38 protein-coding genes, 2 rRNA genes and 1 pseudogene (1 of these 41 only partly in view) are annotated in these 48,878 nt (G+C 42.0%); 12 read left to right on the forward strand and 29 right to left on the reverse strand.

The genetic code is table 11. The features are described from left to right. Together HMPREF9010_RS00345 and HMPREF9010_RS00340 are read right to left on the reverse strand one after the other, a co-directional pair. Positions 1-903 carry the 5' portion of a threonine aldolase family protein gene (locus tag HMPREF9010_RS00345; protein ID WP_008651964.1) on the reverse strand. The gene continues 111 nt to the left of window position 1, outside the view, so 903 of the gene's 1,014 nt are visible here — the first part of the coding sequence; it begins with the start codon at positions 901-903; its stop codon lies beyond the left edge, outside the window. 171 nt (positions 904-1,074) lie between these two features. Continuing rightward, entirely contained in the window at positions 1,075-1,293 is a 219-nt protein-coding gene (locus HMPREF9010_RS00340) for a winged helix-turn-helix domain-containing protein (RefSeq protein ID WP_004301053.1), read from the reverse strand. Between the two features lie 236 nt (positions 1,294-1,529). Here HMPREF9010_RS00340 and HMPREF9010_RS00335 point away from each other — a divergent pair, with 236 nt between their 5' ends. The 4 genes from HMPREF9010_RS00335 to HMPREF9010_RS00320 all read left to right on the forward strand — a co-directional run bounded on the left by HMPREF9010_RS00335 (position 1,530) and on the right by HMPREF9010_RS00320 (position 5,784). Further along, positions 1,530-3,269, forward strand: coding sequence for a thiamine pyrophosphate-dependent enzyme (locus tag HMPREF9010_RS00335; protein ID WP_032843878.1), 1,740 nt, complete (start codon positions 1,530-1,532; stop codon positions 3,267-3,269). 155 nt (positions 3,270-3,424) lie between these two features. Beyond that, positions 3,425-4,342: a DUF2157 domain-containing protein gene (locus HMPREF9010_RS00330; protein ID WP_032852997.1), complete on the forward strand. Its 918-nt coding sequence runs from the start codon at positions 3,425-3,427 to the stop codon at positions 4,340-4,342. Next, positions 4,326-5,300 carry a DUF4401 domain-containing protein gene (locus HMPREF9010_RS00325; protein ID WP_004301056.1) on the forward strand — a complete coding sequence of 325 codons (975 nt, stop codon included), beginning with the start codon at positions 4,326-4,328 and terminating at the stop codon, positions 5,298-5,300. Before HMPREF9010_RS00330 ends, HMPREF9010_RS00325 begins: the two co-directional genes overlap by 17 nt. Continuing rightward, positions 5,287-5,784: a GDYXXLXY domain-containing protein gene (locus HMPREF9010_RS00320; protein ID WP_004307158.1), complete on the forward strand. Its 498-nt coding sequence runs from the start codon at positions 5,287-5,289 to the stop codon at positions 5,782-5,784. Before HMPREF9010_RS00325 ends, HMPREF9010_RS00320 begins: the two co-directional genes overlap by 14 nt. Before the next feature lie 365 nt (positions 5,785-6,149). Here HMPREF9010_RS00320 and HMPREF9010_RS00315 read toward each other — a convergent pair whose 3' ends face one another. The 6 genes from HMPREF9010_RS00315 to HMPREF9010_RS00290 all read right to left on the reverse strand — a co-directional run bounded on the left by HMPREF9010_RS00315 (position 6,150) and on the right by HMPREF9010_RS00290 (position 16,890). After that, positions 6,150-9,044, reverse strand: a complete 2,895-nt coding sequence (locus HMPREF9010_RS00315; protein ID WP_008651966.1) for a hypothetical protein — start codon at positions 9,042-9,044, stop codon at positions 6,150-6,152. Positions 9,045-9,420: 376 nt separating this feature from the next. Next, the gene (locus HMPREF9010_RS00310; RefSeq protein ID WP_004311770.1) at positions 9,421-10,359 is read right to left on the reverse strand and encodes a tyrosine-type recombinase/integrase; all 939 of its coding nucleotides are present in this window, start codon (positions 10,357-10,359) and stop codon (positions 9,421-9,423) included. Positions 10,360-10,808: 449 nt separating this feature from the next. After that, the gene (locus tag HMPREF9010_RS00305; RefSeq protein WP_004321643.1) at positions 10,809-13,433 is read right to left on the reverse strand and encodes a PL29 family lyase N-terminal domain-containing protein; all 2,625 of its coding nucleotides are present in this window, start codon (positions 13,431-13,433) and stop codon (positions 10,809-10,811) included. A 374-nt stretch (positions 13,434-13,807) separates the two neighbouring features. Continuing rightward, positions 13,808-14,746 carry a tyrosine-type recombinase/integrase gene (locus HMPREF9010_RS00300; RefSeq protein ID WP_004307167.1) on the reverse strand — a complete coding sequence of 313 codons (939 nt, stop codon included), beginning with the start codon at positions 14,744-14,746 and terminating at the stop codon, positions 13,808-13,810. A 190-nt stretch (positions 14,747-14,936) separates the two neighbouring features. Continuing rightward, the gene (groL, locus tag HMPREF9010_RS00295; protein ID WP_004301061.1) at positions 14,937-16,574 is read right to left on the reverse strand and encodes a chaperonin GroEL; all 1,638 of its coding nucleotides are present in this window, start codon (positions 16,572-16,574) and stop codon (positions 14,937-14,939) included. A gap of 43 nt (positions 16,575-16,617) precedes the next feature. Beyond that, a complete protein-coding gene (locus tag HMPREF9010_RS00290; protein ID WP_004301062.1) occupies positions 16,618-16,890 on the reverse strand; it encodes a co-chaperone GroES in 273 nt (90 codons plus the stop codon). A gap of 244 nt (positions 16,891-17,134) precedes the next feature. Between HMPREF9010_RS00290 and HMPREF9010_RS00285 the strand changes: the two genes are divergently transcribed. Next, on the forward strand, positions 17,135-18,181 hold the full coding sequence (locus HMPREF9010_RS00285) for a L,D-transpeptidase (protein ID WP_004311773.1): 1,047 nt from the start codon (positions 17,135-17,137) through the stop codon (positions 18,179-18,181). Positions 18,182-18,569: 388 nt separating this feature from the next. Here HMPREF9010_RS00285 and HMPREF9010_RS00280 read toward each other — a convergent pair whose 3' ends face one another. The 3 genes from HMPREF9010_RS00280 to HMPREF9010_RS26425 form a co-directional block, all read right to left on the reverse strand. Then, on the reverse strand, positions 18,570-19,298 hold the full coding sequence (locus HMPREF9010_RS00280; RefSeq protein WP_008651969.1) for a DUF5039 family protein: 729 nt from the start codon (positions 19,296-19,298) through the stop codon (positions 18,570-18,572). 59 nt (positions 19,299-19,357) lie between these two features. Continuing rightward, positions 19,358-19,906: an NUDIX hydrolase gene (locus HMPREF9010_RS00275; protein ID WP_008651971.1), complete on the reverse strand. Its 549-nt coding sequence runs from the start codon at positions 19,904-19,906 to the stop codon at positions 19,358-19,360. 68 nt (positions 19,907-19,974) lie between these two features. Next, positions 19,975-20,148 (reverse strand): hypothetical protein, encoded by a 174-nt coding sequence (locus HMPREF9010_RS26425; protein ID WP_004301069.1) that lies wholly within the window; start codon positions 20,146-20,148, stop codon positions 19,975-19,977. Positions 20,149-20,293: 145 nt separating this feature from the next. Here HMPREF9010_RS26425 and HMPREF9010_RS00270 point away from each other — a divergent pair, with 145 nt between their 5' ends. The 4 genes from HMPREF9010_RS00270 (at position 20,294) to hydF (ending at position 25,481) form a co-directional block, all read left to right on the forward strand. Continuing rightward, positions 20,294-21,763 (forward strand): 4Fe-4S dicluster domain-containing protein, encoded by a 1,470-nt coding sequence (locus HMPREF9010_RS00270; RefSeq protein WP_004327104.1) that lies wholly within the window; start codon positions 20,294-20,296, stop codon positions 21,761-21,763. After that, positions 21,744-22,796 carry a [FeFe] hydrogenase H-cluster radical SAM maturase HydE gene (hydE, locus tag HMPREF9010_RS00265; protein ID WP_004311776.1) on the forward strand — a complete coding sequence of 351 codons (1,053 nt, stop codon included), beginning with the start codon at positions 21,744-21,746 and terminating at the stop codon, positions 22,794-22,796. The genes HMPREF9010_RS00270 and hydE overlap by 20 nt, the downstream gene beginning before the upstream one ends. Further along, entirely contained in the window at positions 22,793-24,214 is a 1,422-nt protein-coding gene (gene hydG, locus HMPREF9010_RS00260; protein ID WP_004307179.1) for a [FeFe] hydrogenase H-cluster radical SAM maturase HydG, read from the forward strand. The genes hydE and hydG overlap by 4 nt, the downstream gene beginning before the upstream one ends. 76 nt (positions 24,215-24,290) lie before the next feature. Then, positions 24,291-25,481, forward strand: a complete 1,191-nt coding sequence (gene hydF / locus HMPREF9010_RS00255; RefSeq protein ID WP_008651974.1) for a [FeFe] hydrogenase H-cluster maturation GTPase HydF — start codon at positions 24,291-24,293, stop codon at positions 25,479-25,481. A gap of 119 nt (positions 25,482-25,600) precedes the next feature. Here hydF and hisS read toward each other — a convergent pair whose 3' ends face one another. The 8 genes from hisS to HMPREF9010_RS00215 all read right to left on the reverse strand — a co-directional run bounded on the left by hisS (position 25,601) and on the right by HMPREF9010_RS00215 (position 34,532). Next, on the reverse strand, positions 25,601-26,965 hold the full coding sequence (hisS, locus tag HMPREF9010_RS00250) for a histidine--tRNA ligase (protein WP_008651976.1): 1,365 nt from the start codon (positions 26,963-26,965) through the stop codon (positions 25,601-25,603). 240 nt (positions 26,966-27,205) lie between these two features. Continuing rightward, a complete protein-coding gene (locus HMPREF9010_RS00245) occupies positions 27,206-27,886 on the reverse strand; it encodes a zinc metallopeptidase (RefSeq protein ID WP_004301089.1) in 681 nt (226 codons plus the stop codon). 121 nt (positions 27,887-28,007) lie between these two features. Then, positions 28,008-29,306 carry an alpha-L-fucosidase gene (locus HMPREF9010_RS00240; protein WP_004311780.1) on the reverse strand — a complete coding sequence of 433 codons (1,299 nt, stop codon included), beginning with the start codon at positions 29,304-29,306 and terminating at the stop codon, positions 28,008-28,010. A gap of 109 nt (positions 29,307-29,415) precedes the next feature. Continuing rightward, positions 29,416-30,687 carry an adenylosuccinate synthase gene (locus HMPREF9010_RS00235; protein WP_004301093.1) on the reverse strand — a complete coding sequence of 424 codons (1,272 nt, stop codon included), beginning with the start codon at positions 30,685-30,687 and terminating at the stop codon, positions 29,416-29,418. After that, complete coding sequence (locus tag HMPREF9010_RS00230; RefSeq protein ID WP_008651978.1) at positions 30,684-31,172, reverse strand: Fur family transcriptional regulator; 489 nt, start codon at positions 31,170-31,172, stop codon at positions 30,684-30,686. The genes HMPREF9010_RS00235 and HMPREF9010_RS00230 overlap by 4 nt, the downstream gene beginning before the upstream one ends. A gap of 82 nt (positions 31,173-31,254) precedes the next feature. After that, on the reverse strand, positions 31,255-31,917 hold the full coding sequence (locus HMPREF9010_RS00225) for a DNA alkylation repair protein (RefSeq protein WP_004301097.1): 663 nt from the start codon (positions 31,915-31,917) through the stop codon (positions 31,255-31,257). Positions 31,918-31,923: 6 nt separating this feature from the next. After that, positions 31,924-33,972 carry a dipeptidyl-peptidase 3 family protein gene (locus HMPREF9010_RS00220; protein WP_008651980.1) on the reverse strand — a complete coding sequence of 683 codons (2,049 nt, stop codon included), beginning with the start codon at positions 33,970-33,972 and terminating at the stop codon, positions 31,924-31,926. 95 nt (positions 33,973-34,067) lie between these two features. After that, positions 34,068-34,532 carry a helix-turn-helix domain-containing protein gene (locus tag HMPREF9010_RS00215; protein WP_004301101.1) on the reverse strand — a complete coding sequence of 155 codons (465 nt, stop codon included), beginning with the start codon at positions 34,530-34,532 and terminating at the stop codon, positions 34,068-34,070. Between the two features lie 267 nt (positions 34,533-34,799). On the opposite strand from HMPREF9010_RS00215, the pseudogene recQ reads away from it, so the two are divergent. Beyond that, positions 34,800-36,607, forward strand: a pseudogene (gene recQ, locus HMPREF9010_RS00210) (DNA helicase RecQ). Positions 36,608-36,813: 206 nt separating this feature from the next. Here the strand turns inward: recQ and HMPREF9010_RS00205 are convergent. Continuing rightward, positions 36,814-37,632 carry a tetratricopeptide repeat protein gene (locus HMPREF9010_RS00205; RefSeq protein WP_004307188.1) on the reverse strand — a complete coding sequence of 273 codons (819 nt, stop codon included), beginning with the start codon at positions 37,630-37,632 and terminating at the stop codon, positions 36,814-36,816. Between the two features lie 28 nt (positions 37,633-37,660). Next, positions 37,661-38,611: a cysteine synthase A gene (gene cysK, locus HMPREF9010_RS00200; RefSeq protein WP_008651981.1), complete on the reverse strand. Its 951-nt coding sequence runs from the start codon at positions 38,609-38,611 to the stop codon at positions 37,661-37,663. A gap of 131 nt (positions 38,612-38,742) precedes the next feature. Between cysK and HMPREF9010_RS00195 the strand changes: the two genes are divergently transcribed. Then, entirely contained in the window at positions 38,743-40,578 is a 1,836-nt protein-coding gene (locus HMPREF9010_RS00195; protein WP_004307190.1) for an LTA synthase family protein, read from the forward strand. 96 nt (positions 40,579-40,674) lie between these two features. Then, positions 40,675-41,364, forward strand: a complete 690-nt coding sequence (locus HMPREF9010_RS00190) for a phosphatase PAP2 family protein (RefSeq protein WP_008651984.1) — start codon at positions 40,675-40,677, stop codon at positions 41,362-41,364. A gap of 81 nt (positions 41,365-41,445) precedes the next feature. On the opposite strand, the gene leuB is transcribed toward HMPREF9010_RS00190, so the two are convergent. The 8 genes from leuB to HMPREF9010_RS0124910 all read right to left on the reverse strand — a co-directional run. Continuing rightward, positions 41,446-42,507 (reverse strand): 3-isopropylmalate dehydrogenase, encoded by a 1,062-nt coding sequence (gene leuB / locus HMPREF9010_RS00185; protein WP_008651986.1) that lies wholly within the window; start codon positions 42,505-42,507, stop codon positions 41,446-41,448. Positions 42,508-42,567: 60 nt separating this feature from the next. Beyond that, on the reverse strand, positions 42,568-44,115 hold the full coding sequence (locus HMPREF9010_RS00180) for an alpha-isopropylmalate synthase regulatory domain-containing protein (RefSeq protein WP_008651988.1): 1,548 nt from the start codon (positions 44,113-44,115) through the stop codon (positions 42,568-42,570). Then, positions 44,097-44,693: a 3-isopropylmalate dehydratase small subunit gene (leuD, locus tag HMPREF9010_RS00175; protein WP_004307192.1), complete on the reverse strand. Its 597-nt coding sequence runs from the start codon at positions 44,691-44,693 to the stop codon at positions 44,097-44,099. The genes HMPREF9010_RS00180 and leuD overlap by 19 nt, the downstream gene beginning before the upstream one ends. A gap of 41 nt (positions 44,694-44,734) precedes the next feature. Continuing rightward, positions 44,735-46,129, reverse strand: a complete 1,395-nt coding sequence (leuC, locus tag HMPREF9010_RS00170) for a 3-isopropylmalate dehydratase large subunit (RefSeq protein WP_004301124.1) — start codon at positions 46,127-46,129, stop codon at positions 44,735-44,737. Positions 46,130-46,210: 81 nt separating this feature from the next. Continuing rightward, a complete protein-coding gene (locus HMPREF9010_RS00165; protein WP_004301125.1) occupies positions 46,211-47,707 on the reverse strand; it encodes a 2-isopropylmalate synthase in 1,497 nt (498 codons plus the stop codon). A 403-nt stretch (positions 47,708-48,110) separates the two neighbouring features. Further along, positions 48,111-48,344, reverse strand: coding sequence for a hypothetical protein (locus HMPREF9010_RS0124905; protein WP_004307193.1), 234 nt, complete (start codon positions 48,342-48,344; stop codon positions 48,111-48,113). Positions 48,345-48,467: 123 nt separating this feature from the next. Further along, a 5S ribosomal RNA gene (rrf, locus tag HMPREF9010_RS00160) occupies positions 48,468-48,578 on the reverse strand. Between the two features lie 77 nt (positions 48,579-48,655). After that, positions 48,656-48,878: ribosomal RNA gene (locus tag HMPREF9010_RS0124910) — 23S ribosomal RNA — on the reverse strand; the annotation flags it as partial.

Consider the following 48,878-nt stretch of genomic DNA (forward strand, 5'->3'; position numbering starts at 1 on the left):
CTCCAGCATGCGGTCGATAACCGGGCGGGGCATGGTGAGGAATAACTGGTTACTTTCGGCTTTTTGAGTGAAAGTTACTTCGGGCAGTTTCTTCAATTCAGTGTAAAGTTTGGCAGCCATTGCATTGGCATGGTTGGCATTCTTCAGCCAGAGGTTATCTGTGAGGTATGCCGTAAACTGGCAAGAGAGGTAACGCATCTTCGACGCTAGTTGGGCGGATTGCTTACGGATGAAGCGGGCTTCCGATTGCAAGTCTTTATTAAATACAATCACGCACTCTCCCATCATCAGTCCGTTCTTCGTTCCGCCAAAACTAAGAATATCGACTCCGCAGTCTACTGTCAGTTCTTTTAAGGAAAGATTCAAAGCGGCACAGGCGTTGGCTATTCTGGCTCCGTCCATGTGTACATACATACCATTCAGATGGGCAAAGTCTGTCAGACGTTTCAATTCTTCGGGAGTATAGATGGTGCCAAGTTCGGTACATTGGGAGATGTAGAGGGCTCTGGGTTGTGAATGGTGTTGATCGCCGAAACCATGCAGATAAGGTTGCATCAATTCCGGGGTAAGTTTACCGTCAGGAGTGGCAATCGGGCGAATCTGACAACCTGTCATTTTCACAGGAGAGCCGCATTCATCTACATAGATATGAGCCGTTTCCGCACAAAAGATGGAATGATACGGACGGGTCATCAGCTGCAATGCTACCACGTTGCTACCCGTTCCGTTAAATACAAACAAGGGGACACAGTTGGGCGTAAAGGTTTCCTTTATCTTCGCTACGGCTTCTTCTGTCCATTTATCATCGCCATATCCTAAAGAATGGTCTATATTAGCCCGGTTCAATGCTTCCATTACCAACGGATGCACACCGGAATTATTGTCGGAGGCAAAACTTCTCATTGTTTCTTACATTTTAATTCGTGATGCAAAGTAACAGAATTATTTCCGGAAATCCATTGAAAGGAAGATACATAAAGCAGAAAAAGGATAAAAAACAAGAATCTCCGAAGTGCTGACTGGGCTGTCATCCCTCCGGAGATTCTTCTGTTCTCGTTAAAGCGTCAAACTCTTTCAGCCAATATAAACATTCACACAGAGATATACATAAAGCTCTTCATCGCACTGATCGAACTCTATTTTGCTCTCTCTTGACAACCACCCCAAAGCGGCACCCAGCTCTTTATCTTTCAGCCCGGATTTTCTCTTCAAAAGTCCATAGCTCCACTTCTCATTATTGCTAAGCAGTTGCCAAACCTTACCGGCATTCACACCGATTTCATTTCTGTTCATTTTTCTAGAGTAATTAAGAGGTTTAATACATTAGGTTAAGATTTCGCCTATAAAGATAACAAAAGGATATTGCAATTGTTTATACATCTTTACTAAAAAGTTGTTACAGAATTAATTTTAACATAAAAGCGGTGATGTGTCCCGACACAAAGGCGTTATTAGCATATGTTAAATCAGAACTTTTCTTTGCAGCCATCTGTTATTACATAAAAATCAATCCTAAACCAATTACAGCTATGGCAAAAAAAATAGCAGAACAGTTGATAGATACTCTGGTAAAATCCGGAGTTGAACGCATCTACGCCGTAACAGGCGACAGTCTGAATGAAGTAAACGAAGCAGTCAGAAAAAACGATCAAATAAAATGGATACATGTGCGCCACGAAGAAACAGGGGCGTATGCCGCTGCGGCAGAAGCACAACTGACCGGTCGCCCGGGATGCTGCGCGGGAAGTAGCGGGCCGGGACATGTTCATCTGATTAACGGCTTGTATGACGCACACCGGTCCGGCGCACCGGTAATCGCCATCGCCTCTACAATTCCCACCGGAGAGTTCGGTACGGAATATTTTCAGGAGACGAATACCATCAAACTTTTTAACGATTGCAGTTATTATAATGAAGTAGCCACTACTCCCACACAATTTCCACGTATGCTCCAGTCGGCCATACAAACGGCTGTCACCCGCAAAGGGGTGTCCGTTATCGGGCTTCCGGGTGACTTGGCAAAGGCTTCTGCCGTTGCTGTCGACTCGTCGGTTATCAACTATCCTGCCCCACCGGAAGTTTGTCCGTCGGAAGAAGATCTGGCTCAATTAGCTGACATGTTAAACAAACATACGCGTATCACTCTTTTCTGCGGCATCGGTTGCCGGGGAGCTCACGAGGAAGTGATTGCTCTTTCCGAGAAGCTGAATGCTCCGGTGGTATATACTTTCAAAGGAAAGATGGAGGTGCAATATGAAAATCCGTATGAAGTGGGTATGACCGGATTGTTGGGAATGCCGTCGGGCTATTACAGTATGCATGAAGCCGAAGTGCTTCTCATGCTCGGCACCGACTTTCCTTATTCCGCTTTCCTGCCGGATGACATCAAGATAGCACAGATTGATATAAAGCCCGAACGTCTGGGACGTCGTGCAAAGGTGGATATCGGACTTTGCGGTGATGTTAAACTGAGCATCCAAAGTCTATTGCGTATGCTGAATCCGAAGACAGATGATTCGTTCCTGTTGAAACAACTCAAAAGATATGAAGGCGTAAAGAAGGATCTGGCTGCTTACACGGAAGATAAAGGCGACGTAAATAAGATTCATCCCGAATATGTGATGTCCGAAATAGACAAACTAAGTTCGGACGATGCTGTGTTCACAGTAGATACGGGAATGACTTGTGTGTGGGGAGCACGTTATCTGCAAGCGACAGGCAAACGCCACATGCTGGGTTCTTTCAATCATGGTTCTATGGCAAATGCTTTGCCGCAAGCCATCGGTGCCGCACTAGCTTATCCGGATCGCCAGGTAGTGGCGCTTTGCGGAGATGGTGGCTTGTCTATGACTTTAGGAGACTTGGAAACCGTTGTACAATATAAGTTACCAATTAAAATTATCGTATTCAACAACCGTTCATTGGGAATGGTGAAGTTGGAAATGGAAGTGGACGGATTGCCGGACTGGCAGACAAATATGTTGAATCCAGACTTTGCTCAAGTGGCCGAAGCAATGGGAATGACCGGATTTAATGTCAGTGATCCGGAAGAAGTGTTGACTACCTTACTGAATGCATTTGAGTTGGACGGTCCGGTACTTGTTAATATCATGACTGATCCGAACGCACTGGCCATGCCTCCCAAAATTGAATTCGGTCAAATGGTGGGCTTTGCACAATCAATGTATAAGTTGTTAATCAACGGTCGTTCACAAGAAGTAATTGATACGATCAATTCTAACTTTAAGCATATACGGGAGGTATTTTAAGTTATTCTATTTTGAATATTTTCATAACCTCTCTCAAGGTATGACCTACTATTATTGTCAATTTCAATAAGGTAAGTCATACCTTTTTATAGTCTATCTTGAGGTGATAATCATTTTATTTTCTTATGTTTGTAATCATCAAAAAGCAAAAACACATGGAAAAGACCGACTCTTCGCCTTTATCCCGACAAGCGCTGTACGCAGATAAAAAACAATGGAATCAATTCCTTTCTATTTTTTTATTGGCAGTGGGCGTTGGTTTTACAGTGGCAGGAATTATCTTCTTCTTTGCCTACAACTGGGAGGAATTACCCAAATTTGCAAAGTTAGGAATAGTAGAAGTGTTATTAGTAGCTTCTGTCCTGCTCGCTACATTCACGCATTGGAATAAGCTCGTCAAACAAATTCTCCTGACCGAAGCTACATTCCTGATAGGCACGCTTTTCGCTGTCTTCGGACAAATCTACCAAACGGGAGCCGATGCTTACGATCTTTTCCTGGGATGGACTCTCTTCACTATTCTCTGGGCGGTTGCTATCCGTTTCGCTCCGTTATGGCTGACGTTCATCGGATTACTTTGTACTACGATATGGTTGTACAATATACAGATTGCCAGTGCCAACTCCTGGGAAATGACTTTGCTGGCCAATGCAGTAACCTGGATATGTGCCTTAACAACGATCATCACGGAATGGATGAGTGTAAAAGGTCATTTGGACAGAAACAATCGCTGGTTTGTCAGTCTTCTTTCACTGGCTACTATTATACATACCAGTTTTCTGTTAATGATGGCAATCTGCGAAGAGAATGCCATATTGTCTGTTCCTCTCATAAGCACCCTCCTTTTATTCTCTGCGGGACTTTGGTATGGATGGAAAGTAAAAAGCCTGTTCTATCTGGCTATCATTCCGTTTGCTGCGTTAATGATTCTATTGACTACATTCATATCACAAAGCGGTCTTAGGGATGTTCAGATATTCTTCTACGGAGGGGTTATTGTCATCACCGGAACAACTTTACTCATTTACATCATTCTTCATCTAAAAAAGCAATGGTATGGCACAGAAGCATAACCTCACCATTCAAGCCGTATCTATTATCGGAGGAATCCTGACGGCTATTTTCTTTCTGGGATTTCTGGCACTTGCCAGAATCCTCCGCTCCGATATTTCTTGCCTGATTGTAGGAAGTATATTAATTCTCACTACCCTAACAATCAGCCGCATGGTGATTCGGTCTTTTCTGGATGCAATGAACATCACTTTATACATAGCCGGGTGTGTATTGATTGGTTTTGGTATAAATGCCAGCATTAATATCCTCTTCACTACACTTATGGGAATCAGTATTCTCACATTCTTGTTATCAAGAGGGTTTATCCTCCCCTTTCTTTCAGTCATTCTGTTTAATATATCTTTCTTCGGAGAAGCCGCCCATGTCTTTTCTTCGTTTTATCCCTTGCAAATAGCTGTAGTTCCTATCCTTGCACTATTTTTATTTGCCAACATCTTTGAAACTAAGTTGTTTGAATGTATAGGAACAGAGAATTACTTTTCCAAATACAAACCATTTCATTTCGGATTATTCATATCCGGTATCGTCTCACTGGGAGGATTATCAATCAATTATCTGATATCAGAAACAAATAGCTGGCTTGTATCCTGCATACTGTCTGTTTGTATATGGATCGGTATTCTTATAATGGTTCAACGAATCATGCAGGTCATGAAAGTGGATCATCCGGTGAACCAGATTGGTATCTATATTCTTTGTATTGTTATCTGTCTGCCTACCGTGTTTGCTCCTTATTTATCCGGCAGTTTGTTGCTGATTCTAATATGTTTCCATTATGGCTACAAAGCGGAGTGTGCTGCCTCGCTTCTTCTTTTTATCTATGCCGTTTCCAAATACTATTATGATCTGAATTTAAGCCTGCTCACCAAATCCATGACACTTTTCTTCATCGGAATTGCATGTATTACAGCCTGGTATTTCTTCACTCAAAAAAGAACAAGACATGAAAAAGTATAGCCGAATATTGATTATTGCAAACCTGATACTGCTACTGGGATATTTCAACTGGTCGGTTTATAAAAAAGAGCAAACTTTGAAAGACGGACAGTTGATTTTGTTACAGCTAGCTCCCGTCGATCCCCGCTCTCTTATGCAAGGAGACTATATGAGGCTTAGCTACAAAGAAGCTTCATCAGATCTGCTAGACCAACAAACTGCCATACGCGGTTATGCCATACTTCAAATTGACAGTAATCAAGTAGGAAAAATAGTGCGGCTGCAAAACGCTTTAGAGCCTGTAAACGACAATGAGCTAGTCATCAAATATAAAATAGTACGTCACCGGATCTTCCTCGGTGCCGAGTCTTTCTTCTTTGAAGAGGGACAAGATACTCTTTATCAAAAAGCCGTATATGGCGGGCTGAAAGTGGATGGTAAAGGCCAAAGCCTGCTCGTAGGACTGTATGACGAGAACTTCCATTATATTCAATCCGATAAATAAATAATAATGAAAAAGCCCGTACTTTCGCAAGCCCGGGCTTTCTATATTCTCAAAACATCTCCTTAATCTATAGGGAAATAAGGGACTAGCAAATTGGTTTCTAGTGCAAATAAGGAGATGTTATGAAATAAAAAAAAGGGATACCTGTGGGAAATAAGGGAGGTATCCCTTTCTATAAGAAGAACAGAATTGGAAGGATTGACTTTCACAAGCCAAATCCTTCACTCTGTTTCTTCTCGGCGTATTCTTCACACAAGGTGAAGAAGGGTTTTATTATTCTGAATTTGGAGTAGTTTCAACTGTAATACAATCCTTTGCTTATATAAAGCATTAAGAGGTTTGAAGCAACTCTCCAATTTTTCTTCTTATTCTGCCGGAATAGTTACTGTAATTGTATTCTTTCCTTCATAATTCTTAATTGTACCCCACTTAGATGTAGCTTTTACTTCTACAGTATAAGTTACAGCTTCGTAGAAATGGTGAGATTTACCTTCTGCTGTAAAGGTCACCTTTCCTGTAGAAGCATCAAGAGACAGATAAGTTGACGCAGCTGCTTCTCTAAATGCAAAAGTAGGAGCTACCAGACCATAGATATTAAGAGGATTAGTAACCGAACTTGCAAATCCATTGCTTCCTGTTCCTGCTACCACAGCACCATCCTTCCACATAGTCTTGCCTGCTAAATCATTCCAAGCAAAGCCTGTTGAAACATTATATTCTACTGACTTGTCAGATAAAGAAAGAGTCGTTGCAGTCGGAGCAACCCAAGTTCCACTAATATCTTTCACTTCAACAATACCTTCAATCGTATCCTCTACTTTACCATTATAGCTAGCTTTAATAGTAAACTTAACTACAGCAGGTACAGTTTTACCGCCAACAGTCATTTTACCAGTATAGAGGTCTTTGTCAAACGTAAACTTAGCTTCGTTTTCATCATAGTTAACACCAGCAATACTATTTTCTGTAATATTAGTAGTGATTACAAAAGTCCCCCCCTTAGCCAAAACAGCAGTCTTAACAGCATCAAAGTTGGAGAATATAGTAGTAAGCTTAAATTCGGAAGTAATAGCAGTAGCCGCTGTCTCTGAATCTTTTGTCGGAGTAAAACCTGTACGTTTTTGATCTGAAGACCACATTTCCGATACTCTAGCCAATTTAGCCAAAGTGATAGGCTTAATTTTGACTGGAACATTTACAACAAGCGTATAGCCATCTCCTTCGAACTTAGCTGTTGCGGTATAATCACCAGCAGCTGTATTTTTAGGAATGATTAAAGTCAAAGCATTATTTGCACCATTTTCTAAGCGTATACCTGTTGTAGGAATAAGTTCAACCAAACTCAAACTTTCATAAGCTGATGGGCGGATATTCACAGCCGGGTCATTATAAATGTCAGCAACATTTAAATCTTTTCTCTCCTCTGCAGCAGCTGTAGTTTCATTAGTCCAGTCACGTTCTTCTAAAGCATACGTATGTGTAAGTTCATCAATAGTACGTGTTACTTTTACAGTTCCTAACTTTTTAGGATTATTAGAACTAGTTTCCAAATAGAAACCTGGTGCCGTTACTTTAGCCATAACATCAGCAGTTTTATCCAAAGAAGCAATCAGACCGGAGGTTTTTAGACTAACGCTACCTGCAGTAGAAACTTCAAATAGATTCGCATCTGTTCCAGTCAAACTATAAGTCGTCGCAAAGATATTCTCTACATTCAGTTCTTCTAATGTTTTTGTAAATGCTGTGCTTCCACTTGCAGTTGTGGTATATGAAACTGTCAAAGTTCCAACTCCTGAATAATCAACCGGTTGGGGAGCATCATAGATAATCTCGCCCGCTTTCTCTGTTACTACCTCATAATAGGCAGTCTTCAGATAATAACTAGACTGTATCACCGCAATATAATCAGAATTGACATTTGTCGGAGTCAATTCTTCTTTACCTTCCGCATCTTTTGTGCTTACAATATTCAAAGATATTGCATGACTCTTTTCGCTTGAAGTAGTTAATGATACCGTAAGAACACCAGCTTCACAATTCTTCACTTCTACGGCAAACGGTTCAGCAGCACGAGTCCAGTTACGTTCTTCAGCATTTAACTTGATTTCGTAGTTTTTATTGAAATCCTCCAATGTCATAGCAGCAGAAGCCGGAGAAATACGGAATTGCAATTCTTTTGCATCTGCACTCTTCGCTGCAACAACATAAGAAGATGAGGTTGAAGTTTTCTTAGCATACAAAGTATAGAAATCTACGCTACGATCTATGCTTGTAGGAATATATACTACACTCTGAATCATACCTTTAATAGCAACACCCAGTTTTGCAAGGTCATCTTCTAACGTATCTATACGGCTATTTACAGTCGTCAGTTCTGCTGAAACAATCGCCTTGACTTTTTCACTGAATTCTGCGCTTGCATAAAGACCGGAAAGAGTCGTTTTAAGAGATTTCACCTCTGCAATAACGGCTTCTACACTCTCGAAACCATTTTCTACCGCTTTATCTTCCAATGCTGTTTGATAGTCTTCCAGCGCAGTCAGTTTAGCAAGGATACCAGTTTTATCAGCATTAATAGCAGCATACAATTCTTTAATAACATCTGCTACAGTTGCATCCTCTCCGGCAAGAGCAGCAACTTCCTTCATACTGCCAAAGTCTGCAAGAACCTTTGTTTGAATAGCATCATTTATTGCAGCGGCAATCTCCCCATCTTCTCCCAAAGCTGTGGCAATTTCATCACTGATAAGTCCTGACAGTTTTGCAGATTCAACGTAGTTCTTCAGCTCTTCTTTTGTAGCGAAATTGACTTTTAAACCATCCAATTCCTCTTTAAGGGCTTCCAGCTTTACAATTCTTGCTGTCAAACCATCAATATCAGACTTTTGAAGTTTCTTCAGTGCTTCTAAATCATTCTTAGCTGTTGCCAAGTCTTTTGTCAGCTGGTCGACCGTTGCCTTATCAGCAGTCTTTGACAATTTGTCCTCCAAATCAGTAATTTTCAGACCCAAATCTTTAATTTGAGAATCCTTATTCTCCAATTTTGTCTTTAAATCAGCCAACTGACTTTCCAAAGCACTTTTAGCCACATTAATGGCAGTTTGCATGTCTCCCACGCTTACAGGATTGTTTGACTTGATCTGGTCAATTTGTTCCTGTACACTTTTTATGTCATCATCATAGTCCTTACAACCTACATAGGTGACAGTAGAAAGCGCCAACGCCCCGAAGAACATCACTTTTACAAATTTTCTTTTCATAACTACTTAAAAATTACATTAATAATATATTATTAAACACTAAGTTTCAATAATAGCACAACCCGTTACTCTGTAGGTAACAGAGAAACCTTTGTGCCTGCTCTTCTGGAGTAGTCGATACTGAAAAATGATACCAAATGTGATGAAATTTTTTTACCCCTGCTTCTGAAAGGCAGTAGAGGGGAAGGAAATCTTTTGCAAAATTTAGAAGTTAACAAAGCCCTAATACAAAGAATCCGCGTGTTTTATTTGTCCTAGTTCTACTTTTGAATGCTTTATTAGAAAAAATGTGTGATTTCGTTTGGTTGTTTTAAGAAATATGCTCATATTTGCACCGATATTCATTCCCGTTACCTACAGAGTAACAGAATAATTTTCAAGCACTTACACCTGTCACTGAACGCTTTACAAAATCGAGAACTTGCTTATTTGCTTCATCAATTTTCTTATTCCTGAAAGGCTTCAGATAAGTTTCAGTGACGGTGATAGACGAATGTCCCATCGCTTCGGAAATAATACCCGGATGGATTTCACAATAATAAGCCGTCGTAGCCCAGGTATGACGGGCAGTGTATGAACTAAGTTTATCTCCCAATCCGAGCAATTCACCCAATAACATCAGCTGTTGGTTAAAACTACGTAATGCAAGCTGATATTCGCGATAGGCTTCTTTAGTTCCTTCCCGACTTCTCAACAATGGAAATAAATAAGGAGAAGAAGAATCACGATTCATGTATTTCTTTACCAAAGCCATTGCTTCCGGAGTCAATGTCACCGACAATGGTCGCCCGGTTTTACGTCTGCGATACGTTATTACATTACCGCGCAAATCACTCTTACGCAAATAAGCAAGATCGACAAACGGCATACCACGAAGCGAAAACATCAGGATGAATAGCTCCTGCGCCTGATATACCGCTAATGGTACACCCGATGCACGAGATAATTTAGTAAACACCTTCTTCATATCGTCATCACCCAACGCACGTTTATGGTCAGCCCGCGTTCCGGTATAAACAGAACGAAATAAATGAGGAACATAAGGAGCCTTCTGAAGATCGACCGCACGATTGTAAACCGCACGAAAGGTCCGTAAATAGGTGGAAACGGTGTTCCAACTACATCCACGACTGCGAAGATATACTTCGAACCCTTTCAACCACTCCGAAGTCACCTCACTAAAAACAAAATCATTTTTCCCACGATAAGCAATGATGGCATTCAGACTACTACGATAGACATGTGCAGTCCCAAAGTTTCCCTCCATCTGTAACCCAGTGGCTACCTGCTTCATAAATGCTAGTACTTTCAACATCTCATAATTTATTAATAATTTAGACGATAAATATACGAGTATTATCCCATCAATGGAAATACCCCGCATGAACAAACAAAGGAAATAGCTAAGATGTTCCAAAGACAAAAGAGCACGAAAAGCCCGGACTTTCACAAGCCCGGGCTTTCTATACTCTCAAAACATCTCCTTAATCTATAGGGAAATAAGGGACTAGCAAATTGGTTCTAGTGCAAATAAGAAGATGTAATGAGACAAAAAAAAGGGATACCTGTGGGAAATAAGGGAGGTATCCCTTCCAAGAGACAAACATTTGAGAAAACATACTTTCACAAGCATAATTTTCAGTCTATCTCTTAGCATATTTCTTTTTAAAGGATTTATTATCCTATATTACAACTTGTAAAGAGAAGGCATCTTAAGTCTAAGAAGAATTAGGATGCCCTCAATTACAAATCCTTTAATCCTGATTACTTATTTACTTTTACGTAGATTGATACAGATTTAGTTCTGCCCCACTTATCAAGAATATTAACATTTACTTTACAAGTAGGAGGAGTTAGGATTACGGCACCCTCCTTCTTAGATATAACAACTTTCTTTGGATCATCAGTAAGATTACCATCGTTCTTCGCCAAATAAGTTGTAGCGTCATCATCTGCTAATACAACTGAAACAGACTCTATTCTGTTATCGCTGAATTCATAGGAATTACCACGAGCATCTATTCTCTTGAAATCTTTAGCTGATATTTCTACAGTATTTCCTTCGATTATGAACGGATTTGCTTCTGTTCCTATAATTTTCTTATCTACTTCTTTGGTATATTCGAAAGTACCTTCAAAGATTTCTGATAGTATTGTCAAATTGAATCTATCAGTAATAGCTTTCAAACGAGAATTTCCGAATGGTGCATAAGACACAGTAATATAACGACCAGTATAAGCACCACCCCAATTTTCATCAGTTGCTGGCTTAGAAACATAAGGGAAAACTTTAATTTTTGAATTCTTTGTTGGTTGTGGGAGAGTCTCATCCAACCATGCAGGAGCAAACTGCTTTTTACCACTTACCACTCTAGAAGGTTTCTCTTCAGTGAATGTAATAGTATTCTGTTTATCCGCTGATATAGAACCTTCTTTATATAGGGTGTAAAGATCGAAGCCAATCTTTGTATCAGCAGTAGCAGCAAGAACTGCAGTAGTCGGTACTGTACCATAAGCCTTGGCATTATCACCATCAAAGTAAGCAGTTGCACGTTTAAATGTGAACAATTTATCATTCTGCTGATCTACAGTAATCTTGAATGTAGTTTCATACAAAAAGTCATTACCCAAACCTGCTTGGGAATCCTTATTTTTGAATTTAACTGTAGCAGTATGAGATACGGCAGCCACATTTTCTTCGTCAAATGTAGCTTGGATTACAAATTTAGTAATTTTAGCTATATCAGCTTCACTTGTTCCTGATACAGGCTTTCCGTCTTTATCCAGACCTACCAATTTTAACTGAATACTACCATCCATATAAGACTGAACCACCTTTCCATTGATCATTGCCTTATCATCAGTATAAGCAATAGTCGCAACTATTGGGTCTGACAGTTTAATTTGTCCTTTAATCTCATCTACTGAAGGACCTACTATTTCAGAAGTAGCTGTCTTATTGCTAGCATCTACGACCCAAGTCATATCTTTGATTTCAGCTTTCTTAGACACATAAGTAAACGTCAATTCAACTTCAGGATCTTGAGTACTTCCATCAACAAGAAGACAGTGAATCTTAACTTTCACCTGACCCTCCTTATTTGCTAGAATTGTATTCTTCTCTTTATCAAATTTTGCATCAGCTTTTTTAGCTTCTTCATCAGTTACCTCATAATAATAAGCTACCACCTTATCCAATTCACTACCAAACAATTCATCCAAATTATAGGTAGTTTGGTAAGGCATAGGTTCAGGAGCAGTAAAATTAACATCCGGTATATTTTGGCTGCTAGCCTTAATTTTCACACCATACTGGGAAATGATTTCATTACCCCATGCATCTTTTGTTGTAAGCGCATAAGCAGTTTCAGCACTTTCCAAAGCTGTCAATTCGTCCTTAGTCAATCCGTCTACAAACTTCAGAGTCAAATCGTATACACCTTTATTTGCTGTAGGCTCTTTTTCCGGATCCGCTGCACGAGTCAAAGCATCTATACTAAAATTATCTGCTATATTTGCAACAGCAAAATTAGTATTACCCTTAGAGTCCGTCAAGCCTATTTCATAAGCTTGAATATCTGCTGCTTTCAAGTTTACAGGATTAATCAATGCATGAATCTTGCTGCCACCTCTAGCAACAAGCAAATCCCCTTTCTTCTTGAAAGTTTTGTTTCCATTAAACACAATATCTTTGCCAGCTATGCTATAATATAAAGTAGTTTCAGCCTCTGTAGAACCAACATCAACAGAACCATCGCCTTTTATACCAAGCACACTCATACTAGTGATACGAGCCGATTTCGGCATAGAAACCGTTTCCCATTCTTTAGTCTCCTTATTGAAAATATTCAATATCCAAACCAATGGATTACTAGCATCAGCAGCTACATAAATATCAGTAGCAGCTTTAATTTTTGTCTCTACAGGTTTTTTAGTTTCAGCATCCCAAACCATCCAGAATCCATTTTCTGAAATTTGAGGTGCATATCCGTCTTCTCCTTTACCACCCGGAGATCCTGCAGCGCCCGGTTTGCCATCAGCACCTTTCTTTCCTTCTGCACAAATACCAAGATCATTATCATTGACAATCCAGTTCTTTGTTACCGGATCAATCTTAATAGTCGTTGGTGTAGCATCCTTACCGCTTGTAATAGAATAACTTTTATTATCATTAAAAGTTATCTTAAATCCATCGGTAATTTGTTCAACATTGGTAACCCATTTACCTTCTTTCACAAAATTCTGCAACTCGGCTATACTAGCTTTGTTTGCGTCAATCTGTGTTTGCAGATTGTCGATGTCATCATCGTAGTCTTTACAGCCTACATAGGTGACAGTAGAAAGTGCCAGCGCCCCGAAGAACATCACTTTTACAAATTTTCTTTTCATAACTACTTAAAAATTACATTAATAATATATTATTAAACACTAAGTTTCAATAATAGACTGCCCGTTACTTTGTAGGTAACGGAGAAACCTTTGCGCCTGCTCTTCGGGAGTAGTCAATACTGAAAAATAATACGATATGCAATGAAACTTTTTTACCCCTGCTTCTGAAAGGCAGTAGAGGGAAGGAGATCTTTTGCAAAAATTTAGAAGTTAACAAAGCCCTAATACAAAGAATCCGCGTGTTTTATTTGGTTAATTCCTATTTTGAGTAGTTTATTAGAAAAAATGTATGATTTCGTTTGGTTGTTTTAAGAAATATGCTCATATTTGCACCGATATTCATTCCCGTTACCTACAAAGTAACAGAGTAATTTTCAAGCGCTTACACCTACAACAGAGCGTTTCACGAAGTCAAGAACTTGTTTATTTGCTTCATCAATTTTCTTACTTCGGAAAGGTTTCAGATAGGTTTCAGTGACGGTGATAGACGAATGTCCCATCGCTTCGGAGATAATGCCCGGATGGATTTCACAATAATAAGCTGTCGTAGCCCAGGTATGGCGGGCGGTGTACGAGCTCAACTTATCGGATAATCCCAATAATTCACCTAGCAACATCAACTGTTGGTTAAAGCTGCGCAATGCCAACTGATATTCGCGATACGCCTCTTTGGTTCCTTCACGGCTTTTCAACAATGGAAACAAATAAGGAGAAGAAGGATCACGATTCATATACTTCTTCACCAGGATCATCGCTTCGGGAGTCAATGTCACTGACAATGGCCGTCCTGTCTTACGTCTGCGATACGTTATTACGTTATCACGCAAATCACTCTTACGCAAATAAGCGAGATCCACAAATGGCATACCACGAAGCGAAAACATCAGAATAAATAACTCTTGCGCCTGATATACCGCTAATGGCACACCGGACGTACGAGACAATTTTGCAAATACCTTTTTCATATCTTCATCGCCCAATGCACGTTTATGGTCGGCACGAGTACCGGTATAAACAGAACGGAACAGATGAGGTACATAAGAAGCTTTCCGAAGATCAACGGCACGATTGTAAACCGCACGAAACGTGCGCAAATAAGTGGAAACGGTGTTCCAACTGCAACCACGACTGCGAAGATATACTTCAAATCCCTTTAACCACTCCGGACTCACTTCATCAAAGGTGAAGTCCACTTTCCCACTATAAGCAATGATGGCATTCAGACTGCTACGATAGACGTGCGCAGTACCGAAGTTTCCCTCCACCTGTAGCCCGTTAGCTACCTGCTTCATAAATGTTAATACTTTCAACATCTCACTTTTATTAATAAATTTGATTCTAAATATACGAAGTATTCTCATTACTAAGAATACGTTGACCAAACAAAATATAAAGCAAGGATGTTTTGAAAAGATCAATTTGCAGAATAGATTGATAATAAAAAGAACGAGGGTACCCTTTTCGGACACCCTCGTTTTCATATTCATTCAGCGAAAGCCGGAATTACATCATTCCGCCCATGCCTCCCATTCCGGGAGCGCCCATCGGCATTTCTGGCTTATCTTCCTTCTTTTCTACAATTACACATTCAGTAGTCAGGAACATACCAGCGATAGAAGCTGCATTTTCCAAAGCTACACGAGCAACCTTAGCAGGATCTACTACACCGGCAGCGTGCAAGTTTTCGTAAACATCCGTGCGGGCATTGTAACCGAAATCACCTTTACCTTCACGTACTTTCTGAACAACTACTGCACCTTCTTTACCAGCGTTAGCAACAATCTCGCGAAGCGGTTCTTCGATGGCGCGTTTGATGATACCAATACCAGTTGTTTCATCGGCATTATCACCCTTCATTCCTTCCAAAGAATCAATAGCACGGATATAAGCTACACCACCACCCGGGATGATACCTTCTTCGATAGCAGCACGAGTTGCACGCAAAGCATCGTCCACACGGTCTTTCTTTTCTTTCATTTCTACTTCAGAAGCAGCACCTACATAGAGAACAGCTACACCACCTGACAATTTAGCCAGACGTTCCTGCAATTTCTCACGGTCATAGTCAGACTTAGTTGCTACAATTTGTGCTTTGATCTGTTCGCAACGTTCCTTGATGCTGTCTTTGTTACCTGCACCGTTTACAACAGTTGTATAGTCTTTAGTAACTGTAACTTTGTCAGCAGTACCCAACATTTCGATGGTAGCCTGTTCCAGTTTCAAACCTTTTTCTTCGCTGATAACAACACCACCTGTCAGGATAGCGATATCTTCCAGCATTTCTTTACGACGGTCACCGAAGCCCGGAGCTTTCACAGCACAGATCTTCAATTGAGAACGCAGACGGTTTACTACCAATGTAGTCAACGCTTCGCTATCTACATCTTCTGCAATTACCAACAGAGGACGACCAGTCTGTACAGCAGGTTCGAGGATAGGCAAGAAATCTTTCAGGTTAGAAATCTTCTTGTCATAGATCAGGATGTAAGGTTTCTCCATCTCACATTCCATCTTTTCCGTATTTGTCACGAAGTAAGCAGACAAATAACCACGGTCGAACTGCATACCTTCTACTACACCGATAGTAGTGTCTGTTCCTTTTGCTTCTTCGATAGTAATCACACCGTCTTTAGAAACTTTACGCATAGCGTCAGCAATCAATTTACCGATTACCGGATCATTGTTTGCAGATACAGTGGCAACCTGTTCAATCTTGTCATAGTTGTCACCTACAGTTTCAGCCTGATCCTTGATTGATTCTACCACTTTGGCAACGGCCTTGTCGATACCACGTTTGATATCCATCGGGCTAGCACCGGCAGTTACGTTCTTCAAACCTTCAGCTACGATAGCTTGTGCAAGAACGGTTGCAGTAGTTGTACCGTCACCGGCATCGTCACCTGTCTTAGAAGCAACTTCTTTTACCAACTGTGCACCAGTGTTCTGGTAAGCATCTGCCAATTCGATTTCTTTTGCTACTGTCACACCGTCTTTTGTGATGTGCGGAGCACCGAATTTCTTCTCAATGATAACGTTACGTCCTTTCGGGCCCAGAGTTACTTTTACTGCATTTGCCAAAGCATCGACACCTTTTTTCAATTGGTCACGGGCATCGATATTGAATAATATTTCTTTTGCCATCTCTTTATTTACTATTTAAAGATTTACTATTTACTATTATTAATTAACCCAAAACAGCGAGAACATCGCTCTGACGCATAATCAGATATTTAGTACCTTCAACGTCAAGTTCTGTTCCGGCATATTTACCATAAAGAACTGTATCGCCTACTTTCAATACCATTTCTTCGTCTTTCGTACCGTGACCTATTGCCACAACTTCACCTTTCAAAGGTTTTTCTTTTGCTGTATCAGGGATAATGATACCACCAATTGTTTTTTCTTCTGCAGGTGCAGGGAGGATAAGCACTCTGTCTGCTAATGGTTTAATGTTCATAGTTACTTGTTATATTTTAGTTATACATTTAATAGTAGATGTTACCCGCCATTTTTCAGGCGGAACGCTAAAGTTATTGCGAAAAGCGTGCCAAAGTAAATAAATGATTCTTTGTCAGAAATAGACTGACAAAATGACTGACAACTTGCATTGTATGGCAAAAAAGTATATTTGTCACCTACTTTTTAAACAAAACAAAAGGATTATTCCTTATAATGACGTATATTCGTAAACGAACCATCAAATGCACTGTATAAATAATATGAATGGAATAGCATCCGGCCTCATCATCGCCTCTTGCGTCTTCTACTCCTGCACTTCGCGTACAGGAGAGATTTCTCCTGTACACGAACAACAAACAGACTCGCTGTCACAGGATACAATAGTTCAACCCGAGGTTAAACCTGTTAATAAAAAACTCACGGCAGAGCAGATAGAAATCTCCAAAGATTTATTGTATGACCAATACACATTGGAAGATACCTATCCTTATAAAGACACTACCCGGCAGTTTCAGTGGGATAAAATCAAAGAACGGCTGGCATTACTCGAAAATATACAGTTGCAGCCTTCCACCTGGGCCATTCTCCAGAATTACAAAAACAGAAATGGAGAAGCACCACTTGTGAGAAGTTTCAAAAGAAACGCTTACGGACGAGTGGCAGATACTCTTGGCATAGAACGTTACCAATCCGTTCCGCTTTATCTATTGACTGACACATTAGTACCCGAACGTTACGGACAGGATGGGGAATTAACCCGTTTTATCGAAGATGGAGAGAAATTCATAAAAGCAGAGCCAATGTTTACCGGAGATGAATGGATGATTCCTAAAAAATATGTCAAAGTAATCGGAGATACGATTGTTTTTAACAAAGCTGTTTTCGTAGACCGCCACAATCAGAATATCGCTTCTCTTGAACGTAGCGGAAAAGGGCAATGGGTGGTTCGCAGTATGAATCCTTCCACTACGGGACGTCATCTGCCCCCGTATGCACAGGAAACTCCTTCAGGAATGTTTGTTTTACAAGAAAAGAAAGTGAAAATGGTATTTCTAAAAGACGGCTCGAAAGAAACGGGAGGTTATGCTCCTTATGCGAGTCGTTTCACGGACGGGGCCTATATTCACGGAGTACCGGTCAATGCTCCCCGCAAGACGCAGATAGAATATAGTCCGTCGTTGGGAACTACTCCACGCTCACACATGTGCGTGCGGAATGCAACTTCCCATGCCAAGTTTATCTATGACTGGGCCCCCGTAAATGAAACTATTATTTTTGTATTGGAATAACCGTTGAACAAATCAGCATCGCCATTCCCTGATTCTTATTATCTATCTTATGAAATATGGTTAGAAAACATATTCTCTATAAGGAGGAAACTTACTTTCTTCCTTGGGAAAAGTTGCTTTTCCCTTATCCCAAACTATAACTGCAAGTTCCGGTTATAAAACTGCAACTTTCAGTTATGTAATCAAAAGTTTCAGTTATATAATCAGAACTTGTGGTTATAGTTTATCTTATACTCTAAACAAGTTTTCTCCCTATGCAAAAGAAGTTGGCATAGGATGAAAAGAAACTTACCTATACGTACTTGAGAGAGAAAACAAAGAGGTCCGAACTCTTCAGTCCAGACCTCCAATTATAAAAAGGGATTTCTTTATCCCAGATGATCTCTTATCAATCAAATATCTTCTTTCTTTTATTTTCTCCGGTTTCACTCAACCCATACTTTGCCCTCGTTATATTCTGAATTATCTCTCTCTGTACACTTTCCAATGCACTTATTTCTTTTTGTAATAACTCCAAAGCAGAACCTTTCTGCAATAAATAAGACCGTTCAGCATATTTTATATAAGAAGTCGGAATCTCCTGCTTCTTTTCTTTATAATGGGCAATCACATACCGCAAAGCTTCCGCCCGATATTTGCTGATCGCTTTCCGTTCGGCATAATACAAATCTTTATAAGGATTTTCTTCACTTCTCAATTTCTTCCAGAATGCAGAAAAAGCAGTCGATACAGCATCCTTCTCCTCTTTGGTTACTGCTTCTTTCTGCTTCTTTGTCAGATCCTTATATTCCTTATATGTATTTAGAAACTTATCCAATTCATCTTTACTGGCTTTATGCGCCAGTCGGTAAGTTTCCAAAGAAGCAGGCCGTTCATATTCGACAACTGTTTGTAGATAAGGCAAGTCGTTCCAGCTTATATATTTATTGTTTGCTTCACAATAATCTGCATAAGCCGCCGCAAGCTGCCAACTATATTCTTTTGTCTTCTGATTCAAATCCTCATTGATAGCGGACAAGTTCTTTTCCATCTCTTGCAAGTCCTGCGCTGACACTGTTTGCATACTTCCCCATCCGGAGAGAAACAAACAAAGAATACTCCATAATATAGTTTTCATAATTAGATAATTTAAATTTTCTCCAAAGTTATTATTTCTCTACAGAATTCCAAACGATATTACAGATTTGCTATATATTTCCACAATGGAGCAGCATTCAGCGCCTGCATAATTTCGTTCTTATCAAGCAGGCTTCTCACCTCTTCCAATGTAAGCAGATGTACGCTGATATCTTCAGTAGCTTCCAGATGCTGATGGTCTATCAGTTCCACGTCTGTAGCAAGAAAGCAATAAGTCAGATTGGTATGAGTGCTCGGATTAGCGGAAATCACCATATATTCCTGCCAGTTTCCTTTTCCGTAGCCTGTTTCCTCCCACAATTCACGCTGGGCGGACACCAACGGCGAAGCATCTTCCTTCTCGCAGACACCGGCACAGAGTTCATAACAAGTTCGTTCGATTCCCGGACGGTACTGGCGGACAAAAACGAATTGACCATCTTTGGTAATGGCAATGGTATTTACCCAGTCGGGATACTCAAGGATATAATACTCGGGGATATGATTCCCATTGGGAAGTAACATATCTTCGCAACGCACAGTCAGCCATGGACGGCGAAATAGATATTTGCTACTTACCGTTTTCCAGGCTTTATTCTTCTCTTCCATAAGATTTGTTTTTCTCCCGGCAAAAATACGAATTCCTCCGGATTATCCTACCTTTCGGTTGCTTGTTTTTATTCGTCTGTGTCGATACAAGTGATCTCTATCTCATGTATCTGCTCCAAGTATTTTTTGGTAGAGCTTACCAAAGAACTTCCCATGTAGAATAAAAACATCAGGCTGATAATAACCATCAATGCACCAATCATGGCAAAACGACTGCGCTGTTCAAAAATACTGCTATTCATAACTCTGCCTCCTCTTATTTTTTGTCCACTACAAAGATAACACGCGAGGGCTACAAAAAAGTTACAAGAATGTTTCAAAAAACTTAAATATTGAAATTCTGTTCGTATCTTTGCACCAACTAACTAACAACCTCTTTATTACAATATGGCATTTACGAATAATATTATGATTGTCCGGCATAAACTGCTGGCAGACCTTGTTAGACTCTGGAAAAACGACGAATTAGTGGAAAAGATAGACCGGCTTCCGATTGAGTTGAGTCCACGAAAATCGAAACCCCTAGGACGGTGTTGCGTACATAAAGAACGCGCAGTGTGGAGATACAAGACTTTTCCCCTGATGGGACTGGATATGACAGACGAACACGACGAAGTTACCCCACTTTCCGAATATGCACGATTGGCATTGAGTCGTCCCGAACCAGACAAGGAAAATATCATGTGCGTCATCGACGAGGCCTGTTCTTCCTGTGTACAGATCAATTATGAAATAACCAACCTTTGTCGCGGATGCGTGGCACGTAGTTGTTACATGAACTGCCCTAAAGATGCGATACGTTTCAAGAAAAACGGTCAGGCAATGATTGACCATGACACATGTGTCAGTTGCGGTATTTGTCACAAGAGTTGTCCTTATCACGCTATTGTATATATTCCCGTACCTTGTGAAGAGTCTTGTCCGGTAAAAGCTATCAGCAAAGATGAACACGGCATAGAGCACATTGATGAAAGCAAGTGTATCTACTGTGGAAAATGCATGAATGCTTGTCCGTTCGGGGCTATCTTCGAAATCTCGCAAACATTCGATGTATTGCAACGCATCCGTAAAGGGGAAAAGATGGTCGCCATCATCGCCCCGTCTATTTTGGGACAGTTTAAGACTTCTATCGGACAAGTGTACGGTGCTTTCAAGGAAATAGGATTTACCGATGTGATCGAAGTGGCCGAAGGCGCCATGTCAACCACTAGCAATGAAGCCCACGAATTGTTGGAGAAACTGGAAGAGGGACAGAAGTTTATGACTACTTCCTGTTGTCCTTCTTATATCGAACTGGTAGAGAAACATATTCCGGATATGAAACCTTATGTTTCTACCACCGGATCACCGATGTACTACACTGCACGGATTGCCAAAGAGAAGCATCCGGATGCTAAGGTTGTATTTGTCGGTCCTTGTGTGGCAAAACGAAAAGAAGTACGCCGCGATGAAGCCGTGGATTATATTCTGACGTTCGAAGAAATCGGTTCGATTCTTGACGGGCTGGGTATTCAGCTGGAACAAATGCAGGAGTTTTCCGTATTACATACTTCCGTTCGCGAAGCACACGGATTTGCACAGGCAGGTGGTGTGATGGGAGCTGTCAAAACTTATCTGAAAGAAGAAGCGGAGAAAATCAATGCGATACAAGTGTCGGACATCAATAAAAAGAATATCGCTCTGCTGCGTGCCTGCGCCAAAACAGGAAAGGCTGCCGGACAGTTTATTGAAGTGATGGCATGCGAAGGAGGATGTATCACCGGACCGAGTACGCATAACGACATTGTTTCGGGACGTCGCCAACTGGCACAAGAGCTGCTCAAACGGAAAGAGAGCTATGAAACAATGGATCGATAAACTACGACAGGAAAGAACACTGACACCGGAAGAGTTCCGGCAACTGTTGACCGGATGTGACGCAGAAATTCTGCGTTACATCAATAAACAGGCGCAGGAAGTCGCACTCCTCCACTTCGGAAATAAGATTTATATCCGCGGACTGATTGAAATCAGTAACTGCTGCCGGAACAACTGTTATTACTGTGGTATCCGAAAAGGGAATCCGAATATCGAACGTTACCGGTTAAGCCGGGAGAGTATACTGAACTGTTGCAAACAGGGCTATGAACTGGGATTCCGCACCTTTGTATTACAAGGAGGAGAAGATCCTGCACTAACAAACGATCAGATAGAAATGACTGTTGCCCGTATCAGACAGGAGTATCCGGATTGTGCTATTACGCTGTCACTCGGTGAAAAATCACGTGAGGCATACGAACGTTTCTTCCGTGCCGGAGCCAACCGTTATCTGTTACGTCACGAAACTTATAATGAGTTGCATTACCGGCAACTGCATCCAGCGGAAATGTCCGGCAAACGACGCCTGCAATGTTTAGCGGATTTGAAAGAGATCGGTTATCAGACAGGAACCGGAATTATGGTCGGCAGTCCGGGACAAACAGTAGAGCATATCATTGAGGATCTATTGTTTATAGAAAAGCTACGCCCGGAAATGATTGGCATCGGGCCTTTCCTGCCCCATCATGATACACCTTTTGCCGAATATCCCAGCGGAACGGCGGAACAGACGATTCTTCTATTATCCATTTTCCGCCTGATGCATCCGTCCGCATTGATTCCGGCAACAACAGCCCTTGCCACTCTCATTCCTGATGGCAGGGAACGGGGTATTTTAGCAGGTGCGAATGTGGTTATGCCTAACTTGTCTCCTCGAGAGGAACGGAGAAAATATGAATTATATAATGACAAAGCTTCACTCGGAGCGGAATCTGCCGAAGGGCTGGCTGCCTTACAAAAGCAATTGAAGACCATCGGATACGAGATTTCTACCGAAAGAGGCGACTTTAAGTACACTACAGAGAATATATGATATACCAAAAAGATTCATCAAAAGCAGAAGAGTTTATCCATCATGAAGAGATTCTGGATACGCTGGAATATGCGCAGAACAATAAGGATAACCGTGTCCTGATTGAACAACTGATTGAAAAGGCTGCTCTGTGCAAGGGACTAACGCACCGGGAAGCGGCTATTCTGCTAGAATGTAACCAACCTGACCTGATAGAACGTATCTTTCATCTCGCCAAAGAAATCAAACAGAAGTTTTATGGCAACCGTATCGTCATGTTCGCACCACTTTATTTGTCGAACTATTGTGTAAATGGTTGCCTATATTGTCCGTATCATGCTAAAAATAAAACGATTGCACGCAAGAAACTGACGCAGGAGGAAATTCGCAGGGAAGTGATTGCTTTGCAGGACATGGGACATAAGCGGCTCGCTCTTGAAGCGGGTGAGCATCCGTCACTAAATCCGATAGAATACATTCTTGAATCTATTCAGACGATTTACAGTATCAAACATAAAAATGGAGCAATCCGCCGGGTAAACGTAAATATCGCAGCTACTACAGTAGAAAATTATCGCCAATTAAAAGAAGCGGGTATCGGTACGTATATCTTATTCCAGGAGACTTATCACAAGAACAACTACGAAGCACTTCATCCCACCGGTCCGAAAAGCAATTATGCCTATCACACCGAAGCAATGGACCGTGCCATGGAAGGGGGAATCGATGATGTAGGTATTGGTGTGCTTTTCGGTTTGAATACTTATCGGTATGATTTTATCGGATTGTTAATGCATGCCGAACATCTGGAAGCCAAATTCGGTGTAGGTCCCCATACAATCAGTGTGCCGCGTATCTGTTCGGCGGATGACATTAATGCCGGAGATTTTCCGAATTCAATTTCCGATGAGATATTCAGTAAGATTGTAGCTGTTATCCGAATTGCCGTTCCTTATACTGGAATGATTATTTCCACACGTGAATCACAAGAATCACGCAAGAAGGTACTCGAATTGGGTATCTCACAAATCAGCGGCGGCTCACGTACCAGTGTAGGCGGATATGCTGAAACGGAATTACCCGATCATAATTCCGCGCAATTTGACGTAAGCGATACCCGGACATTAGACGAAGTGGTCAACTGGTTGCTCGAACTCGGATATATCCCCAGCTTCTGTACTGCTTGTTACCGGGAAGGACGGACAGGCGACCGTTTCATGTCATTAGTGAAATCCGGTCAGATAGCCAACTGTTGCGGACCGAATGCCCTGATGACTCTGAAAGAGTATCTGGAAGATTATGCTTCCGAAGATACCCGCCAGAAAGGATTAGAATTGATTCTAAAAGAAACAGACCGAATCCCTAACCCTAAAATCAGGGAAATAGCTATCCGGAACCTCAAAGCCATAGCCGCAGGGCAAAGAGATTTTAGATTTTAAATCATACGCCAATGTGCCAATATATCAATGTGCTAATTAGCTGCGCATGAATTAACAAATTGAAAAATTAGTAATTATGAGCCTGACAGATACTCCAAATGCCAACAGACTTCATATCGCCCTTTTCGGTAGACGAAACAGTGGTAAATCTTCTCTTATCAATGCATTGACAGGACAGGATACCGCCCTCGTTTCAGATACTCCGGGAACGACTACCGACCTTGTATCCAAAGCTATGGAAATTCAAGGTATTGGTCCGTGTTTGTTTATAGATACTCCGGGGTTCGATGATGAGGGAGAACTTGGAGAGCTGCGTATCAGCCGGACTTTAAAGGCTATTGAGAAAACAGATATTGCATTGCTGCTATGTGGAGATACTACCTTTTCTCATGAAAAAGAGATGCTGGCACTATTGAAAGAGAAGAATATCCCTGTCATTCCGGTACTGAATAAAATAGATATACGAGAGAACAGTGATAGCTTAGCCACGTATATTGAGGAAGAATGTAAAATACGCCCGTTACTTATCAGCGCCAAAGAAAAGACAGGAATTGAACAGATCCGGCAAGCCATTCTCGAAAAGCTACCCTCGGACTTCGGTCAACAGAGTATCACCGGGGAACTTGTGACAGAAAACGACCTTGTACTTCTGGTTATGCCGCAGGATATTCAAGCTCCAAAAGGCAGACTGATTTTACCACAAGTGCAGACTATCCGTGAATTGTTGGACAAAAAATGTCTCGTAGTGACTTGCACCACTGACAAGTTTCCGGCAACCTTGCAAGCTCTTGCCCGCCCTCCGAAATTAATCATCACCGATTCGCAGGTCTTCAAAACGATTTATGAACAGAAGCCAAAGGAAAGTGAACTAACCTCTTTCTCTGTGCTTTTCGCAGGATACAAGGGTGATATTCATTATTATGTAGAAAGTGCAGCTACCATTGAAAGACTGACGGAATCGTCGCGTGTACTGATAGCGGAGGCTTGTACGCACGCTCCTCTTTCCGAAGATATAGGAAGAGTGAAACTCCCCCGTTTGTTACGGAAACGAATTGGAGAGAATCTGCAAATTGATATGGTAGCCGGAACTGACTTTCCACAGGATCTGACTCCTTACTCTTTGGTAATCCATTGCGGAGCATGTATGTTCAATCGTAAATACGTACTTAGCCGCATCGAACGTGCTCGGGAGCAACACATTCCTATGACGAATTATGGAGTAGCGATTGCTTTCCTCAATGGAATACTAGATCAAATAAAGTATTAAATCCCGGTCAAAAAGAAAGAGTCCGGTGCAATACCGAACTCTCGCAATATACAGTAAATTATTAACTGCTCAACTTTTGGGATGCAGTTAATAATTTTATAATTTCAATTCATCGCTGCTTATTTCTTCACAGTAGCAATCAGCTCCTCTGCTGAAACAAGATTCTGTTCTCCTGTCTCCATATTCTTCAGCATTGCTTTGCCTTCGTTCATTTCATTCTCACCGACAATAGCTACAAACGGAATATTCTTTGTATTGGCATAGCTCATCTGTTTCTTCATCTTGGCTGCATCCGGGAAAATCTCGGCACGGATACCGGCAGCACGCACTTTCGACAGAATTCCCATAGAGAATGCAGCTTCCTTTTCGCCGAAGTTGATGAATAGAAGTTCTGTTCCATTCACAGCTTCTTTCGGATAAAGTTCAAGTTGGTTCAATACGTCGAAGATACGGTCTGCACCAAAAGAGATACCCACTCCCGACACTCCTGCCATACCAAATACTCCGGTCAGATTATCATAGCGACCACCACCTGTGATACTACCAATCTGCACATCCAACGCTTTCACTTCAAAGATAGCACCTGTATAGTAATTCAGTCCGCGAGCCAATGTCAGGTCAAGCTCGATTTCATTCTTCAAGCCCATTGTTTCCAATGTATTCAGGATAAATTCGCTTTCTTCCACTCCTTTCAATCCTACTTCACTGGCCGATAATACATTTTTCAATGTTGCCAACTTTTCCGCATTCGTACCGCTAAGGAGAATAATCGGCTGCAACTTGGCAATAGCCTCATCACTGATTCCCTTCTCTTTCAGTTCGGCATTTACATTATCCAAACCTATTTTATCCAGTTTATCAATCGCTACAGTAATATCGACGATTTTATCCGATTCACCTATAATTTCAGCGATACCGGAAAGAATCTTACGGTTGTTTATCTTAATACATACACGAATATTAAAACGACTGAAAACAGTATCGACAATCTGCATCAATTCCACTTCGTTCAGTAATGAATCGCTTCCTACAACGTCAGCATCACATTGATAAAATTCGCGATAACGTCCTTTTTGCGGACGGTCAGCACGCCATACCGGTTGAATCTGATAGCGCTTGAACGGGAAAGTGATCTCATCACGATGCATCACGACGTAGCGAGCAAAAGGTACTGTCAAGTCATAACGCAAACCTTTCTCACAAAATTTGCTTGCCAGTTTGACAGCATTACGGCTTAACAATTCTTCGTCAGTAATCCCGGAAAAGTAATCTCCTGAATTTTGAATCTTAAAGAGTAGTTTATCCCCTTCATCGCCGTACTTTCCCATCAGTGTAGAAAGCATCTCCATAGACGGAGTCTCTATCTGTTGGAAACCATACAAATGATATACGTCACGAATCGTATTGAATATATAATTACGCTTCGCCATTTCTACCGGCGAAAAGTCACGAGTTCCTTTAGGAATACTTGGTTTTGCTGCCATAATATTACTGTTTATAATTTTAATGGCGCAAATTTACTGCAAATTTCCGAGCAATGCTTACATATATTTGAAAAAATCACCCGTATTGTGTCCATCCCCTATTAATATCGTAAAGAAACACTCAAACAAGTCCTCCAAACTATATAAAAAATCCTCCATAGTCTTTGGAAAGACTGCGGAGGATCCCTTTTTATTCTATAGAAGGAAGCTGGCAAAACTGCCTTTTCCCTTTTTCATTTCCTAGTCTCTTCTACCCATGAAGATCATGATGTAGTAAACCAATGTTGCTAATGAACCTAATGCAGCAACTACATACGTATAAGCAGCTGAACGAAGAGCGTCTTCTGCCTGTGCATGATTGTACGAATTAGTAATGCCGGATGAACTCAACCATACCAATGCACGTTTACTTGCATTGATTTCCACCGGCAGCGTGATAAAGCTGAACAATGTAGTCATAGCAAACAGGATAATACCTGCCAGCAATAACTGCGGGAAAGAGTTTATCAGCAAGATACCACCCAACAATACCCACGTCATAATGGAAGAAGCAAAGTTCACAACCGGAACCAGCGCACTACGCATCTTCAACGGAGCATACATACGTGCATGCTGCACAGCGTGTCCACATTCATGGGCCGCTACGGCAGCCGCCATAATGCTGTTACTTTCATACACCCCTTCACTCAAATTCACAGTTTTGTTAGTAGGATTGTAGTGGTCGGTCAACCGTCCTGGCGTATGTGTAACCTGCACATCATAAATTCCATTGTCATGCAACATCTTCAAAGCAACATCGCGTCCTGTCATTCCGTTTCCTGTAGGAATCTTAGAGTACTTCTTGAATTTGTTTTGCAAATTCATCTGTACCAACCAACTGACAACAGCGATTCCTATAAATAATACCCAATAAGACATCATATACTTTTCAATTTTAATTATTACTCTATATATCTATAAACAAATTGTTTGCCAAAAAATAAGGGGAAACGTTCAATGTCAGAATAGTTTCCCCTTGCTTTTATGAAGAATTAGCTAAAAATTAGTCAATTGTCAGTTCTACTACATAGTCAATATCTTTCGGAACCTCGGCGAATTCGAGCAAAACACCAGCTTTCGTCTTTGTGAAACGAACCGGAGACTGATCTTTAAACAAGACTGCTTTCTTAACCTTCTTGCCTGTCAATGGCAGGAACAAAGCTGCATCTTTCAGGTCGAGGATATGTACATAGAGTTTATTTCCTTTTTGTGTGGTCACTCCCCAATCATGCGGAGCAACTATGCCGCTTCGTGTTCCATAGATCGTTTCGCCATATTGTTTCATCCACTCTCCCATCTCTGCCAAGCGTTGCACAGCTACCGCAGGAAGTTCCCCATCAGGTTGAGGGCCGATATTCATCAAAAGATTGGCATTCTTACCGGCTGCCTTCACCAGATAGTGAATCAATGTCTTTGTAGATTTATAATTCTGGTCGGTAATCTTATATCCCCACATACCATTCATTGTTTCGCAAGTTTCCAACGGCAAGCGACTCACCTCCTGTCCAGAAAGTCCCGAAGCATTCTCACCCGGCAGATCGCGTTCGAAAATCTGAATATCTTCTCCATCAAAAGGCGTCTGATGATGATTGTTACCCACCAGGCAGCCCGGTTGGAGTTTATGAATCAAAGCATACTGCTCCGGTAATTCCCAGTTAAAAGATTTAGGTTGATCCCACCATCCGTCAAACCAGATGGCACCTACCGGACCATAATTCGTCAGTAACTCCGTCAACTGGTTATTCATGAATTGATAATAGCTTTTCCAATCCCCTTTCGAGTTCGAACGTCCCGTCCCCTGTCCTGTACGTCCCCAGGGATAGTCCTCACGCGCCCAGTCAAGATGAGAATAATAAAAATGAAGCTTGATTCCCTGCTTGGCACAGGCAGCTGCCAGTTCTTTCACAATATCTCTTTTAAAAGGAGTGGCTTTGACTACGTTATAATCCGAATACTTAGTATCGAACATAGAAAAACCTTCGTGATGACGGCTAGTAAAACAGATATATTTGGCTCCCGAAGCTTTAATAGCCTCCACCCATTTATCGGCATTAAACTTGGAAGGATAAAATCCACCTGCCAGTTTGGCATACTCTTTATAATTCAGATTATTGTTTGTCATAGTCCACTCACCGGTAGCGAGCATGGCATATAGCCCCCAATGAAGAAAAATACCAAACTTATTGTCCTGAAATTCCTGCCGTGCTTTCAGATTCTCTTCGGCAGGCTGATAAGGAGACTGTGCAAATGCTCCCAAGTTCATGACGAACAACAAAAGGAAAGTAATAAAACGTGTTTTCATAAGGCGTACATTATTTTTCTGTGTGTTTAGAATAGACTACAAAGGCTTGAATAAAAAAGGCGGAGTTTTTCTTCAATCTCCGCCTTTCCTCCATATAATAAATCAATGGTTATTCTTCTGTATAACGTTCGATCGTCTGTGCTCTGTCCGGTCCTACAGAAACAATCTTGATTTCTACGCCAAGTTGTTCTTCCAGGAAAGTCAAATAAGCGTTGAACTCTTCCGGGAATTCATCTTCGCTCTGCATCTTGGTCATATCTGTCTGCCAGCCCGGAAGCTCTGCATAAACAGGTTCTACCCCTTCTGTGATGTCATACGGGAAATAATCGATTTCTTCACCATTCACTTTGTAGGCAACACAAGCTTTGATTGTTTCGAAAGTATCGAGTACATCGCTCTTCATCATAATCAATTTGGTAACCCCGTTTATCATAACGGAATACTTCAGCGCTACCAGGTCGATCCATCCACAACGACGTTTACGTCCGGTAACAGAACCGAATTCATGTCCCAAAGTACACATCTTGTCACCTGTTTCATCAAACAGTTCTGATGGGAACGGGCCTGCTCCTACACGAGTACAGTATGCTTTGAAGATACCATATACTTCACCGATACGGTTAGGCGCCACTCCCAGTCCGGTGCAGGCTCCCGCACATACGGTATTGGAAGAAGTCACGAACGGATATGAACCGAAATCAATATCAAGCATAGTACCCTGCGCTCCTTCACAAAGAACGCTCTTACCATCTTTCAACAGATTATTCACTTCATGTTCGCTATCTACAAAATGGAATTGTTTCAGGTATTCGATACCTTCCAACCATGCTTTTTCCAGTTCAGTAAGATCATATTCATAATTCAGGCTCTTCAGAATTTGTTCGTGACGAGCTTTTGCGGCAGCATACTTCTGGTCGAAATTATGAAGAATATCACCTACACGAACACCGTTACGGCTCACTTTATCCGTATAAGTAGGGCCGATACCCTTGCCGGTAGTTCCTACTTTGGCGTCTCCTTTGGCTGCTTCATAGGCAGCATCCAGAATGCGGTGTGTCGGAAGAATCAGATGAGCTTTCTTTGAAATGTGCAAACGTTCTTTCAGCGGATGACCTGATGCTTCAAGCGCTTCTGCCTCTGCCTTAAACAATGCCGGATCAAGTACCACACCGTTACCGATGATGTTTACCTTGTTTCCTTGAAAAATACCGGAAGGAATAGAGCGGAGCACATATTTCTGTCCTTCGAACTCAAGCGTGTGACCGGCATTCGGGCCGCCCTGAAAACGAGCAACCACATCATACTTAGGTGTTAAAACGTCGACTACTTTTCCTTTACCTTCGTCGCCCCATTGTAATCCTAATAGAACATCTACTTTCATTTTTCTTTTTTATTGTTGTTATTTATTTTTTTCCGTTTGTTAGCTCTGTCGCACTTACTACATACTCCATATATATATAAGGAGTAATGCGAAAGCTGGAAGCGGCTCAATTTCGTATTTTCAATGGCATGCTGTAATTCCTCGTTCTGAAACTCGGTCACTCTACCACATTGAGTACATATCTGATGATGATGTGTCTCGCGATTATATGATTTTTCGTATTGGGAAGAAGTGCCAAACTGATGCTTAATGACCAGTCGTGCATTGATAAGGAGGATAATGGTGTTGTAGAGAGTTGCACGGCTCACCCGGAAATTCTCCTGGTCCATCATCCGTGAATAAAGCATGTCAATATCGAAATGACCGTCGATAGAATAAATAGTATCGAGTATGGCGTAGCGTTCAGGAGTCTTACGATGCCCGTTCGCCGTGAGATATTCCGTGAATATCTGCCTTACTGTATCTTTCACGTTTTGAGTTTCCATCATCAGCCAAAATTAGCGCGAACAAAGTTAAGCCTTTTTTGCGGAAAGCAAAAGAAATTCCTAGAAATAAGTAATAGGTTAATTATTCTTCAGTCTCTTCTTTCACCATGTTGTAGAGCATCTGCTCCCCTTCCAAGGTAGAATCAGCCATTCCCTCCACCAGACGGCATACTTGAAAGGCATGTTCTTCACTATGCTGCATATATTTGCGGATAACCAATAAAGCAGCGTTACGAACATGATAACTGTCGGAATGTACAGCACAGATTGCCTGATCGAGTAATTCGCCGGAGGCGCGTTCGGTCATATCCCCTTTCTTCATCAGAAGACGGGCAGCAGTCAGAAAACCGCAAGTCTGTATATACTCTTGCTCATCTGCAATCCAGTGAAAAGATTTGGCCGGAGCATACGGCAAATGCTGGAAGAGATTCATGCAAGTCAGCTCGGCTATTTCGATATTCCGGATATTTTCTACCCAAATGTCGGCTATCTCAGGATAAAACGTTTCAATCGGCTGAAGCATCCCCGCCAGAATTTTACATTCGCGAATGTCCTCTTTCCACAGAGCCTGTGCCAGGTCATGATTCTTCTCATAATTTTCGGCAATCATCTTGATACGAGGCAGTTCCACTCCGAAATTGAGTTTATAAACCAGCCCTTTCTCACGCATACTTTGGGACACAGCCCCGTTCATAGAGAGACGGAGCTGTGTCTTGATATCTTTTAATTGTTCTTTTATATCCATTTCAAATCAGTTGTTTATTGAAGGCAGCGGAGAATAATCAGTGCTGTAACGCAGCATTTGTTCTACATAACCTTCATCATAGGAAACTGTGACATCTGTAACAGTTCCGTTTTCATCTGTCACCAGTTCGTATTTCGGATTCACAAAGCCTTTGTAAGGAGCTAGATTCAGCTTCTTATAGCGTTCCAGAACTTCTGCATGCAGAGCCGGATCCACTTTTACCGCATAGTTTTCTACCAATGTACGAGCACCTTCAAAATCGCCAGTCGACTTGATGCGCTGAATTTCAGCTAATAATTCGCCGAAAAGCTGACGTACCTTCTGATAGTCATTGATAACCACATAAGTCTTTCCGTCTTTCTTCACCAGTTCCACCGCTTTATCGGCAGCTCCTTTTTCAAATACCCAACGGGCTATCAGCTGGCGATTGCGCATGTGAGCTTCTTCAACACTATTTCCCGGTTCGATACGTACCAGTTGTGTCATCAACCCGTTCATCAGATAAGTATAGTATTGAGCCTTATAAGCATCGGGAGAAGAGAGCAATCCCAGTTCCACCAGCTTCGGATCGGCTACATAATACAATCCGAATAAATCAGCACGTGCCTCTTCGATGGTAGAGCCATAAGCCTTCAATGCATCCGGATCTACGCCCGGAAGCAACTTACCGGAACCGTGTCCCAAACATTCGTGCAAGTCCGTATGTAGCTCGTCCGTTAAGTCAGAATAGGCATCAATCAGTTGTATTTCAGCATCGCTATAAACAAATTCTTCATTGAATCCGTTTCCGTGAGCGGCTTTATTATAAGCGTCTGTTATATTTCCGATTGTTACTGACTTAGAGCCGTGATGAGCACGAATCCAGTTAGCATTCGGCAGATTGATACCGATAGCTGTTGGCGGATAAAGATCACCTGCAAGGATAGCAGCAGTAATCACTTTAGCCGATACCCCTTTCACCTTTTCTTTCTTGAAAGATTTATCAACCGGAGAATGATCTTCAAACCATTGCGCGTTACTGCTGATAATCTCCGTACGATGTGTCGATTCCAGATCTTTGAAGTTCACCAAAGATTCCCAACTCGCTTTCATCCCCAGCGGGTCGCCGTAACTTTCAGTAAATCCATTCACAAAATCTATTCGTGAATCCAAGTCTTTCACCCAAAGAATAGCATATTCATCGAAATCTTTCAGATTGCCTGTTTCATAGAATTGAATCAGCTTGGTGATAACGGCCTTTTGCGCCTCATTCTCTGCCACACCTTCCGCTTTCTTCAGCCAATAAACAATCTTCTCAATAGCCTGTGTATAGAGTCCGCCTACTTTCCAAACCTTCTCTGTCAACTTTCCGTTTTCTTTTACCAAGCGACTGTTCAGTCCGTAAGAAACCGGTGTTTCGTCTTTCGGGTCTTTCATATCACTATAAAAACGTTCTGCCTCTTTCTGCGTCACTCCGTCATAATAGTTACAAGCAGAAGTCAACACAAGATCTTCGCCATCCGCCTGGTTTACCCGCTTCGGCATAACTGCCGGATCGAAAATCACCGGGAACAGCTCGGCACAGAGTTGATCGGCAGTCTGCCCTTTCTCCAGCGGAAGCAACTTGGCATCCAGACCGAGCACGGCCTGTTTCAAGAATCCCTGTGAGAAGTTCGGCACAAATTTCTCCGTACCATAGTGATGATGAATACCATTGGAGAACCATACCCTTTTCAAGTACACCTCCATGTTTTTAAAATCAGGCGTCGTTTTATCCCCCTGATAGTTTGTATATACTGCTTCGAGCATCCTACGGATTCTCAAATTATATTTTCCATTCTGGTCAAACAGAATATCCCTTCCTTCCAGAGCAGCCTCTGTCAGGTAATAAATCAGTTCCTTCTGTTTCAGCGTCAGTTCCTCAAATCCGGGAACCTTATAACGCAATATTTGTAAATCAGCAAATTGTTCCACTGTATAATCAAATTTTTCTGCTTCAGCAGTTGTTGTTTTACTTCCTCCGCACGATGTTAAGAGCGTGGCGGCCACTGTCATTAAAATCAGATGTTTTCTCATAATGTTAGTATTGATTAATTAAAATGAGAAAAGGAATTATCTCCAAAATCTTTCATTTAGAGGTAATTCCTTTTGACTAGTTTCGGAACGCGCAATTATTTCTTATTTTCGAGATGTTTTTTGCGATATCCATTAGGAGTCTCACCTACGTTTTTGTAAAATGCAGCGTAAAAAGATTGACGATTTGCAAAGCCAACCATGGCACTAATTTCTTCCACATTTTTGTCGGCATAACGTTTGTCAGTCAATAAATGCAAAGCATCTTTTACTCTGTATTCATTCAACAGGCAAGAATAGTTCATGCCAAAGCGTGAGTTTACTACTGCAGAAAGGTAACGAGTATTCGTTTTCAATTCTTTCGCCAAGTCCTTAGCTGAATAATCAGGATCCTTGTACTTCTTCTGTACAACGATGATATTCAGGATCTTGTCATACAACTCGTCTGCCAATTCCGGTCTAATCAAAGACCTGTATGCAGCCTTTTTTTCTTTCTTTTCCCTCAAATTGTAGGGACGTTTTTTCGGAGTTTCTTCCGTTTTTTTGTTCTCTAAATCACTCATTGAATTAACTGGTTAGGGTTTGTTCATTTGTTAATTATTGCTCATTTGCAACATAACATGTTACAAATGTCTTACTTTTTTTTAAACACACAATTATTTTGTGCATTTTTTTCTAAATAAACAATCAAAAACCTTGAAAAAGAGGGAATAGGGTTGAATAATAAGAAACTTTAACTTATTTATAATTCATATCAGAAACTGAAATCTACACATAATGAAAATTGCCAAAGAAAAATGTACCTTTGCAGCATGGATAAATCAGCATCAATGAGAGAAACTCTAAAGACATATTTCGGATACGATAGTTTCCGTCCTCTGCAAGAAGAAATCATCCGCCACATCCTGAACAAACAGGATGCATTGGTATTAATGCCTACTGGTGGGGGAAAATCAATCTGCTACCAACTCCCTGCATTGCTTTACGAAGGTACTGCCGTTGTCGTTTCCCCACTTATCTCATTGATGAAAGATCAGGTAGAAGCATTGCTGGCAAATGGCATCGCAGCCGGGGCACTGAACAGCAGTAATGACGAAACGGAAAACGTCCAACTGCGTCGCGCATGTGTTGAAGGACGCCTGAAGCTGCTTTACATTTCACCGGAAAAACTTTTAGCAGAAAAAGATTATTTGTTGCGGGATATGAACATCTCTCTGTTTGCTATTGATGAAGCGCATTGTATTTCACAATGGGGACATGACTTCCGTCCGGAATACACACAAATGGGAGTGCTTCACCAACAATTTCCGCAAATACCGATTGTCGCACTAACTGCTACTGCGGATAAAATCACGCGCGAAGACATTGTACGGCAATTACATCTCAACCATCCCCGTATCTTTATCTCATCTTTCGACCGCCCCAACATTAGCCTGACTGTGAAACGTGGTTTTCAAGCGAAAGAGAAGAACAAGGCTATCTTAGAATTTATTCACCGCCACGGGGGAGAAAGCGGGATTATTTATTGTATGAGCCGAAATAAGACAGAAACCGTCGCACAGATGTTGCAAAAGCAGGGTATTCGCTGCGGTGTCTATCATGCCGGATTATCCACCCAACACCGGGACGAAACACAGAATGATTTTATTAACGACCGCATACAGGTAGTATGTGCCACCATTGCTTTTGGAATGGGGATTGATAAATCAAATGTCCGCTGGGTCATACATTATAACCTGCCTAAAAGTATAGAAAGTTTTTATCAGGAAATAGGACGTGCCGGACGCGACGGTCTTCCTAGCGACACTGTCCTGTTTTATTCATTAGGAGATTTAATATTACTAACCAAATTCGCTTCGGAAAGTAATCAGCAAAACATCAATCTGGAAAAGCTTCAACGTATGCAGCAATATGCAGAGGCTGACATTTGCCGGCGTAGAATCTTATTAAGCTACTTCGGAGAGACAACAACAGAGGATTGTGGCAACTGCGATGTTTGTAAAAATCCACCTCAACGATTTGACGGTACGGTCATCGTGCAAAAAGCATTAAGTGCCATCGCACGTACGGAACAGCAAATCAGCATAGGACTGTTGATTGATATTCTCCGTGGAAACTATTCTGCTGAAGTTACCGGAAAAGGTTATCAGGAACTTAAAACGTTCGGTGCCGGACGCGATATTCCTCCTCGTGACTGGCAAGACTATCTGCTTCAGATGTTGCAACTCGGCTACTTTGAAATAGCTTATAATGAGAACAATCATCTTAAGATAACGTCAAGCGGAAGCAATGTTCTCTTCGGAAGGACACAAGCGGCATTGGTAGTTATCCAACATGAGGAAGCAGTTACCCGAAAAGGAAAAAGAAAAAAGTGGTTATCGCCAAAGAACTCCCCTTCGGTGCAGCAGGCGGCGAAAGCCAAGATTTGTTCGAAGCATTGCGAGGATTAAGAAAACAGCTTGCCGATCAGGAAGCTTTGCCTGCCTATATCGTCTTGTCAGATAAAGTTTTGCATCTGCTTTGCATCTCACGTCCCACCACTATCGAAGAGTTTGGAGAAATCAGCGGTATCGGAGAGCACAAGAAAAAGAAATATGGAAAGGATTTCGTAAATCTGATTAGACAGTTCGTAGAATAAAAGAAATTCTTTAATAGTATGCATTAACGAGTCACCTGACTAATGATTATTCGTTCCACCCGGGTTATCTTTTCGTTCCACCTATGTTTCCCTTTCGTTCCACAAAGGTAGAACGAAAGGGAAACATAGGTGGAACGAACTAATGCCTGTAATAAAAGACCCTAACTTATGTAAACCGGAAAGATAAAGTTACTTTATTTATAACTTCACTTACATTGCTTAAGCTGTTCGTGCAAATCAGCCGGAGGCACTCCCAATGAAATGGCTTTTTCAAAGTCGGCTTTTGCCAATCCTTTTTTCTTCTGTGTCAGGTAGATATTCCCACGCAGCAGATAAGCATCAGCCGAGGCAGCATCCAACCGGATCGCTTCCTCCAAATCAACCAACGCCAAATCTTCGTGTTTCATCTCACGTTCCACGTCGGCACGGGCAATATAAAGAGTCGCATCGTCAGGAGTAGCCGTAATCATCTTATTCAAAATTTCAAGAGCTTCCCGGAATTTTCCTTCTTTCTGCTCCAAAGTAGCTAATCCCAGCCGTCCGCTATAGCTCTGCGGATCAAGTTCCAATAAACGATTATAATCCATTCTCGCAGCCGGATAATCGCGGCGGAGCACATAAATATAAGCACGCATCAACAAAGCTTCCTTGTTCTGCTTATCCTCATCAAGCACCTGGCAATAATCGGTATAAGCACGGTCTGTTTTTCCCATTTCCATATAAATGGCGGCACGGTCGAGTAAAATAGGAACTGCCAAAGGAGCAAAATTCAGTGCAAAAGAATAAGACTCCAACGCTTTATCAAACTCACCCAAACGGCGCTGGACTAAACCTAAGTTAGAAAAGAGTAATGCATTCTTAGCGTTCTTCGGTTCTAACTTCAAAGCCTGAAGCAAAAGTTCCTCTGCTTTGGGAAGACTGTCTTTCTCAATACATTCAATGGCTCTCTCGGACAATTGCTGATAAGTTTGTGCAAAGGCAACAGCCGGAAAACAAAAAAGCAAAGCTATAATTATTCTTACCATGGTTCAGGTCTTTTTTATAATGAATGAATTAATCCAATGGATATGCGTCAAAAGCAAACAGTTCGGTCGACAAATAACGCTCTCCCGTATCAGGTAACAACGCTACTATTTTTTTGTTCTTAAATTCCGGACGCAGTGACAGTTGACGGGCAGCATACACAGCTGCTCCCGAAGAAATTCCCGCCAGCAGACCTTCCGTCGACGCTAACTCACGTCCCGCACGAATCGCTTCATCATCGGGTACACCCATCACCTCATCTACCACAGAAGCATCATAAAGTTTGGGAATAAAATTTGCTCCGATACCCTGAATACGATGCGGAGCCGCCTCTCCTCCTGCCAATACAGGAGACGACGCCGGTTCTACCGCCACAATATAAATATCCGGATTATGTTTCTTTAAAGCACGGGCTACACCGCAAACCGTTCCTCCGGTGCCCACTCCGGCCACAAAAACAGCCACTTCACCGTCTGTATCCCGCCAGATCTCTTCACCTGTCGTCCGCTCATGAACAGCCGCATTAGCCGGATTCTCAAATTGTTGTAAGATCACCGAACCGGGAATACTATCACGCAACTCCTGCGCCTTGGCAATAGAAGCTGCCATCCCTCCTACCCCGTCTGTCAATACAATCTGCGCACCCAGCGCTTTCAACAGATTCCGCCGTTCCAGGCTCATTGTTTCAGGCATGGTCAATATCAAATGATACCCTTTAATAGTGGCTACCATTGCCAACCCGACACCTGTATTTCCGCTTGTCGGCTCAATAATCGTCGCACCGGGTTTCAATAATCCCCGAACTTCGGCATCTTCAATCATCGAAAGAGCCACCCTGTCTTTTACACTTCCCGCCGGATTAAAAGCCTCCAGTTTGGCAATAATATTTTGTTCCAGACCGTACTTTCCGCTATAACCGGAAAGTTCCATCAAAGGGGTATTCCCCACTAAATCTGTTAGTTTCCTTGCAATCTTTGCCATCTTATTACTTTATTTTTGTCACAGACACGACAAAGATATGGAAAAAAAGGTATGTTTTATATCACTTCATGAGAAAGATAAGGAAAAGTATAGTAACTTTGTATCCGTTCAATCTTTTTAAGTTTACAGATATGAAAAAGAGAATCATACAATTTCTCACGACCTATTTTTTATTTGTTCTTTTATTCGTTCTTCAGAAACCAATCTTCATGGTTTACTACCATGACTTATATACCAATGTATCTTTAGGTGACTACTTCCGCGTCATGTGGCACGGATTGCCTCTGGATTTATCTCTCGCAGGTTACCTGACCGCTATCCCCGGCTTACTGCTCATCGCCTCCGCCTGGACCAATTCATCCATACTCCGCCGCATCCGGCAAGGATACTTCGGGGTAATCGCCTTTATCATGGCCTGCATTTTTATCATCGACCTGGGATTATACGGCTTTTGGGGATTCCGTCTGGATGCCACCCCCGTTTTCTATTTCTTCTCTTCCCCCAAAGATGCTATGGCAAGCGTCAGCTTTTGGTTTGTACTATTGGGAATCTTATCTATGCTGATCTATGCAGCAATTTTATACTTTATTTTCTATTGCGTCCTTATCCGGGAGAAAAAGCCCCTGAAAATTCCTTATCGACGTCAGAATGTCTCGCTTGCACTCCTTTTGCTGACAGCGGCACTTTTCATCCCTATCCGGGGCGGATTCAGCGTATCCACCATGAATTTGAGCAAGGTGTATTTCAGTCAGGACCAACGCATGAATCATGCAGCCATCAATCCGGCATTCAGCTTCATGTATTCCGCCACCCACCAGAATAATTTCGATAAGCAATATCGCTTCATGGACCCGAAAATAGCCGACGAATTATTTGCAGAGATGGTAGACAAACCTGTCGCAGCAACAGACAGCATCCCCCAATTATTGAATACACAACGTCCGAACATTATTTTTATTATCCTTGAGAGTTTCTCCACACACTTGATGGAAACTTTCGGAGGACAACCTAATGTGGCTGTCAACATGGATAAATTCGCAAAGGAAGGCATACTATTCAGCAACTTCTACGGTAGCAGTTTCCGTACAGACCGCGGACTGGCATCCATTATCAGCGGATATCCCGGACAGCCAAGCACCAGCATCATGAAATATCCCGAAAAGACGGACAAACTTCCTTCTATCCCCCGCAGCTTGAAAAACGCAGGATATAATCTGGAATATTACTATGGTGGAGATGCCGATTTTACCAATATGCGCTCTTACCTGGTATCTTCCGGCATCGAGAAGATTATTTCCGATAAAGATTTTCCTCTGTCCGAACGTACAGGAAAATGGGGAGCACAGGATCACGTCTTATTCCAACGCCTGATGAAAGACCTGAAAGAAGAAAAACAAAAAGAACCGTTTCTGAAACTTGTACAGACATCAAGCAGCCACGAACCATTCGAAGTCCCGTTCCACAGACTGGATGACAAAATCCTCAATTCTTTTGCCTATGCCGATAGTTGCGTGGGAGATTTCGTGAAACAGTATCAAGAGACACCGCTATGGAAAAATACACTGTTTGTACTCGTTCCCGATCATCAGGGTGCATATCCGTATCCAATAGAAAATCCGCTGGACGGCCAAACCATTCCACTGATTTTAATTGGAGGTGCAATAAAACAACCCTTGGTTGTAGATACTTATGCTTCACAAATAGACATCGCCGCTACCCTGCTCGCTCAACTAGGATTGCCGCATGATGAATTTACTTTCAGCAAAAATATCATGAATCCGGCGTCACCTCATTTCGCATACTTTACCCGGCCGAATTATTTCGGAATGATTACCGCCGATAATCAATTGGTATATAACCTCGATGCCAATACTGTGCAACTGGACGAAGGTACTGCCAAAGGAGCCAACCTGGAAAAAGGAAAAGCGTTCCTGCAGAAGCTCTACGACGACCTGGCGAAACGCTAGGAAATGAGTTATATTGAATATTTATAAAGTAATATAGGACAATTTTCTATTCTTTATTGTATATTTGCGACATTAAAAATAGATCAATAAAGCCTGATGATACACACCGGAATTGTCCAATATCTTTCGGAGATAGATACAAATATCTTCTTGTCTTTCAATGGTATACATTCCCCTTTCTGGGATTATTTCATGAGTTCTTTCACGGGTAAATTCATCTGGGTTCCCATGTATGCCACTATATTGTATATTTTATTAAAAAACTTCCACTGGAAAGTAGTACTGTGTTACGTGGCAGCCATTGTACTGACTATCACCTTTGCCGACCAGATGTGCAGCAGCATCATTCGTCCGGTAGTAGCACGTCTGCGTCCCGCCAATCCGGAGAACCCGATTGTAGATCTAGTATATATCGTAAATGGTTACCGCGGAGGAAGCTACGGTTTCCCATCGTGCCATGCCGCCAATTCATTAGGTCTTGCCATGTTTGTCATATTCCTGTTCCGTAAACGTTGGCTAAGCATTTTCATCCTGACCTGGGCAATACTCAACTGCTACACACGTATATATCTGGGTGTACATTATCCCGGTGATTTACTCGTAGGAGGTATTATCGGAGGATTCGGCGGTTGGTTGTTCTGCACTATCGCCCACAAAGCAGCCATCTATCTGGAACCTTCCACCCGCACGAAGAGAAAAGAAATAAAACAATGGTCAGTCACTATTTATGTAGGATTACTGACTATACTCGGTATCGTTCTATACTCCACTATTAAAAGTTGGTAGAACACAACATATTTCGAACTAAAAAGTAAAAGCCTGACACCGTTATCCGATGCCAGGCTTTTACTTTTTTATCCGGGTTTATCAAGCTTTCTTGATATAATCAACAATCCACTGTCCTACTTCTTTTGTTCCGTACTTAGCACCGTCAGCCACCTGGATTTCCGGCGTACGTACATTCTCATCCAAAGAAGCATCTACGGCTTTACGAATCAATGCACCCTCTTCTTTAAGGTCGAAATACTCGAACAACATAGCTACAGAAAGAATCTGTGCCAACGGATTAGCAATATTCAATCCCTTAGCCTGCGGCCATGAACCGTGAATCGGTTCAAATACCGGAGTACTTTCACCTGTAGAAGCAGAAGGAAGCAAGCCCATAGAACCACTGATTACAGAACCTTCGTCAGTCAGGATATCACCAAATGTATTTTCCGTTACCATCACATCGAAGAAAGCAGGTTCCTGAATCATCTTCATTGCAGCATTATCCACAAACATATAATCAGTTGTCACTTCCGGATAGTTCGGAGCCATTTCCTGTGCAATCTGACGCCACAGACGGGAAGAAGCCAACACATTTGCCTTATCTACCACAGTCAGATGTTTTCTGCGCTTCATTGCATATTCAAAAGCTACCTTTAAAATACGTTCGATTTCCGGACGAGTATAATAGTTCGTATCATACGCCTTATCATTATCCTGATACTTTTCACCGAAATACATACCTCCGGTCAGCTCACGGATACAGATAAAATCGGCGTTCTCTACCAGTTCCGCACGCAACGGAGATTTGTGAATCAGGCATTTGAATGTCTGTACCGGACGGATATTGGCAAAAAGTCCCAGTTTCTTACGCATCGCCAGCAAGCCTTGTTCCGGACGTACCTTGGCAGTAGGATCATTGTCAAATTTCGGATCACCTACGGCAGAAAACAAAACAGCATCCGCCTCTTTACAAACCTGATAAGTTGCTTCCGGAAACGGATCGCCTACTTTATCAATCGCATCAGCTCCACAGATTGCATATTCGTAACTTACTTTGTGACCAAACTTCTCGCAAACGGCACTCATCACATCTACACCTTGCACAGAGATCTCCGGTCCGATGCCGTCGCCTGCTAATACAGCAATTTTAAAATCCATAATCGTTTATTCTTCTATTTATATATTCTTATAAAAAACATTCTTCGGGCAAGTTGTTTCTCACTTGCTCTTCTCGTATTCATCTTCGATGAGGTTCAACATCTTCATAGTAGCCTTGATGGCAGCCTCTGTCTGGTCGGCATCGAGTCCGCGGGTACGGAACACCTGCTCATCATAACTCCACGTGATAACTGTCTGCACAAATGCATCTGTACGTCCACCGGGAGGGATGGTTACCGCATAATTGGTCAACATCGGGAATTTACGTCCTAATGTCACCTTATATATTTTACGCAGCGCACGAACAAAAGCATCATACTGACCATCGCCGCCTGAACTCTCTTCGTACTCTTTTCCGTTGATTTCTATCTTCAACGTTGCCATCGGTTTCAACCCATGAGCCAGATTCACAAAATAGCTCTTCAGTTTAACCTTCTCACCCACTGCTCCATGTTTCAACACATCCGAAACAATGTACGGCAAATCTTCCTGTGTAACCAGTTCTTTCTTGTCGCCCAACTCGATGATGCGTTCCGTTACCTTGCGCATAGCATCTTCGTCCAGCTCCAATCCGAGATCTTCGAGGTTCTTACGGATATTTGCTTTACCGCTTGTCTTACCCAATGCATATTCGCGCTTGCGGCCAAAACGTTCGGGAAGCAAATCATTGCAGTAGAGATTATTCTTATTATCCCCGTCGGCATGCACTCCGGCCACTTGCGTAAAGACATTCTCACCTACAATCGGTTTATTGGCAGGTATCACAATTCCCGAATAAGACTCCACTACCCGGCTGACATCATTCAAACGGCTTTCGTCGATATTTGTCACCGCATTGAAATGGTCTTTCAGGATAGCCTGCACACTTGCGAGAGGAGCATTTCCTGCCCGTTCGCCCAGTCCGTTGATGGTGGTATGCAGTCCTTTTACACCGCTTAATACAGCTGCAAGCACATTGCTCACTGCCAAATCATAGTCATTGTGCGCATGGAAATCGAGATGAGTATTCGGATAACGTTTCTTCATCTTCCGCATATACTCTATCACTTGCAAGGGATTCAAGATACCCAGCGTGTCAGGCAACATATAACGCTTGACACTCGTCTCTTGCAATCCATCCATCAACTGGAATACATATTCGGGAGAATCCTTGATACCGTTACTCCAATCTTCCAGATAAACATTGACGGTTATATCCTGTTCGTCGGCATAATGCACCACATTAATGATATCTGCAAGATGTTCTTCCGGTGTCTTTTTCAGTTGTTGCGTACAATGCTTCAGTGAACCTTTGCAAAGAAGATTAATCACGCGACAACCGGTACGCTGAATCCAATCGACAGAAGTATGCCCGTCAACAAAGCCGAGCACTTCCACTTTATGGAGCAGATTACGACGGGCCGCCCAGTCGCAAATCATCTTCACGGCTTCAAACTCACCGTCCGACACACGCGCCGAAGCAACCTCCACCCGGTCTACCTTTAAATCTTCTAACAGTAAACGGGCGATCATTAGTTTCTCATGAGGCACGAAAGATACTCCGCTGGTTTGTTCACCATCACGGAGCGTTGTGTCCATGATTTCTATTTTCACGCCTTCTTTTCCCATTCTTCTATTTTATCTTTATTGCTCAACAAGAAATCGATATCGTCCAATCCGTTCATCAAACAAAGTTTCTTGTAAGCATTGATTTCGAAATGTTCACTTTTACCTGTCGCCTTGTTGGTGATGGTCTGTTCGGGAAGGTTCACTTCCACTTCCATCTTCGGGTCCGCTTCTATCGAATCAAACAACTCCTGCAGAAACTCCTCGGTAACAACCACCGGCAGCACAAAGTTGTTCAACTCATTATTCTTATGAATATCGGCAAAGAAACTGGATACCACCACGCGGAAACCATATCCTGCAATAGCCCAGGCAGCGTGTTCACGGCTGGAACCCGAACCGAAGTTTTTTCCTGCCACCAATATCTGTCCGCTATAAGTAGGATTGTTCAACACAAAATCCTTGTTCAGGGAACCGTCAGCATTATAACGCCAGTCACGAAAAAGATTATCACCAAAGAATTTTTCTTCACGAGTGGTTGCTTTCAGGAAACGTGCCGGAATGATCTGGTCAGTATCTACGTTTTCTAAAGGAAGAGGTACACAAGTACTTGTTATTATATTAAATTTTGTCTTAGCCATCGTCTTATTTACAATTTAATGATTTACGAATTACGGTTAAATTACATCAGCTCTCTCGGATCGGTAATCACACCTGTCACCGCAGCAGCGGCAGCTACCAGCGGACTAGCCAGCAAAGTGCGTGCACCGGGGCCCTGACGTCCTTCGAAATTACGGTTGCTGGTAGATACCGAATACTTTCCGGCAGGAATCTTATCATCGTTCATTGCCAGACAAGCAGAACATCCCGGCTGACGGATAGCAAATCCGGCTTCCGTCAATATCTTGTCGATTCCTTCCTTACGGATCTGTGCGTCTACCATCCATGAACCCGGAACCAGCCATGCAATTACATTCTCCGCTTTCTTACGACCTTTCACGATGGAAGCAAATGCACGGAAATCTTCAATACGACCGTTTGTACAAGCACCAAGGAATACATAATCAATCTTCTTACCCAACAAAGATTCACCCGGTTGGAATCCCATATACTCCATTGATTTCTTGAACGAAACCTGTGCAGCTTCACTCATTCCTTCCATAGTAGGAATATGCTGTGTGATTCCCATACCCATACCCGGATTCGTTCCGTAGGTAATCATCGGTTCAATATCAGCCGCTTCGAAACGGACTTCTTTATCAAACACGGCATCATCATCACTCTTCAATGTCTTCCAATAAGCCAAAGCCTTGTCCCATGCTTCGCCTTGCGGAGCACTTTCACGTCCTTTGATATATTCAAAAGTCACTTCATCCGGAGCAACCATACCACCACGCGCACCCATTTCAATAGAAAGGTTGCAAAGGGTAAGACGTCCCTCCATTGTCAGATTGCGGATAGCCGAACCTGCATATTCCACGAAGTAACCCGTAGCACCACTGGTAGTCATCTTAGACATCATATACAGAGCCACATCCTTTGCAGTCACCCCTTTACCCAGTTCACCGTCTACAGTGATACGCATTGTTTTCGGTCTCGACTGGAGAATACATTGTGAAGCCAGCACCATTTCCACCTCGCTCGTTCCGATACCGAAAGCAATCGCTCCCATTGCACCGTGAGTAGAAGTGTGAGAGTCACCGCAAACAATCGTCATTCCCGGCAAGGTCAAACCACGTTCGGGACCTACCACATGAATAATACCATTCTTCGGATGCATCATGCCGTAGTGTGTCAGACCAAAATCCTTCGCATTCTGCGTCAGCGTGTCCACCTGCGTTTTAGAAATCGGATCTTCAATCTCCTTATCCTGATCGTGTGTCGGTGTATTATGGTCGGGCATACAAAATACCTTTTCGGGACGCAATACTCCGATTCCACGTTCACGCAATCCCGCAAAAGCCTGCGGACTAGTCACTTCGTGACAATATAACCGATCAATATAAAGCTGTGTAGGGCCATCTTCCACAGTAGTCACCACGTGGGCATCCCATATCTTATCAAATAATGTATTCATCTGTTTATTTACTATTTTACTAATTACTATTTACTCTTTCAATCAATCTCTGTAATACCAAACCGACTGTCAATCTCTTTTTTACGATTTGAATTTGTTAATACAGTCGATGTAGGCTTCTACCGAAGCAGCAATAATATCTGTATTGGCACCAAAACCATAATAAATCTGGTTATCGTATTCTACCTGCATGTGCACTTTACCTACATCATCACTTCCCTTACTGATAGCCTGAATAGTAAACTCTTTCAGAGTCATGTGGCGTTCTACAATCTTTTTCAATGCTTTGATGGCAGCATCTACCGGACCATTACCACTGGCACAAGCTTCAAACTTCTCACCGGCAATATTCAATCCCAAACTAGCTACCGAACGAACACCGACACCACTCGTCACCTGCAAGTAATCCAGTTTGATACGATGGTTCTGGCTACGGTCTGCACCTGCCAATACTAAAATATCATCATCATTAATATCTTTCTTCTTATCAGCCAACTTCAGGAACTCATCATATACCTTATCCAGTTTTTCCTGATCCAGATTCACTCCCAATATAGAAAGACGATTTTTCAATGCAGCACGTCCGCTGCGGGCAGTCAATACGATAGAGTTATCATCAATACCCACATCATGCGGATCGATAATCTCATACGTCTGTACATTTTTCAATACGCCATCCTGATGGATACCTGAAGAGTGTGCGAAAGCGTTACGTCCAACGATTGCTTTATTGGGTTGTACCGGCATATTCATCAGGCTGGATACCATACGGCTGGTCGGATAAATCTTCTGCGTATTGATATTGGTTTGAATATCTATTTCGTGATGGCTCTTAATAATCATGGCGATTTCTTCGAGAGCAGTATTTCCTGCACGTTCGCCAATACCGTTGATGGTAACTTCCACCTGACGCGCACCGTTCAAAACACCGGCTATCGTATTGGCAGTAGCCATACCCAAGTCATTATGACAGTGAGTAGAAAGTATGGCATTATCAATGCCGTCTACATGGTCAACCAAGTATTTTATCTTGGCGCCATATTCTGAAGGCAAGCAGTAACCTGTTGTATCAGGGATATTCACTACGGTAGCTCCCGCTTTGATGACAGCTTCTACCACACGTGCCAGATATTCGTTATCCGTACGGCCTGCGTCTTCTGCATAAAATTCCACATCGTCTACAAAACGGCGGGCATATTTCACAGCAGCTACTGCACGTTCGATAATCTCTTCACGATTCGAATTGAATTTATATTTAATGTGCGAATCAGAAGTACCGATACCGGTGTGAATACGTTTATGTTTAGCAAATTTCAGTGCATCTACGGCTACATCAATATCTTTTTGAACTGCGCGGGTCAAAGCACAGATAGTAGGCCAAGTCACCGCTTTTGAAATCTCAATTACTGAATTAAAATCCCCCGGGCTCGAAATGGGGAATCCGGCTTCAATCACGTCTACTCCCAACGCTTCCAATGCCTTTGCTACCTGAATCTTTTCTACTGTATTCAACTGGCATCCCGGAACCTGTTCACCATCTCTAAGAGTGGTATCAAAAATAAATAACCTATTGTCCATATTCTTATGTATATTATATAATTATTAGCATTAAAAAAAGCCTTTCACACTTGGAAGTGAGAAAGGCTTTCGTATATTTTCATTTATACACATTTACGCGCAGCACTCACTTCCACTAACCTTTGATAGTAGAATAATAATACCGCATAGTAGAATATGTATAAACATCTGATTCATTTCTTGTCTCTTTTATTAGTTTGACGGTGCAAAGGTATGGATTATTTCTTTACCACCAAATAATACGTTACTTTTTTATCGAAAAAAATATCATTTCATAAGTTAAAGCCGATTATTAGCAAAAATGTATCACGAATAAAGCGATATGTTTATTAAAACAGAAAGAGGGAGTAGAATGTTTGAACCATTCTCTCCCTCTCCTTCTTTATTGTTCTAAATCAATAGATTACTTCTTATCGCAACATTCTTTCTTTTCTGCGCAATCAGCTTTTTTGTCGCAAGCAGTAGCACAAGAGTCCTTAGCCTGGCAGCAAGAATCAGTTTCAACAACAGCTTCCACTGTTTCTACAGTTGTCTCTTCACCTTCAGAAGCAGCGTTAGTAGTTTTGTTACCAGTACAAGACATCATTGCAAAAGAAAATGTTACTGCTACAGCAGCCAAAAATAATTTAGTTTTCATACCTTTTAAATTTGCTTTAAACGTTTAATAAAATAATTGTCGGTCGCAAATATAGCACTTTTTTCGCAAAGTACCAAATGACAGAAGCCCCTTGACTCAAAATGAATCAAGGGGCTTCTTAAAAAACGGCGGCTACCTACTCTCCCACTGTTACGCAGTACCATCGGCGTGACGAGGCTTAACTTCTCTGTTCGGAATGGGAAGAGGTGGAACCCTCGTGCTATAACCACCTGAATAAGGTTATGACATGATGAAAAGTAAAATCATAGTGTATAGCAAGCTAAACGTATATACCCAACCGGTACATGTCCGAAAGAAAGTGAACGGGCAATTAGTAATGCTCGGCTTTGATGTTACCACCTTTACACCTGCATCCTATCAACGTCATCGTCTTTGACGACCCTAAGAAATCTAATCTTGTGGCTGGCTTCGTACTTAGATGCTTTCAGCACTTATCCAATCCCGACTTAGATACCCAGCAATGCACCTGGCGGCACAACTGGTAAACCAGCGGTCAGTCCAACACGGTCCTCT

The organism is Bacteroides sp. 3_1_23 (assembly GCF_000162555.1).
GTDB lineage: Bacteria > Bacteroidota > Bacteroidia > Bacteroidales > Bacteroidaceae > Bacteroides > Bacteroides ovatus.

Coding starts and splice junctions, on each gene's coding strand:
- HMPREF9010_RS00340 (WP_004301053.1), bottom strand. CDS start 1,293: ATGAACAGAAATGAAATCGGTGTGAATGCCGGTAAGGTTTGGCAACTG.
- HMPREF9010_RS00335 (WP_032843878.1), top strand. CDS start 1,530: ATGGCAAAAAAAATAGCAGAACAGTTGATAGATACTCTGGTAAAATCC.
- HMPREF9010_RS00330 (WP_032852997.1), top strand. CDS start 3,425: ATGGAAAAGACCGACTCTTCGCCTTTATCCCGACAAGCGCTGTACGCA.
- HMPREF9010_RS00325 (WP_004301056.1), top strand. CDS start 4,326: ATGGCACAGAAGCATAACCTCACCATTCAAGCCGTATCTATTATCGGA.
- HMPREF9010_RS00320 (WP_004307158.1), top strand. CDS start 5,287: ATGAAAAAGTATAGCCGAATATTGATTATTGCAAACCTGATACTGCTA.
- HMPREF9010_RS00315 (WP_008651966.1), bottom strand. CDS start 9,044: ATGAAAAGAAAATTTGTAAAAGTGATGTTCTTCGGGGCGTTGGCGCTT.
- HMPREF9010_RS00310 (WP_004311770.1), bottom strand. CDS start 10,359: ATGTTGAAAGTACTAGCATTTATGAAGCAGGTAGCCACTGGGTTACAG.
- HMPREF9010_RS00305 (WP_004321643.1), bottom strand. CDS start 13,433: ATGAAAAGAAAATTTGTAAAAGTGATGTTCTTCGGGGCGCTGGCACTT.
- HMPREF9010_RS00300 (WP_004307167.1), bottom strand. CDS start 14,746: ATGTTGAAAGTATTAACATTTATGAAGCAGGTAGCTAACGGGCTACAG.
- groL (WP_004301061.1), bottom strand. CDS start 16,574: ATGGCAAAAGAAATATTATTCAATATCGATGCCCGTGACCAATTGAAA.
- HMPREF9010_RS00290 (WP_004301062.1), bottom strand. CDS start 16,890: ATGAACATTAAACCATTAGCAGACAGAGTGCTTATCCTCCCTGCACCT.
- HMPREF9010_RS00285 (WP_004311773.1), top strand. CDS start 17,135: ATGCACTGTATAAATAATATGAATGGAATAGCATCCGGCCTCATCATC.
- HMPREF9010_RS00280 (WP_008651969.1), bottom strand. CDS start 19,298: ATGAAAACTATATTATGGAGTATTCTTTGTTTGTTTCTCTCCGGATGG.
- HMPREF9010_RS00275 (WP_008651971.1), bottom strand. CDS start 19,906: ATGGAAGAGAAGAATAAAGCCTGGAAAACGGTAAGTAGCAAATATCTA.
- HMPREF9010_RS26425 (WP_004301069.1), bottom strand. CDS start 20,148: ATGAATAGCAGTATTTTTGAACAGCGCAGTCGTTTTGCCATGATTGGT.
- HMPREF9010_RS00270 (WP_004327104.1), top strand. CDS start 20,294: ATGGCATTTACGAATAATATTATGATTGTCCGGCATAAACTGCTGGCA.
- hydE (WP_004311776.1), top strand. CDS start 21,744: ATGAAACAATGGATCGATAAACTACGACAGGAAAGAACACTGACACCG.
- hydG (WP_004307179.1), top strand. CDS start 22,793: ATGATATACCAAAAAGATTCATCAAAAGCAGAAGAGTTTATCCATCAT.
- hydF (WP_008651974.1), top strand. CDS start 24,291: ATGAGCCTGACAGATACTCCAAATGCCAACAGACTTCATATCGCCCTT.
- hisS (WP_008651976.1), bottom strand. CDS start 26,965: ATGGCAGCAAAACCAAGTATTCCTAAAGGAACTCGTGACTTTTCGCCG.
- HMPREF9010_RS00245 (WP_004301089.1), bottom strand. CDS start 27,886: ATGATGTCTTATTGGGTATTATTTATAGGAATCGCTGTTGTCAGTTGG.
- HMPREF9010_RS00240 (WP_004311780.1), bottom strand. CDS start 29,306: ATGAAAACACGTTTTATTACTTTCCTTTTGTTGTTCGTCATGAACTTG.
- HMPREF9010_RS00235 (WP_004301093.1), bottom strand. CDS start 30,687: ATGAAAGTAGATGTTCTATTAGGATTACAATGGGGCGACGAAGGTAAA.
- HMPREF9010_RS00230 (WP_008651978.1), bottom strand. CDS start 31,172: ATGGAAACTCAAAACGTGAAAGATACAGTAAGGCAGATATTCACGGAA.
- HMPREF9010_RS00225 (WP_004301097.1), bottom strand. CDS start 31,917: ATGGATATAAAAGAACAATTAAAAGATATCAAGACACAGCTCCGTCTC.
- HMPREF9010_RS00220 (WP_008651980.1), bottom strand. CDS start 33,972: ATGAGAAAACATCTGATTTTAATGACAGTGGCCGCCACGCTCTTAACA.
- HMPREF9010_RS00215 (WP_004301101.1), bottom strand. CDS start 34,532: ATGAGTGATTTAGAGAACAAAAAAACGGAAGAAACTCCGAAAAAACGT.
- HMPREF9010_RS00205 (WP_004307188.1), bottom strand. CDS start 37,632: ATGGTAAGAATAATTATAGCTTTGCTTTTTTGTTTTCCGGCTGTTGCC.
- cysK (WP_008651981.1), bottom strand. CDS start 38,611: ATGGCAAAGATTGCAAGGAAACTAACAGATTTAGTGGGGAATACCCCT.
- HMPREF9010_RS00195 (WP_004307190.1), top strand. CDS start 38,743: ATGAAAAAGAGAATCATACAATTTCTCACGACCTATTTTTTATTTGTT.
- HMPREF9010_RS00190 (WP_008651984.1), top strand. CDS start 40,675: ATGATACACACCGGAATTGTCCAATATCTTTCGGAGATAGATACAAAT.
- leuB (WP_008651986.1), bottom strand. CDS start 42,507: ATGGATTTTAAAATTGCTGTATTAGCAGGCGACGGCATCGGACCGGAG.
- HMPREF9010_RS00180 (WP_008651988.1), bottom strand. CDS start 44,115: ATGGGAAAAGAAGGCGTGAAAATAGAAATCATGGACACAACGCTCCGT.
- leuD (WP_004307192.1), bottom strand. CDS start 44,693: ATGGCTAAGACAAAATTTAATATAATAACAAGTACTTGTGTACCTCTT.
- leuC (WP_004301124.1), bottom strand. CDS start 46,129: ATGAATACATTATTTGATAAGATATGGGATGCCCACGTGGTGACTACT.
- HMPREF9010_RS00165 (WP_004301125.1), bottom strand. CDS start 47,707: ATGGACAATAGGTTATTTATTTTTGATACCACTCTTAGAGATGGTGAA.
- HMPREF9010_RS0124905 (WP_004307193.1), bottom strand. CDS start 48,344: ATGAAAACTAAATTATTTTTGGCTGCTGTAGCAGTAACATTTTCTTTT.